General features: G+C 49.6%; 56 protein-coding genes (1 of these 56 running past the window's edge). 40 read left to right on the top strand and 16 right to left on the bottom strand.

The window, feature by feature from the left end; translation table 11 throughout:
• A protein-coding gene (locus tag J2X61_RS08460) for a D-2-hydroxyacid dehydrogenase family protein (RefSeq protein WP_310187287.1) crosses the window boundary here: on the top strand, positions 1-786 show its 3' portion. The gene continues 171 nt to the left of window position 1, outside the view; 786 of the gene's 957 nt are visible here — the last part of the coding sequence; its start codon lies off the left edge, out of view; it ends in the stop codon at positions 784-786.
• Positions 787-847: 61 nt separating this feature from the next.
• Here J2X61_RS08460 and J2X61_RS08465 read toward each other — a convergent pair whose 3' ends face one another.
• From J2X61_RS08465 to J2X61_RS08475, 3 genes are read right to left on the bottom strand one after another with little or no spacing between them, the layout of a single operon-like run.
• A complete protein-coding gene (locus tag J2X61_RS08465; protein ID WP_274468864.1) occupies positions 848-1,924 on the bottom strand; it encodes a Ger(x)C family spore germination protein in 1,077 nt (358 codons plus the stop codon).
• Positions 1,911-2,990: a GerAB/ArcD/ProY family transporter gene (locus tag J2X61_RS08470; RefSeq protein ID WP_274468866.1), complete on the bottom strand. Its 1,080-nt coding sequence runs from the start codon at positions 2,988-2,990 to the stop codon at positions 1,911-1,913. The genes J2X61_RS08465 and J2X61_RS08470 overlap by 14 nt, the downstream gene beginning before the upstream one ends.
• Positions 2,983-4,317 carry a spore germination protein gene (locus J2X61_RS08475; RefSeq protein WP_310187292.1) on the bottom strand — a complete coding sequence of 445 codons (1,335 nt, stop codon included), beginning with the start codon at positions 4,315-4,317 and terminating at the stop codon, positions 2,983-2,985. Before J2X61_RS08475 ends, J2X61_RS08470 begins: the two co-directional genes overlap by 8 nt.
• 259 nt (positions 4,318-4,576) lie before the next feature.
• Between J2X61_RS08475 and J2X61_RS08480 the strand changes: the two genes are divergently transcribed.
• Positions 4,577-5,482, top strand: a complete 906-nt coding sequence (locus J2X61_RS08480) for an RNA polymerase sigma-70 factor (RefSeq protein WP_310187295.1) — start codon at positions 4,577-4,579, stop codon at positions 5,480-5,482.
• A gap of 242 nt (positions 5,483-5,724) precedes the next feature.
• On the opposite strand, the gene J2X61_RS36315 is transcribed toward J2X61_RS08480, so the two are convergent.
• From J2X61_RS36315 to J2X61_RS08500, 4 genes are all read right to left on the bottom strand, one after another.
• On the bottom strand, positions 5,725-5,988 hold the full coding sequence (locus J2X61_RS36315) for a GerAB/ArcD/ProY family transporter (protein ID WP_396135415.1): 264 nt from the start codon (positions 5,986-5,988) through the stop codon (positions 5,725-5,727).
• A gap of 81 nt (positions 5,989-6,069) precedes the next feature.
• Complete coding sequence (locus tag J2X61_RS08490; protein ID WP_274468870.1) at positions 6,070-7,920, bottom strand: ABC transporter ATP-binding protein; 1,851 nt, start codon at positions 7,918-7,920, stop codon at positions 6,070-6,072.
• On the bottom strand, positions 7,904-9,646 hold the full coding sequence (locus tag J2X61_RS08495) for an ABC transporter ATP-binding protein (RefSeq protein ID WP_310187301.1): 1,743 nt from the start codon (positions 9,644-9,646) through the stop codon (positions 7,904-7,906). The genes J2X61_RS08490 and J2X61_RS08495 overlap by 17 nt, the downstream gene beginning before the upstream one ends.
• Positions 9,647-9,775: 129 nt before the next feature.
• Entirely contained in the window at positions 9,776-9,937 is a 162-nt protein-coding gene (locus J2X61_RS08500; protein WP_310187303.1) for a hypothetical protein, read from the bottom strand.
• Between the two features lie 205 nt (positions 9,938-10,142).
• On the opposite strand from J2X61_RS08500, the gene J2X61_RS08505 reads away from it, so the two are divergent.
• Positions 10,143-11,180, top strand: coding sequence for a metallophosphoesterase (locus J2X61_RS08505; protein ID WP_274468874.1), 1,038 nt, complete (start codon positions 10,143-10,145; stop codon positions 11,178-11,180).
• A 222-nt stretch (positions 11,181-11,402) separates the two neighbouring features.
• A complete protein-coding gene (locus J2X61_RS08510) occupies positions 11,403-11,798 on the top strand; it encodes a hypothetical protein (protein ID WP_274468875.1) in 396 nt (131 codons plus the stop codon).
• A gap of 16 nt (positions 11,799-11,814) precedes the next feature.
• Here the strand turns inward: J2X61_RS08510 and J2X61_RS08515 are convergent, their stop codons facing one another.
• The gene (locus J2X61_RS08515) at positions 11,815-12,693 is read right to left on the bottom strand and encodes a LysR family transcriptional regulator (RefSeq protein WP_310187306.1); all 879 of its coding nucleotides are present in this window, start codon (positions 12,691-12,693) and stop codon (positions 11,815-11,817) included.
• 111 nt (positions 12,694-12,804) lie between these two features.
• Between J2X61_RS08515 and zwf the strand changes: the two genes are divergently transcribed.
• The 9 genes from zwf to J2X61_RS08560 all read left to right on the top strand — a co-directional run bounded on the left by zwf (position 12,805) and on the right by J2X61_RS08560 (position 22,154).
• Positions 12,805-14,289: a glucose-6-phosphate dehydrogenase gene (zwf, locus tag J2X61_RS08520; RefSeq protein ID WP_310187309.1), complete on the top strand. Its 1,485-nt coding sequence runs from the start codon at positions 12,805-12,807 to the stop codon at positions 14,287-14,289.
• Between the two features lie 20 nt (positions 14,290-14,309).
• On the top strand, positions 14,310-15,728 hold the full coding sequence (gene gndA, locus J2X61_RS08525; RefSeq protein WP_310187312.1) for an NADP-dependent phosphogluconate dehydrogenase: 1,419 nt from the start codon (positions 14,310-14,312) through the stop codon (positions 15,726-15,728).
• Between the two features lie 178 nt (positions 15,729-15,906).
• A complete protein-coding gene (locus J2X61_RS08530; protein ID WP_310187314.1) occupies positions 15,907-16,521 on the top strand; it encodes a zinc dependent phospholipase C family protein in 615 nt (204 codons plus the stop codon).
• A gap of 76 nt (positions 16,522-16,597) precedes the next feature.
• A complete protein-coding gene (locus J2X61_RS08535; RefSeq protein ID WP_274468882.1) occupies positions 16,598-17,020 on the top strand; it encodes a VOC family protein in 423 nt (140 codons plus the stop codon).
• A 192-nt stretch (positions 17,021-17,212) separates the two neighbouring features.
• Positions 17,213-18,361, top strand: coding sequence for an acyltransferase domain-containing protein (locus J2X61_RS08540; protein WP_310187316.1), 1,149 nt, complete (start codon positions 17,213-17,215; stop codon positions 18,359-18,361).
• A gap of 65 nt (positions 18,362-18,426) precedes the next feature.
• Positions 18,427-19,263 (top strand): hypothetical protein, encoded by an 837-nt coding sequence (locus J2X61_RS08545; RefSeq protein WP_310187318.1) that lies wholly within the window; start codon positions 18,427-18,429, stop codon positions 19,261-19,263.
• A 287-nt stretch (positions 19,264-19,550) separates the two neighbouring features.
• On the top strand, positions 19,551-19,937 hold the full coding sequence (locus tag J2X61_RS36320; protein WP_379239663.1) for a hypothetical protein: 387 nt from the start codon (positions 19,551-19,553) through the stop codon (positions 19,935-19,937).
• Positions 19,938-20,008: 71 nt separating this feature from the next.
• A complete protein-coding gene (gene gudD / locus J2X61_RS08555; RefSeq protein ID WP_310187323.1) occupies positions 20,009-21,370 on the top strand; it encodes a glucarate dehydratase in 1,362 nt (453 codons plus the stop codon).
• 76 nt (positions 21,371-21,446) lie between these two features.
• Positions 21,447-22,154 (top strand): FadR/GntR family transcriptional regulator, encoded by a 708-nt coding sequence (locus tag J2X61_RS08560; protein WP_274468890.1) that lies wholly within the window; start codon positions 21,447-21,449, stop codon positions 22,152-22,154.
• Positions 22,155-22,242: 88 nt separating this feature from the next.
• On the opposite strand, the gene J2X61_RS08565 is transcribed toward J2X61_RS08560, so the two are convergent.
• Complete coding sequence (locus J2X61_RS08565; protein ID WP_274468891.1) at positions 22,243-23,445, bottom strand: ROK family transcriptional regulator; 1,203 nt, start codon at positions 23,443-23,445, stop codon at positions 22,243-22,245.
• A 225-nt stretch (positions 23,446-23,670) separates the two neighbouring features.
• Here J2X61_RS08565 and J2X61_RS08570 point away from each other — a divergent pair, with 225 nt between their 5' ends.
• From J2X61_RS08570 to J2X61_RS08625, 12 genes are all read left to right on the top strand, one after another.
• Entirely contained in the window at positions 23,671-24,612 is a 942-nt protein-coding gene (locus tag J2X61_RS08570) for a sugar phosphate isomerase/epimerase family protein (protein WP_274468892.1), read from the top strand.
• 4 nt (positions 24,613-24,616) lie between these two features.
• The gene (locus J2X61_RS08575; protein WP_310187408.1) at positions 24,617-25,414 is read left to right on the top strand and encodes a sugar phosphate isomerase/epimerase family protein; all 798 of its coding nucleotides are present in this window, start codon (positions 24,617-24,619) and stop codon (positions 25,412-25,414) included.
• A gap of 115 nt (positions 25,415-25,529) precedes the next feature.
• Positions 25,530-26,423 carry an ABC transporter permease gene (locus J2X61_RS08580; protein WP_396135419.1) on the top strand — a complete coding sequence of 298 codons (894 nt, stop codon included), beginning with the start codon at positions 25,530-25,532 and terminating at the stop codon, positions 26,421-26,423.
• A gap of 24 nt (positions 26,424-26,447) precedes the next feature.
• Positions 26,448-27,329 (top strand): carbohydrate ABC transporter permease, encoded by an 882-nt coding sequence (locus J2X61_RS08585; protein ID WP_274468895.1) that lies wholly within the window; start codon positions 26,448-26,450, stop codon positions 27,327-27,329.
• Positions 27,330-27,378: 49 nt separating this feature from the next.
• The gene (locus tag J2X61_RS08590; protein WP_310187328.1) at positions 27,379-28,887 is read left to right on the top strand and encodes a type 2 periplasmic-binding domain-containing protein; all 1,509 of its coding nucleotides are present in this window, start codon (positions 27,379-27,381) and stop codon (positions 28,885-28,887) included.
• Between the two features lie 23 nt (positions 28,888-28,910).
• Positions 28,911-29,942: a Gfo/Idh/MocA family protein gene (locus tag J2X61_RS08595; protein ID WP_310187331.1), complete on the top strand. Its 1,032-nt coding sequence runs from the start codon at positions 28,911-28,913 to the stop codon at positions 29,940-29,942.
• Between the two features lie 27 nt (positions 29,943-29,969).
• Complete coding sequence (locus tag J2X61_RS08600) at positions 29,970-30,962, top strand: hydroxyacid dehydrogenase (protein ID WP_310187333.1); 993 nt, start codon at positions 29,970-29,972, stop codon at positions 30,960-30,962.
• Positions 30,963-30,991: 29 nt separating this feature from the next.
• The gene (locus J2X61_RS08605) at positions 30,992-32,023 is read left to right on the top strand and encodes a zinc-dependent alcohol dehydrogenase (protein ID WP_310187336.1); all 1,032 of its coding nucleotides are present in this window, start codon (positions 30,992-30,994) and stop codon (positions 32,021-32,023) included.
• Between the two features lie 540 nt (positions 32,024-32,563).
• Positions 32,564-32,860, top strand: coding sequence for a hypothetical protein (locus J2X61_RS08610; RefSeq protein WP_274468902.1), 297 nt, complete (start codon positions 32,564-32,566; stop codon positions 32,858-32,860).
• Positions 32,861-32,868: 8 nt separating this feature from the next.
• Positions 32,869-33,339 carry a type II toxin-antitoxin system VapC family toxin gene (locus J2X61_RS08615; protein ID WP_274468903.1) on the top strand — a complete coding sequence of 157 codons (471 nt, stop codon included), beginning with the start codon at positions 32,869-32,871 and terminating at the stop codon, positions 33,337-33,339.
• A 387-nt stretch (positions 33,340-33,726) separates the two neighbouring features.
• Positions 33,727-34,572, top strand: a complete 846-nt coding sequence (mle, locus tag J2X61_RS08620) for an alpha/beta fold macrolide esterase (protein ID WP_274468904.1) — start codon at positions 33,727-33,729, stop codon at positions 34,570-34,572.
• 123 nt (positions 34,573-34,695) lie between these two features.
• Entirely contained in the window at positions 34,696-35,154 is a 459-nt protein-coding gene (locus J2X61_RS08625; RefSeq protein WP_310187337.1) for a YoqH family protein, read from the top strand.
• Positions 35,155-35,390: 236 nt separating this feature from the next.
• Here the strand turns inward: J2X61_RS08625 and J2X61_RS08630 are convergent, their stop codons facing one another.
• The 3 genes from J2X61_RS08630 to J2X61_RS08640 all read right to left on the bottom strand — a co-directional run bounded on the left by J2X61_RS08630 (position 35,391) and on the right by J2X61_RS08640 (position 38,656).
• Positions 35,391-36,125, bottom strand: a complete 735-nt coding sequence (locus J2X61_RS08630) for a class I SAM-dependent methyltransferase (RefSeq protein WP_310187338.1) — start codon at positions 36,123-36,125, stop codon at positions 35,391-35,393.
• Positions 36,103-37,605, bottom strand: a complete 1,503-nt coding sequence (locus J2X61_RS08635; protein ID WP_310187340.1) for a lipopolysaccharide biosynthesis protein — start codon at positions 37,603-37,605, stop codon at positions 36,103-36,105. Before J2X61_RS08635 ends, J2X61_RS08630 begins: the two co-directional genes overlap by 23 nt.
• A gap of 181 nt (positions 37,606-37,786) precedes the next feature.
• Positions 37,787-38,656, bottom strand: coding sequence for a LysR family transcriptional regulator (locus J2X61_RS08640; protein ID WP_310187343.1), 870 nt, complete (start codon positions 38,654-38,656; stop codon positions 37,787-37,789).
• A gap of 219 nt (positions 38,657-38,875) precedes the next feature.
• Here J2X61_RS08640 and J2X61_RS08645 point away from each other — a divergent pair, with 219 nt between their 5' ends.
• The 9 genes from J2X61_RS08645 (at position 38,876) to J2X61_RS08685 (ending at position 45,832) form a co-directional block, all read left to right on the top strand.
• Positions 38,876-39,445 carry a TetR/AcrR family transcriptional regulator gene (locus J2X61_RS08645; RefSeq protein ID WP_310187345.1) on the top strand — a complete coding sequence of 190 codons (570 nt, stop codon included), beginning with the start codon at positions 38,876-38,878 and terminating at the stop codon, positions 39,443-39,445.
• A gap of 72 nt (positions 39,446-39,517) precedes the next feature.
• On the top strand, positions 39,518-39,838 hold the full coding sequence (locus J2X61_RS08650) for an NIPSNAP family protein (protein WP_310187348.1): 321 nt from the start codon (positions 39,518-39,520) through the stop codon (positions 39,836-39,838).
• A gap of 27 nt (positions 39,839-39,865) precedes the next feature.
• Positions 39,866-40,408 carry an NAD(P)H-dependent oxidoreductase gene (locus J2X61_RS08655; protein WP_310187351.1) on the top strand — a complete coding sequence of 181 codons (543 nt, stop codon included), beginning with the start codon at positions 39,866-39,868 and terminating at the stop codon, positions 40,406-40,408.
• A 151-nt stretch (positions 40,409-40,559) separates the two neighbouring features.
• On the top strand, positions 40,560-41,303 hold the full coding sequence (locus tag J2X61_RS08660; RefSeq protein WP_310187353.1) for an SDR family NAD(P)-dependent oxidoreductase: 744 nt from the start codon (positions 40,560-40,562) through the stop codon (positions 41,301-41,303).
• Positions 41,304-41,407: 104 nt separating this feature from the next.
• On the top strand, positions 41,408-41,722 hold the full coding sequence (locus tag J2X61_RS08665; protein ID WP_310187356.1) for an NIPSNAP family protein: 315 nt from the start codon (positions 41,408-41,410) through the stop codon (positions 41,720-41,722).
• Between the two features lie 36 nt (positions 41,723-41,758).
• A complete protein-coding gene (locus tag J2X61_RS08670) occupies positions 41,759-42,838 on the top strand; it encodes an NAD(P)H-dependent flavin oxidoreductase (protein WP_310187358.1) in 1,080 nt (359 codons plus the stop codon).
• A gap of 119 nt (positions 42,839-42,957) precedes the next feature.
• Positions 42,958-44,439 carry a spore germination protein gene (locus J2X61_RS08675; protein WP_310187361.1) on the top strand — a complete coding sequence of 494 codons (1,482 nt, stop codon included), beginning with the start codon at positions 42,958-42,960 and terminating at the stop codon, positions 44,437-44,439.
• On the top strand, positions 44,436-45,602 hold the full coding sequence (locus J2X61_RS08680; protein WP_274468924.1) for a Ger(x)C family spore germination protein: 1,167 nt from the start codon (positions 44,436-44,438) through the stop codon (positions 45,600-45,602). The genes J2X61_RS08675 and J2X61_RS08680 overlap by 4 nt, the downstream gene beginning before the upstream one ends.
• Positions 45,602-45,832, top strand: coding sequence for a hypothetical protein (locus J2X61_RS08685; protein WP_274468926.1), 231 nt, complete (start codon positions 45,602-45,604; stop codon positions 45,830-45,832). Before J2X61_RS08680 ends, J2X61_RS08685 begins: the two co-directional genes overlap by 1 nt.
• A gap of 3 nt (positions 45,833-45,835) precedes the next feature.
• Here the strand turns inward: J2X61_RS08685 and J2X61_RS08690 are convergent, their stop codons facing one another.
• From J2X61_RS08690 to J2X61_RS08700, 3 genes are all read right to left on the bottom strand, one after another.
• Complete coding sequence (locus J2X61_RS08690) at positions 45,836-46,936, bottom strand: GerAB/ArcD/ProY family transporter (protein ID WP_310187366.1); 1,101 nt, start codon at positions 46,934-46,936, stop codon at positions 45,836-45,838.
• Positions 46,937-47,078: 142 nt separating this feature from the next.
• Complete coding sequence (locus J2X61_RS08695; RefSeq protein WP_310187369.1) at positions 47,079-47,465, bottom strand: DnaJ family domain-containing protein; 387 nt, start codon at positions 47,463-47,465, stop codon at positions 47,079-47,081.
• Positions 47,466-47,779: 314 nt separating this feature from the next.
• Positions 47,780-48,961, bottom strand: a complete 1,182-nt coding sequence (locus J2X61_RS08700; protein ID WP_310187371.1) for an MFS transporter — start codon at positions 48,959-48,961, stop codon at positions 47,780-47,782.
• Positions 48,962-49,131: 170 nt separating this feature from the next.
• Between J2X61_RS08700 and J2X61_RS08705 the strand changes: the two genes are divergently transcribed.
• Positions 49,132-50,007 (top strand): LysR family transcriptional regulator, encoded by an 876-nt coding sequence (locus tag J2X61_RS08705; protein ID WP_310187375.1) that lies wholly within the window; start codon positions 49,132-49,134, stop codon positions 50,005-50,007.
• Between the two features lie 48 nt (positions 50,008-50,055).
• On the opposite strand, the gene J2X61_RS08710 is transcribed toward J2X61_RS08705, so the two are convergent.
• Positions 50,056-50,607 (bottom strand): helix-turn-helix domain-containing protein, encoded by a 552-nt coding sequence (locus J2X61_RS08710; protein ID WP_310187377.1) that lies wholly within the window; start codon positions 50,605-50,607, stop codon positions 50,056-50,058.
• A gap of 159 nt (positions 50,608-50,766) precedes the next feature.
• Between J2X61_RS08710 and J2X61_RS08715 the strand changes: the two genes are divergently transcribed.
• The 5 genes from J2X61_RS08715 to J2X61_RS08735 form a co-directional block, all read left to right on the top strand.
• A complete protein-coding gene (locus tag J2X61_RS08715; RefSeq protein WP_310187410.1) occupies positions 50,767-51,417 on the top strand; it encodes an alpha/beta hydrolase in 651 nt (216 codons plus the stop codon).
• Between the two features lie 7 nt (positions 51,418-51,424).
• On the top strand, positions 51,425-52,195 hold the full coding sequence (locus tag J2X61_RS08720) for a DODA-type extradiol aromatic ring-opening family dioxygenase (RefSeq protein WP_310187380.1): 771 nt from the start codon (positions 51,425-51,427) through the stop codon (positions 52,193-52,195).
• A gap of 48 nt (positions 52,196-52,243) precedes the next feature.
• Positions 52,244-53,581: a hypothetical protein gene (locus J2X61_RS08725; RefSeq protein ID WP_310187383.1), complete on the top strand. Its 1,338-nt coding sequence runs from the start codon at positions 52,244-52,246 to the stop codon at positions 53,579-53,581.
• 243 nt (positions 53,582-53,824) lie between these two features.
• The gene (locus J2X61_RS08730) at positions 53,825-55,051 is read left to right on the top strand and encodes a multidrug effflux MFS transporter (RefSeq protein ID WP_274469329.1); all 1,227 of its coding nucleotides are present in this window, start codon (positions 53,825-53,827) and stop codon (positions 55,049-55,051) included.
• A gap of 449 nt (positions 55,052-55,500) precedes the next feature.
• On the top strand, positions 55,501-56,203 hold a 703-nt coding region (locus tag J2X61_RS08735), incomplete at its 3' end, for a reverse transcriptase domain-containing protein (protein WP_310187387.1).

Genomic DNA, 56,203 nt, shown 5'->3' on the forward strand with positions numbered 1-56,203 from the left:
GAACGGACGCCATTCCGCGCATCGCTGCTTGCCCGGCTCCCCCGATTGAAGCTGCTTATCACGACAGGCATGCGCAATGCCTCCATCGACCTGGAAGCAGCCGCTTCGCAAGGCGTGACCGTGTGCGGCACAGGCGGTGCCGGCAACGCCACCGCCGAACTGACATGGGCTTTGCTCTTGGGGCTCGCCCGCAACATTGTTCAGGAACACAATGCAATTCGAGGCGGCGGGTGGCAAAGCACGATCGGAACGGATCTGTACGGCAAGACGCTGGGCGTACTTGGGCTGGGCAAGCTGGGCAGCAAGATCGCCCAATTCGGCCAAGCCTTCGGCATGAAGGTCATGGCGTGGAGCCAAAATTTGACGCAAGAACGGGCTGAAGAAGCGGGAGTCCAGCTGGCTGCATCCAAGGAAGAACTGCTGGAGAACAGCGATTTCGTATCCATCCATCTTGTATTGAGCGATCGTACCCGAGGACTGCTGCAAGCCGAAGATCTGAAGCGCATGCGTCCGACAGCCTATCTGATCAATACGTCACGCGCGCCGATCGTGAATCAAGCCGCGCTGGCTGAAGCTTTGCAGAATGGCTGGATTGCCGGCGCCGCAGTCGATGTGTTCGAGGTGGAACCGCTGCCGAAGGACGATATATACCGATCGCTTCCGAATCTGCTTACTACGCCTCATATCGGTTATGTATCGCAAGCAAATTATGAAGCGTTCTATAGAGACGTTGTTCAAGATATTGAAGCTTATCTGACCGGTTCGCCGGTTCGAACGCTTGCTTGATTCGAACTGACGTATCGCACAAACCCGCGGACTCCGCGGGTTTGTGCTTATTCCGGGCTTGTTAATTCGCACGTATCTTAATGTATCCTTCGTTCTGAATATCAGTATGAATGTGAACATTCATTTTCAATTGAGGATAGTACGCGGTTCTCCAACGTTCCAGTTCTTTCCGGGATAGCTTGGTTCTAAAATGCTGTCCGACGGCTAAAATATCCGCTTCACTCTCTTGAACTTTGGCAAAAAGCTGTTGGAAACGTTCCGTGAGCAGAGTTTCCAATTCCTGCTTAATGAGCGCTTGTGAAGGATTTCCCCTCGTTTCCAGAACGACGACCTTCATTTTAATCGTGCTATTCATGAGCGGTTTGTTATCCATGAGCTCGCTCTTGTGATACATCGAATTACTGACAATTAAGACACTGGCATGGTCCATCACTTCAATTTTCCCTTGCGTGCTCTCTTTATTGAAGGCGTTATAAAGCAGCGTCTCGTCGGAGCTGATTTGCCCGACCATTTTTCCATTTTTTATAATCGCAGAACCTTCATATTCGCAAGTCAAATCTTTGCCGGTTTTTAGAACGGGAATCGCGATGTCATTCGTATAGGAATAAATACTGCGATACGTCTGCCATATTTGCGCTCTGGCGATTTGCGGATTCCATCCGGCATTTTTTTCAAAAAAGTCGTAGACGAAGGATCCCTTCGGCACCGAAATTTCCGCTTCCTTCGATAGAAAGTGGGTAATGTCTTCATCGCATATCGCAATGTAAGCCTTGAGGGAAATTTCTCCGCTTCTCATGAAGCTGGAGAGGATGTCTTTCATGCCTTGCTGGGCCAGCTTTTTTTCTATGACGATCACTTTGATATGGAGCAAGTCGATTTCTTTCTCTTTATTGACACTGATCTTATCGACCGCTTGGCTGATTGTTTTTCCGGTTTCGGTAATTTCATTTAATTTGATTTTGCTCTGATCCAGCTCGGGCGTTTGCAAAATGATTTTATACTCACCATCCTGCATCGTAATTCCCATCACCAAAGGTAAAGATCGATGATTGATATCTTTGTTATCCCAACAACCGCTTAGAATGACGAGCAAACCTAGAATCATGAATATTTGGCTTGCCGATTTAAGAATGTTCATGACTCACCTTCCTCTTCGCACGCAGCCCTAGTAATAATACGGAGAGTGGAACCGTTACGAAGACAAACAATCTTAACGGTGTGTTCCACCATAGCAGCTTCTCAACCATTTTCCAATCGGGAATCATTAAACAGAAGCTAAAGACAACAACGGAGAGCGATAGCAGCAGATAGACCGGTTTAATAAAAGGGAGGGACTGGCTTAGCATCCGGTTGATTTGCCACAGCGTCAACGAGATAAACAGCATGATGAAAGTAATCAGCGAGAGCAGGAAGAACATAGTGACTCTGTCAAACATCAGCCAGTTGATACTTAACGTATCGACAACAACAACGAAAGGAAAATGCAGCGTGAAGGCCGTTGATTCTCCGAATGTAAGAAGTGGAATATAGACGGAGAAGATGAAGAAGGGGATGAGGGCGGCCGCGGCTAACAGCACTTTGTTCCTTTGATACGTGAAATACGGCTGTAAGTAACCAAGAAACAGGAATCCGCCTGAGAATGCAAAAAAGCTCTGATAGAACGAAGGTTTGGCGACGAACGATAAGTCAAGATCAAATATAGGAAGGGCATAGTTCCAATCCATGTTCTGGAATGAAGTGATGACGATGAATAGTGTCAGGGGCAGAAACAGGATGCTGAGAAGAACCCCCGTGCGAAATAACGTTTCAACTCCTTTGGAGGCGATGTAAGTGGATAACACCAGCAATAAGAGCATGATCGCCCAAAGCGGCGTACTGGATAAGAAGATGATCGTAATGACTTCCGAATAAGCGCGCACGGAAAGGACGGTTACCACGAATAAATAAAGCAGAATGGGCACAAGGAAGAGGAGCGCAATTCCTTTCCCGGCACTCCGATAAATCCGTATAATATCCCATCTTGGAAAATAACTCAGGCCTTTCATATAGGTGGCAATGACGGCAAAATGAATCGCAATCCCAATCAGAATAACAACCCAATGTCCTTTGTTTGTGCTGGAAATAATATCTTCCGGATACAAGAAGAAAATAAGCCCCAGATGCGTGAGAACATACATGAGCACGACAGATATGCTTTTATCCATGTTCGGTTCGATCCTTTGCTACATTGATATGTAAGTAGGAGACGCCAAAGGTGTTCAGACTGGCCATGTACGCACACACGAACACGAGCCCCGCCAAAATACCTAATACACCGTAGATTGCAGCTAGCATAACGATGACATACTTAAATAATCGAATCGAGATCGAGTTCTGAAAGCCGATCACCGTTGAATTCGCAATCGTCGTGGCCGAAAGAATGATTAGGATGAGGTTGCTCACTAATTTCGCTGCTACAATGGCTTGTCCCAATATAATTCCGCCTACCATCGTTAGGGTGGGACCGATGCTCTTCGGCAATCGAACGCTAGCCTCCTGGATTAATTCCAAGATTAGCAGTACGGTTAGGATTTCTACGAGTGCAGGGTACGGTACGCCTTCACGGCTTTGAGAAACAGCCAAGGCGAGCTCTATTCGCAATACTTCAGGATTGACTGCGACCAGTGCAACGTATAAAGCTGGGAAAATCAAAGTCATTAAAATCCCGATAATGCGTAATAATCGTAAAGTCAGCATGATCGGTATCGGATAATTGCGATCGTTCTCCAGAACGAACATATCCCATATCAGGTTAGGGAGAACAAGTGCAAGAGGCAGCCGATCGACGAACAGGACGACCTTGCCCGTTCTGATCGATTGGGCGACTTCTTGGGGGAGTTCCGTCGTTTTGAATTTGGCAATGGGTCCCCAGTTCGAAAGACCCAGCGTTTGGGCCAAATTTTGCAGATTGTGAACTTGTCTGTCTTGATTCAGCTCGAATTGACGAGATATGTTCGTCACAAGTTCCTTGTTGACATGTTCATCGGAATAAACCATTGAAATTCTTTTCTTGTCGCCCTTGCCTACAGAGAACGATTTTACTCGCAGAGACTCCGATATCAACTGTTTTCGGATAATCCCGACATTTTGATCCAAGTCTTCAACGAAGGAGCTTAACGGTCCTTGAATGACACTTTCATTCATCGGCGGCTCAAAGAAACGGTTCAGTAATTTCGGAACCGGTTCCATGACGACGAGCTGCTTCGTCCTCTCGAAATAAATAATTAATTTGCCTTCTACAATCGAAGACACGGCTTTCTTACTATCGTACTCCTCCACTTCTCCGAACAAGCGCATGAATTCATCGGTTGTTTGGTGCGATAAGATGCTGTTCTCCAGATAATCATGGAGTGCTTCCCGGGATTCGGTCAAATCAACCAAAGTCATAAAACCCATGAGGATAACAGGCGTATCCATAAGAAAATCCGTTTGAAGAAAGAAATCGGCGTCATTCGAGAATTGATTTTTTATTTCTTGTATCCGTGGATCCATTCCTGATTGCTCCCTTATGCAGCATGCTTTGTGTTATATTTTCCCATTAGCAGGGGATCTATGCGATGGAGAGTTGATGAGAGCGGCAGCTCGTAGCCATTTAAATGAATTTAAAAGAAAAGCGCGTAAGATTGTCACACTAGGAAGTCACCGATTGTCTTCATGATAAACAGAATGGGTTCATCCGTTTTGTTTCATAATAAATGACATTGAAGAGATTTCTAGGGAGCGGAAGGCGGGTACTATGCAAAGCCAAACATTGGAAACAACATCCACGACGATTGAAGAATTATATACAACTTACAAATCCCACTTATTTGCGATTGCCTATAATATGCTGGGTTCGAGATCAGACGCAGAGGATATGGTGCAAGATTTGTTCATCGGCATCCATGGATCTCTGATGGACAATATTCAGAACGTTAAATCGTATTTAAGCAAAATGATGATTAACCGCTGCTTGAACGAATTAAAATCCGCTCGCAAAAAGAGAGTCAGTTATGTGGGGAACTGGCTTCCGGAACCGACCGTTCACATGGAAGAGGCCAGCCCGCTAGACAGCATCGAGCGTCATGATACGATCTCTTATGCTTTGCTTGTTCTGATGGATAAACTGACGCCCTTGGAACGGGGTGTTTTTATTTTAAGAGAAGTGTTTGGTTATGAGCATGGCGAAATTGCCGAGATGGTTAACAAATCGGAAGTGAATTGCCGCAAAATCTATAGTCGAGTCAAAAAGAAAGTAGACCTCTCCTCAGAGAAAGCGGAAATCCCTTCCTCGCAGCTGCGAATGGAGAAGGAATTGGTGAATCGCTTCATCGCTGCGCTTGCGAATGGGAATGTTCAATCTCTCGTGAATCTATTGGCCGAGGATGTCATTCTGATCGCCGACGGTGGCGGTAAGGTCTCTGCCGCTGTACGTCCGATCTACACCAAAGAACGTGTGCTTATCATTTTGAAAGCTCTTTCGACAAGCCGATTTCCCGAATCTGAGGCGCAATTGGTTCAGGTAAACGAGACACCGGGCATTTTACTTACGAAGAATGGATGGCCTACAGGAGTTATTTGTTTGGATTGGGATAACGCCAAGCAGACGATTGAGCGAGTTTACGTGATTGTGAACCCGGATAAATTACAGCACATCACGCCTATGCAGGAATCATGATGGCTTTAGCTAAATTCGCCTCAGCTTAAGCCTGCTTCGTATACTGTCGATCAACCATAAAAGCAAAGGGATTGCAAGGAATACGCAAGGATAGTAGATATGGATGAGCAGCGAGTTTTCTATCGCAAAGGATAGGCGAATATGATGTGTGGTATAGATGACATAAAGCAACAAGAGGACCGTGACTACAACCGCTATGAGTTTCCAATTTGTGTATCCCATCCACTCCGATAATCCATAGCTCAAGATGAACAGGCAAACCGATAGTTTGAGGCTCCGATCAGCCACATTGGAATGTAGAACGCATCGATATTTTGAACGAAATTGAGAATGGATATGTATTTCGTGAACGAATATACGGGAACGACCAACTGTGCGGCCATACTCGGTCCGGTCATACAGAGAAGAACAATCGTCGTTAAGACGCCCCAGAACATCGATACTCCGGTACCCCAAAGAATCGCGCGTGAGGCGGATGGTTTGTTGTCGGTGAAAAAGAACAACATGAGGATGATCGATACCGGTCGGAAGTATCATTGATCAAGCAGAGAAAAGCCCCGGCATGCCGGGGCTTTGGTATACGCATATTATTCCAATGCGTTGTGGAAATTTTTGAATTGATTGGCAAACATGCGGGAGTAGGTGCCATCCCGGCCCATCAATGCGTGATGATTGCCTTGTTCGGCTATTTCGCCGCGGTCAATAACCATGATCGTATCCGCATCCCGTATCGTATTCAGCCGGTGAGCGATGATGAAGCTGGTACGGCCCTTCATGATGGACAGGAGAGCCTCCTGAATATGCAGCTCCGTCCGCGTATCGATACTGCTCGTCGCTTCATCCAGGATAAGAATGGAGGGATCGGCAAGGATCACGCGGGCAATGGCAAGCAATTGCCGCTGACCTTGGCTAAGATTGCCGCCATTCTCGGAGAGCGGCGTATCGTAACGTTGGGGCAGACGGCTGATGAACGCATCCGCGTTGGCCAATTTCGCCGCTGCGACGACTTCCGCATCCGTAGCATCCGGCTTGCCGTAGAGGATGTTCTCCTTAATCGTCCCGGAGAACAGATACGTATCCTGCAGCACGATGCCGAAGGTGCGCCGCAGGCTGTCGCGGGTGTACGATTTGATATCCCGGCCGTCAATCAAGATCGTACCGCTCGTCGCATCATAGAACCGGGTCACCAGGTTGACGATCGTCGTTTTGCCGGCGCCTGTAGGGCCAACCAGCGCTAAGCTGCTGCCGGCAGGCACATCGAAGCTCACTTGCTTCAGAATCGGCGTATCCGTGCGGTACCCGAAAGTAACGTTCTCGAACGTCACATGTCCGATCGGCTTCTGAAGCTCGACTGCGCCGGGTTCATCATCGGATTCCTCAGCCTCGTCCAGTACTTCGAATGCGCGCTCGGCTCCCGCAACGCCGGATTGCAGTACGTTATACGTGTTCGCAATATCGTTAAGCGGCCTTACGAACTGGCGCGAATAGCTCAGGAAGCTCGCGATGACACCGACCGTAATGTGGCCTTTCACGGCCAGCACGCCGCCTACGATCGCAACGGCGGAGAAGCCGATGTTATTGATAACGCTGAGGAGCGGCATCAGAAAGCCGGACCAGATCTGCGCCTTCAAGCCAACCTCGTACAACCGGCCGTTCACCGCGTTGAACTCGTCGATCGCTTTCCGCTCACGGTTGAATGCTTTCACAACGAGAAGGCCGGTAATCGTCTCCTCAATATGACCATTCAGTTTGCCCAGCTGAGCTTGCTGATCTTTGAACAACTGGCTAGTCCGCTTCGTGATGGTTCTTGCCAGCAAGTATACGAGCGGAACGGTAATCAGTGCAGCCAGCGTAAGCAGCGGACTTAACACCAGCATCATTACTAACGATCCGACAATCGCGATGGATCCCGTCATTAACTGGGTTGTCGACTGGGAGATCGAGTTGCTGACATTGTCGATATCGTTCGAGAGCCGGCTCATGATATCGCCATGGGAACGTCCGTCGAAATAAGCAAGCGGCAGCTTCTGCAGCTTCGCGAACATCGTTTGCCGCAGCCGCTTCACGACGCGCTGGGCCAGCCCGGCCATGACCCAGCTCTGCAGGAAGGTAAGTCCTCCGTCAGCGATATAGGTGGAGACGAGGACGATCATCGTCACATCAAGAACCGTGTAATCGACCTTGCCGCCGGCCATAGCATCGACAGCTACGCCAATCAGATAGGGACCTGCCAGCGTCAGCGCAGAGTCCGCCACAATGAATAGAAATACGATGGTCAACCATTTGCGCTCCGTTCCAATATAGGACCAGAGGCGCTGCAAGGTGCCTTTGAAATTTTTCGGTTTTACGGCCGGCGTGCGGCCCCCGCGTGCGATCGGAGCCGTAATGAGCGGGACGTCAGGGGCTTGTTGGCGCGAATGATCACTCGGCTTTGACATGATGAGGCTCCTTTCCGAATTGCGATTGGAAGATTTCGACATACACGCGACAGCTGCTCATTAACGTCTCATGGGTGCCGATGCCGACGATTTCGCCGTCGTCCATGACGACGATTTTGTCCGCATCCATGACCGACGTGATGCGCTGGGCGATCATGAAGCAAGTGACACCGGCAGCGAACTGCTTCAAGGCATGTTTGATTCTCGTTTCCGTTGCGGTGTCCAGCGCGCTTGTACAATCGTCGAGAATCAAAATATCCGGTTTGCGAACCAGTGCGCGAGCGATCGAAAGACGCTGCTTCTGACCACCGGATAGATTCACTCCACGCTGGCCAAGCTTCGTTTCATAGCCCTCGGGGAACGTCGAGATGAAGCTATGCGCATCAGCCATACGAGCGGCTTGCTCAATATCCTCATGTGTCGCTTGCTCATTGCCCCAGAGCAAATTCTCTTCAATCGTCCCGCTGAACAAAATCGTTTTCTGCGGCACGATAGCGATGCGGTCGCGCAGCTGGGTCGGATCCAGTTCGCGGATGTCGATGCCGTCCACACGGATCTGGCCCGCCGACGGATCGTAGAAGCGGGGGATGAGATTCACAAGAGAACTCTTGCCGGACCCCGTAGATCCGATGATGCCTATCGTTTCGCCAGGAAGGCATGTCAGATTGATTTGCTTAAGTACAGGCTCTCCTGCAGCGCCTTCATAAGCAAACGTAACGTTCTCAAATTCAACTCGGCCCACCGGGCGCTCCGGCAAAGAAGCCTCAGCCTTCCAGCTCATCGCATTCACCTGATCGAACACCTCTCCGATCCGGTTGGCGGATGCTTTGGCCCGGACGAACATATTGAACACCATCGAGATGGTCATTAAGGAAAATAAAATTTGCGTCATATAATTGACGAAAGCGACGATATGTCCGACCTGCATTTGATTGTGGTTAACCCGCCATGCGCCAAGCCAGAGGACGGCTGCAATGCCGAAATTGACGGTGAGCAGGATGGAGGGGTTGAAGATGGCCATCAGCCTTGTAACTTGAATCGATTTGTTCTGATAGTCCGTATTCGCTTGTTCAAATTTGCCTGCTTCATGATCAAACCGATTGAACGCTTTGACAACCCGAACGCCGGACAAATATTCCCGCATAATGCGGTTAACGCCGTCCAGCGCTTTCTGTACGCCGACGAATCGGGCAAACCCTACTTTCAAGTTCAGCGCGACGAGCACGCCGACAATCGGGACGACGATGAGCAGCACGACGGCAAGATGCTGATTAAGCTGCACCGCCATGATCAGGCTCCCGATACAGAGGAGGGGAGCTTTGACAAAGATGCGCATAAGACCGTTGACAAAGTTCTGTACCTGAGTCACATCGTTCGTCAGACGCGTGATTAGCGATGCGCGCTCGAATCGCTCGATATTCGTGAACGAGAGGGATTGGATCTTGTCGAACAAATCCCCTCTCAGCTCCGTACCGAACTTCTGTGATACACGGCTTGCGACAATATTGCGAAGCGATGCGGCGACCGCCCCGAAGGCTGTAATCAGCAGCATCACTCCCCCCAAGCGAAGCACGTAATCCATTCGATTCTCCGCGACGCCAACGTCCAGAATGCGGGACATGATCATCGGTTGAAGCAAATCGGCAAACGCTTCCATCGTGACGAAAAAGACGGCAACCAGAAAAAGCTTCCAGTGCTTCGTGACATACTTTTTCATAAAACCCATCGTGCACACTCCTCATTCCGTGTTCAACCTCTCCCTTGAACGATACTCCCATTTTGGCAAAATGTCATCTAAAACCGGAGAATTAACGGGCTTGAACCTTGCCTTTCATCATAGAGGGCGCACGGGCACTCAAATTTCGCAGTAATCGTTGTCAAGCATCCCGTACGTATACCGCTCAAGAATAGGTTTGTTATCCAATTGATAAGAACTGCTGCGTAAAGCTGGAAATAGTTCAGACCATGCTTGTTGGATGTGTTCCGAATCCGGAATGAATTCCACCTGAAAGTCCATGTTTAAATTCTCCTTTTATAGATTTATTTGGTACAATTCGAATGCTAACATGCTATAAAATAATTATCTATTTCTTTTTATGAAACACGTGGATGGTAAAAATGGTCTCATCGTTATGTTATAATAAGCTTAATTATCCTCAGCCTCATTACCCCGGTACGAAAGCGAGAGGGTCATACAGAAGAAAGTAGGGGAAGTCAGTCCCATGATATCCAGAAGACAGTTTCTCAAAAGATTGCTTTCAGCTGCAGCCGCACTAACAGGAGGAGGCTTCCTGCTCACACAAGCTCTGAAGAGCCGGGAGAAAGCATCGGTTGCCGCACCGCCTGCGCAGCCAAGTCACACGCCGGAACCTACGCCGACGGCTCCAGGAACGAATCAACTGCTCTTATCCTTTTTCCTCCTCAGCGATGTACACCTCTCGAATGGCGTCTCCGCCATGACCGATAAGTTTCACTCGGCTTTGAAGGATATCAGCGACTTCGAATCGCCGGTCGATACGATCGTATTCGGAGGCGACGTGACCGACATGGGCCGTGAGCAGGATTACAAGCTGCTGCGCAACATTCTGGACAAATACAAACTGCCGCCTATCCACGGGAATATGGGCAATCACGATTATTATGATATTTGGATTAACGGCAAAGGCGAGTGGTCGGTCGATACGCTGCCGAACGGGAAGACCGACGCGATGGCCCGCGAACGCTTCATGAAGTTTTTCGGATACAAGGATAAGCCTTATAAGGATATTTGGGTGAATGATATTCATTTGATTCTGATGTCTCAAGAGGCCTATGCACAGGAAAAGCCGGAGGTCGGAGAGGGCGCTTGGTATTCGGATGAGCAGCTGGCATGGCTGGAGAATGTCATGAAAGTGCACGAGGACGGGAAGCCCGCTGTCATATTCATCCATCAGCCATTACCGGCACCTGATATGGACGGGAGAACGCACCAAATGATCCGGGCCAAAGCGTTTAGGGAAATTTTGAAGCCCTATCGAAATGTTTTTGTATTGTCCGGACATACGCACCGCAACTTTGCAACAGAAAATCATTACAACACTCAGAACACGTTCCACTGGTTAAACAACGCCTCCGTCGGCAAAACGCGAAGCTCGGATAATCCGAATGTCGCCCAAGGGATGTATGTTCAAATTTATGAGAAAGAAGTCATCGTCCGCGGACGCGAGTTTTCCGACCGCACTTGGATCGAATCGGCTAAGTACACCATTCCGATTGTCTGATGACAAGATGTAATATATAACCGAGAGCCCTTATACATTTATTCAAATGACTAGTATTTCATCGAAGCTGCCGGTATTCCGGCGGCTTTTTTTGCGCTATTAGCCATTGGCCATAGATGAGGTCTATATATCCTGTTAAATATATTAACTACTTGTATAGAAGCAAAAAGTATTATAGTGGAGTTACGAAGAAGAAATCTTAGTGACTGGGAGTGATTACACATGACACACTTTTATGCTTCCAATAAAGCTCATATTTTCTGGGACGATGTCATTGAAGCCGTTGTGATTCGTTGGCATTCTTATGCGCAAGGGGAAGATTTCCGAGTGCCCTTAAACAAAATGATTGAATTGGCCGTTAACAAAAAAGCGAAAAAAGCTTTGTCCGATAACAGCCATATTCTGGTTTCGGCGGAAGACGCGAAGTGGCTGTCCGAAGATTGGCTTCCAAGACTTCATGAGGCAGGCATTCAATATTCGGCTACCGTTCATCATGACCAGACGATAACTGCCATCGATATGCGCAATGCCGAAGGAGAAGAGCTGCCTGCCTGGTTCCATCACGAAATCGAGGATATTCACAATGCGGTCGGCTGGTTATCCGGAATCTCCGCCTGATCCGCCGCGGATCGTTTCATCGAATAAGTTCAAGGAATTTGCTTGCCGTAGCGGATAGCGGCATGTTGCGCATAATCATGATGCCTACGTGTGCAGGCGGTATCGGCACATCCAATTGAATCTCGAAGAGAGTTCCTTCTTCCAATTCTTTGGCTACGAACTCTCTCGTCACATACGAGATCCCAAGTCCTTTGCGCGCCAGCTCAATGAGAAGATCCACGCTGCCGACCTCGATTTCCGGTTTGAGGTTAAGACCGTAGCTTTGAAATAATTCCGTAATGGCCATTCGGGCCCGGCTGTTGCGGGAGAATAAGATAACCGGGTATTGAAGCAGCATATCCAGCGTAAGGATCATACCCTTAAGCTCAGAGTAACGAGATCCTGCAACAAAGCAGTCCTGCAGTTGGATGCTTTCCCTAACTTCGAGCTGGGGATCGGAGATCGGCATCCGAACAACGCCTAAGTCGATGTTCCCTTCCTTCAAGAGAGCGATGATTTCCGGAGTGGTCCCGTGATTCAGGTGAAGGCCGACGGCCGGATATTGTTGATGATAGGTTTCCAAATACGGAAGCATGTAATGCTTGAACAATGAATCGCTTCCGCCGATCCGCAGTTCGCCGCTGTCCAGATTTTTGAGCGCAGCCATCTGCTTCTCGGCCAGCGAGATCAAGATCTGAGACTTTTCGATATAGGAATACAGAACCTCACCTTCCTGGGTGAGCGCTACACCTTTGGAATTCCGATAAAATAGGGTGAGACCGAAGCTGTTTTCCAGCTGTTTGATGGCATGGCTGACGCTCGGTTGGGTCAGATATAGGGCGCTTGCTGCTTGAGTTAAGCTGCCGGTCTTCGCGGCCCAATAAAATACTTTGTACAATTCGTAATTGTTATTCATAGATTTGATCTATAGCTCCTGTAATATGTATTCATCAGATAGATGATATTCGTATTATAGTTGAATGAACATCAAGACACCAGAGCTTATCGTCTGGAAGGAGAATGCAGGATGGAGCCAACCACATTTGTCTTATTCGGAGCGACAGGGGATTTAGCCAAAAGGAAAATTTACCCTGCCTTGTATCATTTATTCGTCGAACGGAAGCTGCCGCAATCATTCACCTTGATTGGTCTGGGGAGAAGAGAGCTAACGGATGAAACGTTTCAGGCCAGCGTCCGGAAGTCTCTTCATACTTTTATTCAAAGTGAAAAACAGGATCCTGAATCCATCAACCGATTCCTACGTGCATTCCGTTATCATGTTCTGGATGTTGGCCGTAAAGAAGACTATACGAAGCTGCTGAGGTTCGTCGAGCAGCGGGAACAAGAGCTGAACATGGTGCCGAACCGGTTGTTTTATTTGTCCGTAGCACCTGAGTTTTTCGAGACGATCGCGGTAAATATTCATGCCAGCGGTCTTGGTTCTGCAAGCGGCTGGAAGCGGTTGGTCATCGAGAAGCCGTTCGGTCACGACTTGCCGTCGGCCAGACAGCTGAATGAACAGTTGAACCAAGCTTTCGATGAGACCGAAATTTACCGGATCGATCATTACTTGGGCAAACCGATGGTTCAGCAGATGGGCCAACTGCTTCACGCTGCCATCGATGAGCTGCAATGGGGGACACGCGAGATCGCCAATGTGCAAATTACAGCGAGCGAAACCTTGGGCGTGGAAGAAAGAGCGGCCTATTACGATCGTTCAGGCGCAATCCGCGACATGTTCCAGAACCACATGCTTCAATTGCTCATGATGCTTGCGATCGAGCTGCCGAACCGAAGCGCGGTTCAGGACGTTGGGAATCTGAAGAAGCAAGTCGTGAAACAGTTGCGGCCGCTTTCGGTCAATGAAGTGAGTGAATATGTGATCCGCGGGCAGTACGGCTCCGGGGAAATTCATGGCAACGCGGTTGCCGCCTATACCGATGAACCGGGCATTGCGACAGATTCTCGGAATGATACGTACTTGGCAGCCAGACTCCATATCGACGATCCGTTCTGGAAGGAAACACCGGTCTACATCAGAACGGGTAAGCGGCTGAAGGAGAAGACGACGAGGATCGTGATCGAATTCAAAACCGAGGGCACGATCAAAGATCTATTGATCATAGAGATTGGTTCCAATGAAGGCATTTACGATCAAAGCAGCAACGCCCGCAATGAAAATACGAATCTTGAGCAGCCTGCTCGGCGTCAACTAAGTGCTTTGCCAGCCGGTGCGCCGGAAGCTTACGAAGTTCTCATTCACGATGCGTTGAAAGGGGATAAAACGTATTTCGCACATTGGGATGAAGTCGAGTTGTCGTGGGAATGGGTGCAGCCTCTATTAGACGCTTATGAGCAAAATCTGCTGCCGCTGTCTATTTATCCTGCCGGAGCATACGGACCTGTCGAGTCCGATCACCTGCTAGCGCGCCGCGGCGATCATTGGTGGTTCGACGACGAAGCTTCAGGTACGGCGAACAACGAAACTCATATAGTAAAAAGCTTCGCTTAACTGACAAGGAGGTCCTTACAATGAACAAACAGCAAATTGGCGTTGTCGGTCTGGCCGTCATGGGGAAAAACTTAGCCTTGAATATCGAAAGCAAAGGCTTCTCGGTAGCTTTGTACAACCGTTCGCCAGAGAAAACGAATGAGCTCGTAGCGGAAGCGCAGGGTAAGAATTTGGTAGGTACCTACAGCATCGAAGAATTTGTCCAATCGCTGGAACCCCCCCGTAAAATATTGATTATGGTCAAAGCGGGACAAGCGACAGACGATACGATCGATCAGCTCGTGCCTTACCTAAGTGAAGGCGATATTCTGATCGACGGCGGGAACGCCTATTTCCCGGATACGCAAAGAAGAAATAAAGAACTGCAGGCGAAAGGGCTGCGTTTTATCGGAGCCGGCGTGTCAGGCGGCGAAGAGGGAGCTCTGCATGGCCCTGCGATTATGCCCGGCGGCCAGAAAGATGCGTATGAGCTGGTTGAGCCTATCTTGACTGCCATTTCGGCCAAAGTGAACGGTGACCCTTGCTCGACTTACATCGGAGAAGGCGGAGCCGGCCATTATGTCAAAATGGTCCACAATGGAATCGAATACGGCGATATGCAGCTTATTGGCGAAGCATATCACTTGCTGAAGGATGTACTGCACCTGAATGCAGACGAATTGCATAATATTTTCACCGAATGGAACAAAGGCGAGCTTGATAGCTATCTGATCGAAATCACAGGGGATATTTTCGCGAAGCGCGATCCTGAGACCGGCAAACCAATGGTCGATGTCATTCTCGATTCAGCGGGACAAAAAGGAACGGGAAAATGGACAAGCCAAAGCGCTTTGGATTTGGGAGTTCCACTATCCATCATTACCGAATCCGTCTTTGCGCGGTTCATCTCGGCGATGAAGGAAGAGCGCGTAGCCGCGAGCAAGCGGTTGAACGGGCCTGCGATATCCAGCTTCGACGGGGATCGCCAGGAGTTCATCGAAGCGGTCCGCAAGGCGTTGTACGCCAGCAAAATCGCATCGTATGCGCAAGGCTTCGCACAAATGAGAGCTGCATCGGACGAATACCAATGGGGTTTGAATTTCGGCAGCATTGCGATGATTTTCCGCGGAGGATGTATTATTCGCGCAGGATTTTTACAAAATATTAAAGACGCATATGACCGTGACCCAGCGCTAAGAAACCTGCTGCTGGACGAATACTTCGGCGAAATTGTTCAAAACTATCAAGATGCTTGGCGTAAAGTTGTCGCGATCGCCGTAACGAGAGGGATCCCGGTTCCTGCCTTTGCTTCGGCCTTGGCTTACTACGACAGCTACCGGACGGAGCGTTTGCCGGCTAATTTGCTGCAAGCGCAAAGGGATTATTTCGGGGCGCATACGTTCGAACGGGTTGACCAAAAGGGAAGCTTCCATTATCAATGGATGGAAAATAACGAATAACAGGGTTGTATCGCGTTCAATCTGTTAAACCAATGCACTTCTGCGAAAGTGCCATGAAGCTGTCAGCTTTATGGTTCCGGCGCGGGAGTGCTTTTTTATGATGGACGGTACTGCACTTCGACGATTAATGGTAAGATGTTCCTTAGAGTGGAGATCGGCACTTTAAGGAGGCGATGATGTGGGTTCGAGAATGATGCACGTGATGATTGCGCTTCGTACTGCAGAGCGTCTGGCGATAGAGGATAGAGCGTTATTCGTACTTGGAAACATTGCTCCGGATGCCGTTTCACCTAAGGACGCCTCGCACTTCTTCACGGGGGATGTACGCGATTACTCAAGAAGCGTTGATTACAACGGATTTATATATAAATACGATTCATATGCAGAAAGTCCTTACATCTGGGGATATTTCACCCATTTACTCGCTGACCACGTATGGTTGAAAGGCTTTTATTTGCCATGGCTGCGGAACAGAATTGAAGCTAACCAAGACGTGCTGCATGTCTACCACAATGATTTCCGGTTACTGAATGGGAAGTTATTGACCTATTACGGATATCAAGACGAATTGCGTTCCCTATTCCGGGAATTGCCGAGCATGATGGATCTTCATGAGGTAAAATCCGTAGATGTACAAAATCTCATTCCGCATGTCTTAAGTGATATGGATTACGATGAGAAAGTGGAGGATGAGAAACTCAATGTCTTCACCTTCGAACAGATTGTCGGTTATTTGGAGACATCCGTCGATTTAGGCATCTGGCATTTGAAACGCCTACTTACCTCCAGGTAACTCATTTTCTATCGTTGGACAATGGGATATACTGGGGTAGTCAGGAAGATTACATATCCTAAGGAGGCATTCTATCGTGGGCACGAATAACAAAATCGGCGGCGGCGGCTTTCATCATGTCGCGCTGAGAGCGAATGACTTTGAAGCGACGGTTAAGTTTTATACCGAAGGATTAGGTTTCGAGCTTCGCCAAGCATGGGGCGAAGGCGATAAGCGTATTGTATTGCTGGATACAGGGGACGGCAACTATTTGGAGGTTTTCGCCGGCGGTTCCGATGAACCGAAGCCGGAAGGGTATTACTTTCACGTAGCGTTCCGCACCGATGATGTGGATGCCGCAACGCAAGTGGCTGTAGAGGCAGGGGCTGTCGTGACGGTAGCGCCGAAAAATGCCGTGCTCGGCAACACGCCGCCGACACCTGTGCGCATCTCCTTCGTCAAAGGACTGAATGGCGAGATTATCGAGTTTTTCCAAAGTACAGGCGATCATAAGCTATAATCACTTTCATAGGATGATAGGGAAACACGAACTCGCTGAGTGAATGGTTCCTTACATAGCATAAGGGAAGGAAACTCCAACACCGCCCGCAAGGTGGCGTTGGAGTTTATTTTCATTAATCGCTCGTTAGCTTGGTGCAATCTTCCGAAATCGGATATAATGATAGATAGATATATAGAGAGAGGTGCGCCAATGGAATATGTATTGCTATCGCCTGAATTGACACAGCACTATTGCCGGAAAATCAAGATGCCGGAAGGGGCGACCGAGCTCTTGGTCGGTATCGCCAACCGATTGAACCATGATCCGAAATTGATGGATATTTATAAAGAATTTTATATGAACTACATCGAAAGCGGGCATTGGACGACGGTTTGGGAGCCATTAACGATTCATCCTTACGTTGAAGAAGTTTTCGGTAATGAAGCTTCACTCCTTTATTTGCATGCAGCTCTTCAAAGACTGCCCCTCACGGAACAAAGGTATGCCGAGAGAGGACTCAGCGAACAATTATTTTTCGAAACGTTAAGAGACATCGGTGTATGGGTGCAGAACGCTTACAATTTGGTAGGCTACTACGCCATCAGAAATTTCAGCTGGATCTGGAGACATCTGGAAGCGAGAATGTTCCGAATCGGAGGCATGCAGTTCATGCCGATGCCGTTCTCCGGTGTCGTCAAAGGCTTCTACAATGCGCAGGAAGAGGCCTTCCTGCTCTTGTGCGGCGAGGGGATGGAGTTAAGAGCTAACGGCGATATGCAGGGCGTGTGCAAAAAAGAGAAGACGGACGATGGTTTTGTAACGAAATATGAAGAAACCGAGGACTATTTCATAGGGAATCCGGTTACCCCCATAGGAAAAGGCATGAACAAACAAGTAAAGCTGAAAAGGGACGAATGGACCAAAGTGTTGGATAAGGGCGATACAATGTTCGAAATCCACATCCCAAGAGACACAGCATTTGATATGGACCATATCAAAGAAACTTATAAAGAAGCGAAGGCTTTTTTTGCAGCCTACTTTCCGGAGGTTCAATCCAAAGGGATGGTATGCCATACTTGGCTATTTACGCCGCAGCTTCGTGAGATGCTGCCCTCTTCGAGCAATATCGTCAAGTTCCAGGAGCAGTTCTACCTGTATCCGACCGCAGGTTCGGTGCGTTTCTTATGGAATTTCGTCTTCAATGAGTTGACCGAGGTCAAGGATGCGAAGCCGGACACATCGCTCCGCAGAAAAGTGCTTCAATACTTGGAAGAAGACAAAGAAATTTTCGATATGCACGGCGTATTTCTCGATCTGTGCGGTGAATTCGGCAACGTAGCCTACAAGCAAGAAATCTGATTGTAATTTGCTTGAAGTGGACACCTTAGGAGTATAGGACTCCAATGGAAAAGGGTGGGACACGGGTGGAGCAATCACTATTGCATGCGATGGAGCAGTTCATTGCGGACTTGCAAAAGAAAGAAGCGGCAGCTGTTTATACGATTCGGGATGATGCGATGAACGCCATTAAAAAAGCGAAGAACTTGGATACGTTTTTACACGATATGATCAATCTGGTTCAAGGCAGCGGCGGAATCGATCTGACATCGATAATCCGAAGAGAGTTTGGCATTAGTAAAGATATCATGCAGCATTTTGACCGATTGGCGCGGCATAGCAAAGAGCAATTCGAGGAAGCGCTGCATGATGCGATCGACCGGGCGGAGATCCGTGCAGGTAAGCAGGGCATGTTTTTCGCAGCATCACCCGATAAGCAGGAACGTGCGGATGCCCTCCGTTTGTTGAAGGATATCGCGCATGCGGCGGTCAAGATACAGTTTCACCGGAAGTCAGAAGGCGCGGAAACGTATGTCGAACTGCTTGATAAGCTTATTCGCTTTTATGAACTTCCGCATACGTATCCGGCAGGCGATGCTGTCAACTATAAGAAATTGATTGCCTCGGATCGGCTGAATGCCATGTCGGGAAATAATGAGACGATTTCGTTGCGGTTAAGAGAGTTCGCGAAAGCATGGTATCAGCAGTCCGCGTTCACATTTTTGGAAAGCAGGGACACGTACCCGGTCTATGAAGATGTCCGTAATTATTTGTACGCCTTGAACGAAGATCAGCTGAACCGCTTGCGAACGGATTTCATCCGGCAAATTCGCCTTGACTTTGAAGCCGTCCAAGCGGCGAAGGATCTGCACCGGGCGGAAGCGCTGAAAAAGCAGCTGGAAGCCGTAATGAGTTGGGAATAATGACGCCAACCGGAAAAATGAAAATGGAAATGAAACCGTAAATCCGCTAAACAGCGGATTTTTTTTATTAAGGAGCGCGAAAGGGCAAGTTGAAATAATAAATTTGGATCAGGCAGGTCTATAGTGGGAAAATTTGTAAATAAATAGAGGTAAATGTAAAATATTAGGAGGTCATTAAAATCCATATTGCTATCGCTATTTGGGCGCTGCTGGCTGCAAAGCGTTGGGGGGATTGGACAAACTTCGCAACATATTATCCTACATTACTTTTCGTCATCGCTTGCCACTTGCTTTACAAAGTATTCGCCTTCAACAATCATCACATATGGAAAATGCAAGGCGAATATTTCATTAATCACACTGGTGCCTATTTGCTGCATGTCTTCCTTATCCTTCCGATGTCTATTTTTATTTACCTTTCCACCTATCCCAGCACATGGACCAAACGTGCGATCCACGTTGTGAAATGGATATTTATCCTTATCCTCGTCGAATGGATTGGATGGAAAAATGGCCGAATTGTCTATTTCCATGGATGGAATCTCGGCTGGTCGACGCTATTTAATCTCAACATGCTGATTGTGACGCGGATCCATTATACGAATTACCTTTGGGCGCTACCTTTGGCCACGGGCTGCACGCTGTTTTTCTTATATGTCTTCGATTATCTATGATTGAAACTGCATGTAATTTGTCATACAATATTACATATAAGCAAAAATCATAATGATAGGAGAAGGTCCTTATGGAACAAGCCCCCAATATGCCAAGCATGAACCGGCATTCCACACCGATCATTACAGATATGCAGGTCATTCCTGTTGCAGGCCACGATAGTATGCTGTTCAATCTCAGCGGCGCCCATGCTCCATTCTTCACCCGCAACCTTGTGATCTTGAAGGATAGTGCCGGCCATACCGGTGCCGGCGAAGTGCCTGGCGGAGAGAACATCCGTCAAACGCTGGAAGATGCGAGAGGGCTGGTTATCGGTCAATCAATCGGATCGTACAATAACATGCTGAAGAGGGTTCGCGAACAATTCGCCGATCGGGATACAGGAGGCCGCGGTCTGCAAACATTCGATCTGCGGACGACGATCCATGCGGTTACGGCTCTGGAAGCTGCGCTGCTCGATCTCTTAGGCCAATTTCTTGGCGTCCCGGTTGCCGCATTGCTGGGGGAAGGCCAGCAGCGTGAACAAGTAGAGATGCTGGGTTACCTGTTCTATATCGGTGACCGGAAACGCACGAATTTGCCTTACCTGAGCGCGCCGGATGCGGAGGATGAGTGGCTGCGACTGCGTCATGAGGAAGCGCTTACAATCGAAGCGGTTGTGAAGCTGGCCGAAGCGGCTTATCAACGCTACGGCTTTCAAGACTTTAAGCTCAAAGGCGGCGTACTCCGTGGCGAGGAGGAGATCGAAGCCGTTACCGCATTGGCGGAACGTTTCCCGCAAGCCAGAATTACACTGGACCCTAACGGCGCTTGGCCATTGGCGGATGCGATTCGCTTATGCCGTGATCAGCGCCATGTATTAGCCTATGCCGAAGATCCATGCGGCGCAGAGAACGGTTATTCGGGCCGCGAAATCATGGCCGAGTTCCGGCGCGAGACAGGTCTGCCTACCGCAACGAACATGATCGCAACCGATTGGCGCCAGATGGGCCACACCATTCAACTGCAAGCTGTCGATATCCCGCTGGCCGATCCGCATTTCTGGACCATGCAAGGGTCCATCCGGGTTGCGCAGATGTGTCACGAATGGGGATTGACGTGGGGTTCTCATTCGAACAATCATTTCGATATTTCACTTGCGATGTTCACGCACGTTGCCGCTGCAGCCCCAGGCCGGATTACAGCCATCGATACGCACTGGATCTGGCAGGACGGGCAGCATTTGACCAAAGAACCTCTGCGAATTGCTGGAGGCAGGGTGGACGTGCCGAGCAAGCCGGGGCTTGGCATTGAACTGGATATGGCGGCTATTGAGAACGCGCATCAGCTTTACAAGGAGTATGGTCTGGGTGCGCGCGATGACGCGATTGCGATGCAATTTTACATACCGAATTGGACATTCGATCACAAGCGTCCTTGTCTGGTGAGGTAAGCGCAGGTTGTTATTTGCCATCATTTGTCTTACAATATGGAAAACTTGTTGTGGCACATAAGGGAGAAGACCATAGGTGGAAGCGTATAAAGGAAACGTAGAAGTAGAGTCGGTGAAGCGAAATACATTATCCAAGCAAGTGGTGGAGCGTATCGTACAGCTGCTTAACAGCGGCCAGCTCAAGCCTGGAGATAAGCTGCCCACCGAGATGGAGCTTATCCATATGCTGGGCGTCAGCCGGCCGGTCCTGCGTGAAGCGCTGAGCTCGCTGGAAACGATGGAAGTCATTACCCGGAAGACTCGCGGCGGCACTTATTTTAACGATAAGATCGGGAGCAAGCCTTATTCCGTCATGCTGTCGTTAGCGGCAGGCAATCTTCCTGCAGTGATCGAGGCGCGTATGGCGCTGGAATTGGGGCTCGTCACCATGGCCGCCGAGAAAATAACGGATGAACAGCTGCAGCGTTTGAAGCTTACGATTGACGCCATCGCGAACAGCGTGGATGACGACTACGGCGAAATCGACAAGGAATTTCATCTCATCATTGCTATGAGCGCTAACAATCCGATTATTGAAGGCATGATTGATTCCCTCTTAATGATGTACGACAGGATGAATACGCAGATCAAATACCGGGAACGCGATGTGACGGTCCGGTTTCATACGGCTATTTATCATGCGCTGGTTAACCGCGATCCGCACGAGGCATTTACGCAGATGTACCGGCATTTGAGTTATGCGCGGGATAAAATTTTGAAATCGCATGAGCTGGGAAATGAATAATAAGGCAACATTCAAAAAAAGTAACGACAGGCAGTCGTTACTTTTTTTGTGCTTTGTGATATTCAGCTGCGCATGAGTATGATAGGGTTCATTGAATCATCGTATATGAAAAATGTTTGTCCAGCGCAAAGTTGATCGCTCCCAGCGCTCCACCGATTTCCCCTAATACCGCAGTGTGCAGCGAAATGCCGGAAGAGAGGGCGGACATGGAACGCTGCCGCATTACTTTTGCAGCAATATTGACATAAGTGTCGCACGAGGTTGGAATGGATCCGCCGAGTATGATCGCTTCCGGATTCAATAAATTGACGAGGTTCGCCAGCGCGATGCCGAGGTAGGTGGCGGCATGGGTGACGATGCGGATGGCGAGCTCATCTCCCTCATCCGCCGCTCTGCACACATCGCCGGCTTGCAGGAGCTGCAGATCGTTGCCGGGGATGACCCGGTTCAACGAACTGCCTTCCGCTCCGGCACGCAGCAATCTGCGGGCTTCCTGGACGATGGCGGGGGCTGTCGCGTACAGGTGGAGACAGCCGTTATTGCCGCAAGGGCAGACCGGACCATCCGGTTCCACGGTAATATGCCCGAGCTCACCGGCGCCTCCGAAGGAGCCGGATACGAGCTGGCGCTCGTTGAAGATCCCGGCCGCGATGCCCGAACCGACCCCGACATAGATCATATGCGCATAGTCCCGTCCGGAGCCAAACCGGCATTCCGCAAGTCCGCGGGCGCGGTGCCGGTTCATGGCGACCGCAGGCCAGCCGAACGCTTTGGTGACCATCTCTTCAATCTCAACATTCGCCCAGCCTAAATCCGCCGCACTCTTAATAATCCCTTTCTTCGTATCAACCAGACCGGGCACGCTGAGGCCGATCATTTGAATCAGCTCATGGCCGGATGTTTTGGCGGCACCGCCAATATGTTCGATCAGTTCTTGAACCGCGGTTTCCGGCCGCGGGGAGCTTACCGGAATTTTGCTCATCTCCAGCACGTTCCCCAGCAAATCAAACATGCCTAGCGTCCAGATCTGATTGTCCAGATCCGCTCCGAGGATGGCATGTGAGCCCGGAACGAGCTCTAGGGCAATGGCGGGGCGGCCGCCTGTGGACGGCGCTTTCTCGGTTTCCTGGACGAGATTGCACTCGATCAGCTCGGAAATAGTGGATGAAATGGTCGCCCGGCTTAATTCCGTTATCTTCGTTAATTGAATTCGCGGCATGGAACCGTGCTTGCGAAGCGCTTGAATGATGCTCGTTTTACTGCCTTTTTGGTCGCTTTTGTTAGATATCATCGTTAGCTTCACCGTCGCCCTATCGTTCAGTATGTCGAATTGAATCCGTTATAACTCTAATTTAGTAAAAATTTAAACAAAGATCAAGTGAATTATCGGATTTATATTTAAAATTGAGTGATAATTCGCTTTGTTATCACCTACTTAATTTATATATTGACAAAAGTGCGAAAATTCCATTATGATATCCCCATGAAATGAAAGCGCTGTTATGGAGGGGATGTTATGAAAGCGACGATAGTACTTGGCGGCAACATGTATGACGATTCCACAATCGAGCATTTTCTGCAGGACGCTGCGGCGATCGGCTATGAGGGTGTTGAGATCCGCGGGGTAGGCGAGTTGAAGGATGGGCATATCCCTCAAGAGCGGGCGGAGCAAATCAAGGCGATGCTCGACAGCTACAAACTCACGCCGACGAACCTATCCTTGTTTGCCGGCGGATTTGCCTGCAATACGGAAGAGGAGAACGAGGAGGAAGTCCGCAAGTGGGCCCGCTATCTAGACTTCGCCGCAACGATTGGCTGCGGGATGATGCGCCTGAATCCGGGATTCGTTCATTCGGCTGAAGCGTCTAAGGCTGATTATGCCAAAGCGGTTCGCCGGTTCCAACAGTGTGCCGATATGGCCGGTGAACGGCATATTCGCGCCGTTATCGAAATGCATCACGGCACATTGTGCGATACGGCGGATGCATCGATCGCTTTCCTCGAGAGCGTAGGGCGGAGCAATGTCGGTCTGATCCTGGATCCGGTGAATCTGTATCAAGTGCCGACTGAATACGGGATATCAACCATTGAACGGTTAAAGCCTTATCTGTTCAACGTCCATATCAAGGACATCGTTGAGCTGAAGGGCTCCGAATACCCTTGGGCATTCGGATACAGCGATTATGTGCCGCATATCGGCAGGTACCATCGGGTGATCCCCAAGTCATGCAGCGAGGAAGAACGTTACTTCTGTCATCGTCTGATCAACCAGGGCGGCATTGACTGGTATGAAGTATTCCGAGGCTTAGAGCGGATCGCCTACAGCGGTTATCTCACGATCGAGAGCGTCAGTAAGCCGGGCTCGGATCTGCCTGCCCACACGGAGCTTGCCCGCCAATGCTACAACGACTTGCAGCATTTGCTGCAAATTACGGCAGATAAAGGAGTGCTACGGTGAAGTGATGCAGAACCCAAACCCTATATCCTTCTCGCTGTTCGTGAAGCATTGGAATGACAAATCAGTGCCGGAGCTGGGTGCCTTCGTCAAAGCCGTCGGCTTCGATGGCATAGAACTGCCGATCCGCGCCGGGTTTCATGTCGAGCCTGGCACCGCGCACCGAACGCTTCCCGCACTTGCGGCACAGCTCGCACAGCAGGACATCCGCATCTTCAGCGTTGCGGCATCGCCGGAGGAACCGGTATTCGCCGCATGTGAAGAAGCTGGCGTTCCTCTTATCCGCATCATGGTAAGTATTGAATCGGACGGCTATAAGGCGACGGAGGAGAGGACGAAGCGCAAGCTGGAAGAGCTCGCTCCGCTTTGTGAGAAATATGGCGTCAAGATCGGCGTGCAGCCGCACTACGGCAACTATATCAACGATTCCAACGGTGTTATGCGTTTACTCGAGAACATCCGCCCGGAATCTGCAGGCGTCGTGTGGGATGCGGCGCATGATGCCTTCGCCGGGCAGCAGCCGGAATATGGACTCGATATCGTATGGACCCATCTCGCGATGGTTAATTTGAAGAATGGCTTTTTCGTCCGCAGCAATGGACCCGAAGCCGAATCGGCGGAATGGAAGCGCCATTTCACAACAGGCAGACATGGTATGGCGCAATGGCCGCGCATCGTCCGCGTTTTGAAGGAACGGATGTATAGCGGGGTGATCTGTTTAACGGCGGAATACACGGATTTGGCTCACAAGGACCGTTACATCGCCGAAGATCTCGCTTACGCCAAGTCGCTCTGGAACGAATAACCGTTTAAGTAAGTTGATCCGATTCATGAAGGAGGTGTATCCGATGGCAGCTCAAAATGAATGGCAATTAACCGGGTTAACGCAGTCCGCACCGAAGAGCAGATTCAAGCGTGTTATGTACAGTCTCAGAAGAGATAAGTTTCTGTATGCCTTAATTGCCCCGGGCGTATTGTTCTTCCTGATTTTCAAGTATGTACCGATGTGGGGCATCATCATCGCCTTCCAAGACTACTCGCCTTATATGGGCGTCATGGGCAGCGAGTGGGTCGGTCTCGAGCATTTCATCCGCTTCTTCTCCAACCCGGATTTCTACTTGCTGTTCCGCAATACGCTGGCGATCAGCGTGCTGAATCTTGTCTTCTTTTTCCCGCTGCCGATTCTGCTGTCACTGCTGCTGAACGAGCTGCGCAATGCCGTTTATAAGAAATGGATTCAATCCATCGTCTATATGCCGCATTTCTTATCCTGGGTAATAATCGCCGGCATTACGTTCTTGCTGCTATCGCAATCGTCGGGTATTTTGAACAAAATGCTGGTCGAGCTGGGATTCCCCAAATACGACTTTCTCACGAACGAGAATAATTTCTGGGCGCTTCTGACGATCCAAAATATTTGGAAAGAAACAGGGTGGGGGACGATCATTTTCCTGGCGGCAATTGCCGGCGTAGATCCCCAGCTCTATGAGGCGGCCAAAATGGATGGGGCGAACCGCTTGCGCCAGGCTTGGCACGTCACGCTTCCTGCGATTCGCAGCGTCATCGTCGTTCTATTCATCTTAAGGCTTGGCCACATCATGGATGTGGGATTCGAGCAAGTGTTCCTGATGATGAACGGCGCCGTATCCAATGTGGCAGATGTCTTCGAAACTTACGTATACCGCATCGGTATCCAACAGGGACAATTCAGCTTTAGTACCGCTGTCGGTTTATTCAAATCCGTTATCGGATTCCTTCTAGTGATTGCCGCCAACAAGCTGGCCAAACGGTTCGGCGAAGAAGGGGTTTACTAATCTCCCGGTGAAGGGGTGAGAGGAATGAAGCGAAGTCTAGGCACTCGCCTGTTCGATACGGCGAATGTGATTCTTCTGGCTATGATTGCGATCATTACACTATTCCCGCTGTACTATGTATTTGTCGTCTCTTTTACGGATCCGGTTGAGTATATCCAGAAGCAGGGTTTCATTTTATTTCCGGCACATTGGAGCTTCGATTCCTACAAATATTTGTTATCGACGTCAGCCTTCAAGAACGCGACGCTGGTCAGCGGGTTCCTGGCTACGGTCGGTACCGCGTTAAGTCTGGTCATTACTTCTGCACTTGCTTATGGCTTGTCACGAAAAAGATTGATGGGCCGCAGAGTGCTCATGCTGATGATTCTCGTTACCCTCTTGTTCAGCCCGGGCCTCATACCTCCGTACCTACTCGTTCGCGATCTGGGCTTGATCAATAGCATTTGGTCGCTGATTATCCCGGTGCTGACCAGCGGATGGTACGTGCTTCTGATGAAAAGCTTCTTCGACAGCATTCCCGTAGAGCTGGAGGAATCTGCGGTGATCGACGGCACGACGGATATCGGGGTGTTTTTCCGCATCGTCCTGCCGCTGTCGCTGCCTGCGCTTGCCGCCTTCGGATTGTTCTATGCTGTCGCGTACTGGAACACCTTCTTTCATGCGGTATTGTACATCAACGATCATGTCAAATGGCCGCTGCAGCTCGTGCTTCGCAACATGCTGATCGACTCGTCCACCCAAGCGGGGGGAACGGCGGCGGCCGAGATGATGGCGGAACAAAACATCCCTACCGAAACTTTGAAAATGGCTGCCGTCGTTATCGCTACGATACCGATCCTATGCGTTTATCCGTTCCTGCAGAAGCATTTTGCCAAAGGTGTGATGCTCGGTTCGGTGAAAGGATAATCATTAATGCCTAATAATGAGGAGGGTTACTATGAGGGGCAAGACTAGGGTGACATTACGCAGTTTGGTGCCATCGTCCGTTGCCGTCATGATGCTGACGTCAATACTTTCCGCCTGCTCCGGGACGTCCGGGTCCCAAGGTGCAAGCGGTACTGCGAAGGATGAGAAGCCGACGGAAATCAGCATTTTCACGGAGTTCAGTACGCCGGAGCCTCCGGGAGCAGACAACCCGGTGACGAAGGAATTCGAGAAACGCACGAATACGAAGCTGAACATCATGTGGACTTCACCGAATGCATGGGAGGAGAAGCAGAACGTGCTGCTTGCCTCCGGAGATATGCCGGATCTGATGAAGATCAAAGATATGAAGCAGGTTCAAGCGATCAATTTGATCAAGCAGGGAGCCTTCTGGGATTTGGGGCCTTATTTGAAAGATTACAAGAACTTGTACGCATATCCGCAAGAAATTATGGATTTGGTGAAAGTGAACGGTAAACAGTATATTCTGCCTTCCGTTCGCCCGCTGCAAGGCGGAAGTTTCTTTAATATCCGTAAAGACTGGTTGGATAACGTCGGTTTGCCGATGCCGCAAACGATGGATGATTTCTATAACGCGCTGAAAGCTTTCACGGAGAAAGATCCGGATAAAAACGGTAAAAACGACACCTATGGGTATAACGGTAAAGATTGGGGAAAGGTTCTCGATATTTTCAACAAAAGCAACGGGAAATGGAAAGATGTGAACGGCAAGCTGGTGGATACCGATATGGAGCCAGGAACAAGAGACGGGCTTCTCTATTTGAACAAAATGTTCAAGGAGAAAATCATTCCGGAAGATTTCGCTGTCATGAAAACGACGGATTATGAGAACATGGCCAAAGCCGGCAAAGTCGGCGTTCAACCGGACACGACGGAAGGCGTCTTCCGCGCTACGGAGGGCGCGCAGAAGCTCGATCCGAAGGCCGATTTCGTCGCGATGACTTATTTGGAAGGGCCGAACGGTAAAATGGTTCACACGTCCAGCGGATTTGCCGGACTCTACTTGATCCCGAAAAAAGTGCCGGAAGCCAAAATGAAGAAAATTCTGGCGCTCATGGATTACGGCGCGTCTGAGGAAGGCTTTGAGCTCGCGTGTTATGGACTCAAGGATATTCATTTCACCGTTGTTGACGGGTTCAAAACGACGACGGAACAAGCTGTCAAGGACAGCGTTTCGCAGAGCTCGTTCGGTAAAATTTTCGAAAAATACGATCCGTACCTGTGGGCTTACCGCGTAGGCATGCCGAAAGCGATGTTCGAACGCAATAAGAAGATCGTTGACGATCGCGCCAATTATGGCATATCGGATGTTTCCATCGGCTTGATGTCCGATACCGATCTGAAAATGGGTCCTGATTTCAAAAAGAAAATGGACGATATGAAAATTAAAGTGATTATGGGGAAAGAGCCGATCGAGTCATGGGATGCCCTGGTCAAATCGATGAAAGCGGACGCGAACTATACCAAAATGGTTGAGGAGTTCAATCAAGCGTACCAGACTAGAAAAAACAGCAAATAACATAAAAGGAGTGGGGGAGTTCCATGCCAGCAAAATTAAGATTGGCTGTTGTCGGATTAGGACGCGTCTCCAAGTCACACCTTCCGGCGGTACGAGAACTGTCCGGCAAAGTTGAGCTGGCTGCGCTGGTATCGCGCGACGCTGCCAAAGCGGAGCAGGAAGCATCGCAATGGGAGGGTGTCAAGGTCTACACGTCGTATGAGGATGCGCTGCAAGATCCGAATATCGATGCTTGCCTGCTGCTGCTGCCCCATGATCTTCACGCCGAATATGCGATACAAGCGCTTCGAGCCGGCAAGCATGTGCTTGTCGAGAAGCCGATGGCGATGAATGTGCAAGAGGCTGAAGCGATGGTTGCTGCCGCCGAAGCAAGCAGCGCTGTGCTGATGATCGGGCAGAGCCGCCGATTTCATCAGCCAGTAGTTGAGTCCATACGGCGGGTCAGAGCCAATGAGATCGGCAGTCTCATTAATATCAATGCGCTGCTGCTGGCTCATATGGATAAGCCTGCTACAGATTGGTGGAAGGATGAATCCAAGATCGGCGGTTTTATTATCCCGCTCTGGGGCAGTCATATTCTGGACTATATCCTATGGGCGTACGATAAAATGCCGGTTGCGGTTTATGCGCAAGGGCTTTCGAATAATCCGAATTGGAGCGGTGAGGATGAGGTGGCGATATCGCTGAATTTCGGAGAGGGTCAAATGGCCAATCTGCTCATGTCCTTCAATGCCGGCGCGCGTGCCACCGATGAGGAAGGCTTGACAGGCAAACGGATCTGGTCGACGCAGAACAGTATCTATGACCGGTACTTGATCGGTTCCAACGGCATGATGCATCTTAAAGATGAGTACGAGCTAACGGTAAATGGGGAAAAGCAGGCGGAGTGCGAGCGCTCGAATGCGAATTTCAACTGGCAGCTGGAGGAGTTCGCCGATGCGATTCGGGAAGGGCGGGAACCGCTTGCTTCCGGTAGAGAAATCATCCGCGTGATGAAGGTGATCGACGCCTGCTTCGAATCGATGCGTACAGATAAGGTCATTGCGCTTCAATAAGAGCTTGGGAAGGGTGAGGTGATTCACATGAAAAAGAAAGCGTTAGTGCTCTCGCCGGAGTCGCGCTTGAAAGAAGTATGTTCCGCCAAATGCCGGGCGCTGCTGAATGAGCATTTCGATGTAACCTGGAATGAGACCGGCAAAGATTACAGCAAGGAAGAACTGGCTGCCCTCGTTAGCGACGCAGAGGTCATCTTCACAAGCTGGGGATCGCCAAGCTTGAGCGAAGAAGCTTTGGACCGTGCGGCCAAGCTGTGCGCCGTCGGACATGCAGCCGGCACCGTGAAATCGCTCGTGCCGAAGCGGATTTTCGGCCGTGGGGTGCGGGTATTCTCTGCAGCGCCACGCATTGCCTTGAGCGTCGGCGAATATTGTCTTGCCGCACTGCTCGCTACCCTGCGGTATCTGCCGGTGCTGGACGCATCGCTCCGGAACGGCGGGTGGAGAGAGCTGGGGCTGAAAGGCAGGGAGTTGACCGGCAGCACGATCGGTATCATTTCAGCCAGCTCCACGGCTCGTGCTTTTATGAAATTGTTAGCTCCGTTCCAGGTGAATGTGCTCGTCTATGACCCGTATTTGTCGGAAGAGGCGGCAGCCCGACTTCAGGTGAAACGCGCGACGCTGGAGGAGGTTATGAGCTGTTCCATCATTTCAGTGCATGCGCCCAAGGTTCCTGCCACAGACCGGATGCTGACGCGCGAGCTGTTGGCGCGCATACCCGACGGTGCCATCTTCATGAACTCGTCGCGTGCGGCCGTCGTCGAAGAGGAACCTTTCCTGCAAGAGCTGGCTAGCGGCCGGTTCTATGCCATCCTTGACGTGTTCGAGAAGGAACCGCTGCAGACCGACAGCCTTTTGCGTTCCTTGCCCAACGTATTGTTGACCCCGCATATCGCCGGGGCATCCGTGCAAGGTCATCTAAGCTTGATGGAAGAGGTCGTGCAGGATGTGATCCGTGCTTTCAATAATGAAACGACCAGCTACGAAGTAAGCGAGCGCATGTGGGAAGTCATGGCGTAAAATGAGGATTTGCGGAAGGAGATCGCGACATGGTTAGAAAAATGTCCGTTCCGCCAATGGCATTGGTGGACGCCGAAGGACCAGGCACCCAGCTGTGTGCTGTCATGGATGCTATTGGTGAGATTAGTGTGAAACGTGCTTTAATCCCGGAACCGAAGGAAGGCGAAGTCCGGGTCAAAGTGAAATGGGTCGGCATTTGCGGAAGCGACGTCGAAGTGTTCCGTGGTGCCCGTGAGCCGGAGTTTATTTCGTACCCGACAAGGCTGGGACATGAAGTGGCGGGGGTGATCGATAAAGTCGGTCCGAATGTCATCGGCGTCAAAGAAGGCGATCATGTTGCCTTGCGTTATGTTTGGGGAGCTTTCGCCGAATATGTTTGCTGTACGCCGTTCTCCCTGAAGGTGCTGCCGAAGAGTCTGCCATTGATCGAGGGCTCCTTAATCGAAGTGCTTCCCGGCATCATTCATGCTGCGGAATTGGGAGACATTTCTCCGAATAAAAATGTATTGATTACCGGGCAAGGTGTAAGCGGTCTGGTGATGACGCAAGTGGTGAGCATGTTCTCTCCGAGAAATCTGGTCGTCACCGATTTGTTCGATGAGAAGCTGGCGCTCGCGCGGAAATACGGGGCCACGCACACGTACAAAATGCCGCATGAGCAGGCAAATACGATGGATATCGTCGGTGCCGATTTCCCGGATGGATTCGACGTTGTGATTCCTTGCTTACTGGAAGGCGCCGGAATGGTCGATGCGATTAACGCTGCAGCGCAGAATGGGCGCATTGTCATGTATGGCTGCATCGGCACCTGCCATGAGCCGGTCGATTTCTTCAAAGTCCACAAGAAGCGTTTGGACATTTTCTCAACGGAGCCTAAGCGGGATATCGACAACCGGCGATATTTCGATGAGGGCCTGCGGCTTGTGCTGGACGGCTTGGTCAACACCGAGGAGATGATCACGCACGTCGTCCCGCTTGCCGAGATCGCTAGGGCGTTCCAACTCAGGAACGAGCATAAAGGGGATACGATTCACGTCATGGTTGATTGTGATGTGAAGTAGGAGAGGGGCTGCCTAGGGGCAGCTCTTTTTTAATTGAAGGGCGCTGACGGTTATTTGAATACCAGTCAGCGCGTTAGACGTTTAACGGACACCACAGCCGTTAATGCGGCGACAAGCAGCCTGTCCGGATTCTAACGGACACCACGGCTGCTATTTGCCGTTTTTTGGCGGAAATGCCCCGATTTTGGGCAAATAGGTGCGCCTGTGTCCGTTAGAGTCGGCGAGCGGCATGGGACCGCTGAATAGCGTCGCCTGTGTCCGTTAGAATCGCTGAACGGCTGGAGCGCACCCCGGTGAGCTGTGCCCATAGGCGGCACGGCAGTTCCGCCCATCGCGCGAGGCGTTCTAACGGAGCACAGCCGTTCCGCTCATTACGAGGCGTTCTAACGGACACCACGGCTGTATAGAGGCTGCTATGCCCGGCAGCATAGGAGAGTCCCCAAGGCCGCCCTCCTAAAATGAAAATTTTGGCATACGACCCCCTGAAATCGACACGTTTCGACGAAACGATATAGGAGTTATGCAAAGGAGTGAATCACAATGGAATTAAATTACAAGCGCTTCATACAGAATCAAATCGAAAGAGCAAAGTCGACCGCTTCCGAATTCATTTCTTCCAGAAGTGAGGAACAAGAGGAAGCCTTCATAGAACTCGAATTGGAAAATTACATGGAACTAAAGACGATCGCCGATAGGCAGCACACAAGCGTGGACGCAATTGTGAATGGAATCATAGCTCAATATCTGACAAGTGATCCTTACGAACCAACTCCGATCTCGGTAGATCAAAAGGAAGATAACCCGCTTCTATATTTGGATGGCCTTTGCAAACTATAGGATAAGGAGTGCTGATTTTGGATAACCACATGAATATTCAGGATGCAATTTTTCTGGACCAAACGGCTCTAGCCGCATTAATGAATCCTGATGATCCCCGCTATGCGAAAGCTCGTTCTCTATTCCTTGATTTGCATGATCTGGAACGTAATTATGTTACGACTAATTCTATTATTTTCGAGCTGCATGAGTGGCTTCGCAATGAATACAGCTATCAGCAGGCGGAATATTTCTTGAATGCCATCGACAAAGCCGTGAGTAAGGGCCGATTGACACTCATCTCCAGCGGTCCGGAATTCGAGGGGGAATCGCGCCGGCTGCTGATCGATAGACCCGAGCTCCGGTTCTCGCTTAGTGAAGCATTCACAGCTGTGACCATGTCCTACTATCAAGTCAAACGCATTTTTACTTTTAACCGCAATTTCTTGATGCTATCCACGTTGGATAAGAACATACGCCTTATTCCTTCCAATCATTGACAGGCGAATTTAATGTGTGTTAGCATGGTTGTAATTGATGAGGACGGAGGGGTTACGTGTGGTAAATTAATTCTTTGATTTTCTTTGCACAGTATAGGTAATAGCGGGTTAAGGCTATTTGTGTGTATAGGAATCGAAGAATGGTTTGCCTGCACGGTGACCATGTTCAGTGAACGGCGACTGGAGGACAGGACATGTTGCTGATCCCCATTTTCGAATGGACTGAACGCAGAGTAAATTGAAGCGAGCTGGAAGACCCAGACGGAGAGAGCCGGTAACGCTCTCTATCAGGGGATCGATCCGCTGGTTCAATTTATCGCTGATATCGATACTGTAAACACAGGCCAATGACCTGTGTTTTTTATTTTTCTAATGGAGGTAATGGGAATGAACGAAAGGCTGATATACAAAGACGGCATTGAAATATGTAGCGAGCATTTCGGAGATCGCAAGGATCCTGCCATTCTATTAATCATGGGAGCTCAGTCTTCGCTGATTTGGTGGGAAGAGGAATTCTGCCAGCGTCTGGCGGACGCGGGGCGTTTCGTCATTCGCTACGATAACCGTGATGTTGGGCGCTCCACGACTTACGAGCCCGGGCAGCCGGACTATACTTTCGAAGATATGGCGGATGATGCGATTCGTGTGCTGGATGCTTATGAAATCGAGCAAGCACATCTCGTTGGTATGTCATTGGGCGGAATGCTGTCGCAAATGGTAGCCCTTCGGCATCCGGCGAGAGTACGTACACTTACGTTAATCGCAACATCGAATTTTGCTGCAGGGCTTCCGCCGATGGAGGATAAGATTATTGATTTTTTCTCGAATGTGCAAGCCATAGATTGGACGGACGAAGAATCGGTCATTGATTTTGCGATTGCCAGATCCCGTATTTTAGTTGGTTCCAAGCACCCTTTTGATGAGAAGAAAGTTTATAGACTGGCCCAAGAAGACTTTAGGAGAAGCAGCCGTATGGCTAGCATCAATAATCACGGTCTGCTTGCAGGCGGTGAAGCTTATTTGGCTAGGACGGGAGAGATCGAAGCACCTGCTCTGGTTATTCACGGGACCGAAGATCCTATTATCCCATATGAGCATGGGTTGAATCTGGTTAACGAGATTCCTGGAGCGGTACTACACACATTAGAAGGCGTGGGTCATGAGATGCATGCAGATGATTGGGAGAGCATCATTGATCATATAGTCAATCATACTTTGACTACCCGCAAATAAAGATCAATCAAGGGGGCTGATGCGTAAAGCGGAGGCTCCCTTTGTCACATGCTGGAGAAGTCAAGTCATACTGAACAAACAACCCGGGTATAATAACCACTTAAAAAATGTGGAGGAGCCCGTATGAACAAACTCGTACTCGTTACCGCTGCAGCCATCTCGTTATGTGCTCTAGTGATCCCGTATAGTGTACAAGCAGACGTACCCTTGCCGTGCAGCTCCGTTATGGAGCCTGTCAATGGTGCTAATGTTAACGAGAAAGGGGTTTTTCTGGTTAATAAAGTTAAACGGACGCCGAGTTTTCCCCGCACCAGTATCAGCATTCTTGCCAATGATCTCCCCGTCCCGTCTTCCTTCGGAGAATATGACCGGTATGAAGGATTCGCTTTCATTCCCAATGAGATTAGCTGGCGATTTCCCTTGTATCCGGTGCCTGAATCGGGCGGAATAACTTGGGCTGGCAGGTTCGACGAAATCACAGCCGATCTTGCGAATAGTCAAGTGGAGGTCCGGCTTTCGGATTCGAAGTCTGGGAAGCTGGGTCCTGCGGTATTAGAGCGCAGCATGAATGCTTGTAAGTAAAGCAAGAACTTCTTTCTGTGAGAGAGGCGGGGGAGCGAGCGAAGTGGAGTTCGACGAACGCGGTTTTAAAGTGCTAGGTGAGACGAGCAGGATATAGCGCGGCGGGACTAAAACGGTGGGAGGTGCAGCAACACTGTTATAAGCTGTCCGCGGCGGAAGATCGATCACGATGCGCCGATCGGGTGCCGTTCATGGCTTCCTGAGCAAAGCGCGCCATTCATCGATACGAAGCGACTTCAGTCGATTCTCTTCAACTTGTACGTCGAAATACTCCTGACAGGTCGGGTCCGCATCCAGTATGAAATGCTCGACATTTCTCGCTTGCGCTTCGCTCGAGGCGGTCGCATGACCCATGTCGGGAATTTGTACTCCTTGCGATTCATCACGTACTTCTCCACAAGCAGGCCGGCTTGCTCCGCGAGGGACTGCCACTCCGCAACGGATAGGCACCGAACATGACTCGTGTCACGCATAGCTTCGAATGTATTCATAAAATGACCGAGCGCAGCATCGGCAGGAGCGACGTTATCGATTAGCACGAATTTGCCGCCCGGTTTAAGTGCACGAGCCGCTTCTTGGAGAAATAAGTGCGGATGGGGGAAGTGATGAGCGGCGATACGGCAAGTGACGGCATCGAACGAATGATCGAGAAAAGGAAGCTGTTCCGCATCAGCCACAACGTAGGTTACATTGTCGCACTGCGACTGCTTCAGATGGTTGGCGGCTGCAACCAGCATGGGACGCGTCAGATCCGTGGCAATGACGTGATGGACATGGCCAGACAGCTGTTTGGCCACGTGACCGCCGCCTGTAGCGATGTCCAGGACATGCCACGTGTTCTCAGGTGCAAGCCAATTCACGAGCAGCTCGAGATCGTCACCTTTGGCGTGGATATCACTCGTCACATACTTGTCTGCATGTTTGCCGAATTGCTCCTGAACATGCTGTTTAATGGACTTCTCGTTGTTCATAAGGAACACCTCCGTATCGATTGGCCTTAGTCTTGGCGATTGGATTTCTCTCTATCTTTATTGTAATGAGGATCAAAGCAAGCAGACCTGCGATCACGAAGAGAAGAAACCATCCTTTTGCGAAACGGCCGATTTCCATCATCGCCATCATCGCTATGGTAGGCAGAAGCGGCTCACCATAGGCCTTCCACCAGTTTAACGCAAATTTCTCATGATAATAAAATCCGATCATCGTCAGAGCCGATACCGCCCAGCCTCCGGTATAAATCCAAACGGCAAGCAAAGGGCTCTTAGCTGCGACCATAGGGACAAAAATAACGACGAAAATTCCTGCGGCAATCATCACCCAAAATGTCGATTTCGTCTTGCCGATACCTGCCATGATACTACCGCCTAATCGTCCGACGGAAGAGAAGAGAACCCCTAAGGCCATTAAGCGGATATACGCAGCGGAATCGCCCGTCGAATATTCCTTGCCGAACAGAAATCCATTAATTTGATCAGGGTATAAACAAATGATTCCTGTAAGCGGGTACAGCAAAAGGTTGTTATAGCGGATGCAGCTCGTACCGCGCTGCTTGCTTTCATCCACATCCTGAGCGCTCTCTGCGACAAAAGGCAAAGTGACGATCATGAAGGCCCAGGTGATAATGCCGATGAAGCCGGTGATGCGAAACCCGTTCGCCAAGTAACCTACGGCCAGGACGGAGCTGGAGCCTACCATCATGACGAGAAAAGGCTGCTGGAACGCTTTCGCTATGTTGCCGGCCCAGGATGGAAGCCCATAAGCAAGCATGTTTTTGATCTCTTGGATGGGAAGCGGACCGAACCATTGCGGTTTATGCACACGTTCAACTTTGATACAAATAATAAAGGCTGTCAGGAATGCCCCTACGCCCATCCAAAGCGAGATGTTTTCGAGTAAATTCATATTTCCACGCGGTAAAAGCACACCCAGAACTGTCCCGAGTGTAGACAGAGCGGTCGTAATGACCATGAAGAACGCCTGCTTACCGAAATCGCGGTTGCCGGAGAAGGAAGCGACGCCAATATTAAGAATGGAGTTAAAAATAAACATGATCGAGCATAGCATCAAGGCCCCGCGCAGCTCCGGCAATTGATAGTAATTCGCTAATAGCGGAGCAAGGGCGCAAAGCAACACGCCGATGAATAAGCTGAACACGGTGCTGCCAATTAAGGCAACGCGGAAATTCGTTTGAACCGCTTCCAAAGGTCTGCGCGAGAACGTATACACTAAGGAAGAATTGAATCCGAAATTGAGAAAAAGCGAGATCATACCGAATATTTGCAGCAGCAGATTGACTTCACCGAACTTATCGGGATCGCCGAGCTGCCTGGCGAGCACGATGCTGCCTACGGTTTGCACCATTTGGTTAATAAAGAGTCCGAGACCGATGATGGATACATTTCGAAGCAAAAAAACCTGTGTATCCGTTAGTTTGAAACGGCGGGTTTGCATGGGGATTACCCCTTTTCCATGGATTGGGTCACAAGCTGACATCCAAAGCGTATCAGACGCTAGATGGAATGACAAACCACAAAAATAAAGAAATACGGAGAAAAAGAAAGATATTCCTTGCATAGGGCGGATTGATAAAACCTGCAAGAGAATTATGGGTATTGCACGATCGGTAACCGCCTTATCGAAAATGAGTGCGCATTTCCGCCAAAAAGGCTGAAAACGCAGGTGTCATCAAAGCATCCTGGCGCCGGATGAATACCGTTGGGACTATGGCGTACTTGTCTTGAACATCGTGCAGACGAATTCGGCCTTGATGCGCCGCTTCTGCAACGAAGGAACGCGGCATCAGCGCGATGCCAAGCCCGGCTCCGACACAGCCGATGATCGTCTCGATGGATCCGAAATCCATGACTTTATCAGGGATGATCCCTTCTTCATCGAGCAGACGAATCAGTTTTGCACGGTAGGAACAACCGTTCGGGAAAGCAAGCAGCGTGCGTAATTCTACATCCTTAATGGAAGAGACAGGCGCGTGAGAGGTTGCTGTGAGGAGCACGAGTTCCTCGTCGATCACGGATTCTTGAACCAGTTCCGGATGCTCGACGGGACCGGCTACGAACGCACCGTTCAATTCATAGTGCAGCACGGCATGGATATGTTTCTCTGTCGGCCCGGTCGTTAATGTGAAATCGACATCCGGATAATCTCTATGATATTTGGTCAAAAGTATAGGTAAACGAACGGCCGCTGTCGTCTCCATCGATCCGATACGAAGCGGGCCGGTTGGAGCAGCGGAATCGCCGACAGCCATTCTGGCTTCCTGGACGATATGCAATATTTTTTCGGCATAATCGACGAGTATTTGGCCTGTTGGCGTGAGTGTGATGCCTCGACGATGCCGATAGAAGAGTGTCGTCTCTAAATCCGCTTCCAGCTGCTGTATTTTATGAGTGATGTTGGATTGGGCAAAATTTAGTTTGGATGCAGCTTTGGAGATGCTCCCTTCCTGAGCGGTTGTGTAGAATACCTTGAGCAACTGAAAATCCATCTTGACCTCCATAGATATTAAGAAATCATATTCTTTTTAGGATTAGATATCGATGATTGAGATATGCCATATCTCTAATCTGTATTATACATGATTACAGTATTCGTAGTATGATGATTTTGCAAAGCCGAACCGCGAGGGCTTGCCTGGCACGAAGCGCCAGATGGAAGCGAATCAGGCAGGGTTGACTTGCTATCTACTAAAAGGTAGAATGACGCCATGACAAAAACTAAACATACTTCCGAGCTTATTTTGGATACGGCTCAAGCGTTCGTTCAGGAATTCGGATTTAACGGTTTCAGCTATGCCCATATTGCAGCCAAAGTCGGGATACGCACAGCAAGTATCCATTATTATTTCCCGAATAAGGAGGATTTGGGGGAAGCTCTGATTGCTCGTTATCTCAAGAGCTTCATCGCTGCAAGTGCGCAAATCGATGCCGAGACGCAGAACCATCTGGAGAGATTACAGAAGTTCACTCTACTCTACAAAGATCCTGTGGAGGTCAATTGCACTTGTCTCAGCGTCATGCTTTCAACCGATTTGGCTACTTTATCGGAGAAAGTCAGAGAGGCATTAGCCCAATTCTTCGCCACGAGCTTAGCTTGGCTAGAACAAGTCTTCGAGAATGGGCGACGGGAAGGGCATCTGCATTATGAAGGCCATGCGGAGGTACAAGCCCATCAATTTCTTGCGGCGCTTCAAGGCGCTCAATTGCTTGCAAGAAGTTTTCGGGACCCGAACCGGTTTGACATGATCGCGAAAGGATTATTATCCGCTTTGACCTAATGGAAGGCGGATATTTTTCGGATTATAATCTACCTTTTAGTAGATAGAAAATGAAAGGAGGTGATAGTACCGATGATCTATGAACTGCGAATCTATGATATTCACCCAGGCAAGATGCAGGCTATTCTAGACAGATTTAAAGATCATGTGATTGGGTTGTTCACCAAGCATAACATGAAGATCGTTCAATTCTGGGAAGACTTGGACGAAACGAACAACCGACTGTATTATCTCGTGGAACATACCGATATGGAAACACGCAATCTTCATTATGACCGTTTCCGCAACGATCCGGAATGGTTGGAAGTAAGATGGCTATCCGAACTCGATGGGCCTCTGGTTAAGAAGCAAGAGAGTATTTATATGAAAACAACAGCACTTATCGAAAACTAATCTAAATTATGAATGGAGCAGATCAATATGAAAACATTAGTCATCGCAACACATCCAAGCATTGAAAATTCCCGTGTGAATCGCACATGGATAGAAGAATTGCGAAAGCATGATGATATCACGGTTCACGAATTATATAAGGCTTACCCCGATGAACAAATCGATATCGCCAAAGAACAGCAGCTCGTTGAAGCTCATGACCGGGTAATTTTCCAATTCCCGCTTTATTGGTACAGCACGCCGTTTTTACTTAAAAAGTGGTTTGACTCCGTCTTGCAATACGGCTGGGCTTTCGGTCCGGATGGCAATAAAACGTCAGGCAAAGAAATCGGCGCTGCAATCTCGACTTATGGCTCTGTGGAGTCCTATCAACCAACAGGGTCCAACCGGTTTACACTTCAAGAAATTTTGCGGCCGATTGAAGCGACTGCTCAATTCATCAACGCCAGCTACTTACCGCATTACGCTTTAAGCGATGTCTCGAACCTTACTGACGAGCGGTTAGCACAAAGCACAGCCGATTATATCCGGCATATCAAAACTGTGAAGCCCGTAACGGTTAATTCATAAGAGCTTGCATCGCTGGATGACTTGGAGTTGGCCGATGCGCACTAGCTCTAGTATGTCCACACGCTTCAGAAAGCATTATTCGTTGATCGAATGCAAAGCGAACCACAAATTAAATCTACCTATTAATAGGTAGTCAAAGGAGATTAACACCATGCGTATACAAGGTAAAGTAGCCGTTATTACAGGCGGAAGCAGCGGTATTGGCAAAGCAGCAGCGATAGAATTGGTGAAAGAGGGAGCGAACGTCGTCATTAACGGCCGCCGCGAACAAGCACTGATCGAAGCCGCGAAGGAAATTGATGCGACAGGCAAGCAGGTTGCTTATGTAGCCGGTGACATCTCAGACCCGCGCGTGGCGGACCGCTTAATTGACGAAGCGCTGTCTCGCTTTGGCCGAATAGATACACTGATCAACAATGCCGGTATTTTTATTTCGAAACCATTCACGGAATATACGGAAGAAGACTTCGAATCGGTATTGTCCATCAATGTCGTTGGATTCTTCCATATTACGCAGCGGGCTGTGAAAGAAATGTTGAAGACAGGCTCCGGGCATATCGTCAACATTACAGCCAGCGGAGTTGCCGCGCAGCCGATCAAAGCGGTGCCTGCACTGCTAGCCGCACTGACCAAAGGAGGACTGGCAACGGCTACGAAGTCTCTCGCAATCGAATATGCGGACAAGGGGATTCGTGTGAATGCTGTCGCTCCGGGAATTATCAAAACGCCGATGCATCCGCCTGTCACCCATGACTATCTGGCGAAATTGCACCCTGTCGGCCGGATGGGCGAAGAGCAGGATGTTGTCGACGCCATTCTTTATCTGGAAACAGCCAATTTCGTGACCGGAGAAATCGTTCATGTCGATGGCGGCCAAAACGCCGGCCAGTGGTAAACTGCACGGCATCCGGGAGATGCGTAAATCGATTCATATCGGTGAATCCTATGCGTATCACCGGACGCCGGCAGAAACATCGTTCCGAATAGGAGGAAGTCGTTATGTTATACGAACTGCGAATCTATGATGTAGTACCGGGACGCATGCAAGATTTGTTGGACAGGTTTAGCCATCATACGTTGGACCTTTTCAAGAAGCACCATATGAAGGTTACGAATTTCTGGGTGGATGCAGACGAATCGAGAAATAAACTGTATTATGTATTTGAACATGAGAATCGAGCTTCTCGCGAGCGCAATTTCCAGGCTTTCCTGGAGGATCGGGAGTGGCTTGACCTCGAAGAAAGAACGGAGCGTAACGGTCCGCTCTATGAGAAAATTGAAGTTATCTATATGAACAACGCTCCCTTTATGTAATCCGATTAAGCGAATTGAATGGAGGTGAGGTGTCAGATGACGATAACATTGGCAACGGATCTCTGCAAACTGTTTCAGATTCGTTATCCTGTCTTTCTGGCGGGGATGGCTGGAGGACCTGGAACAGCACGATTAGCGGCCGCCGTATCCAATGCCGGCGGGCTCGGGACGTTAGGTGCCGCATACATGGATCCGGATACGCTTCGCCACGCGATTCGGGAAATTCGTGAACGGACGAACGCGCCTTTCGGCGTCAATTTATTTGCTGACCGGACCCCCGACGACAATTCGAGACTTGCAGAAGGTCAGCGTGTACTCAACGGGATGAGAGGTGTTCTGGGTTTGCCCCATCCCCGTGAAGGAGAAGCGATTCGAACGCCGGACCACTTTGAACAGCAATTCGCCGTTGTGCGGGAAGAGAAGGTACCGGTGATCTCCACCGCGTTCGGCGTCCTCCCGAAGGAGATGACGGAGCAAGCCAAAGCTGCCGGCATGCGGATCGTCACTATGGTGACGACGGTGAATGAAGCGCTTCTTGCCGAGCAGGCAGGCAGCGACGCCATTGTAGCTCAGGGAAGCGAAGCCGGCGGACACCGCGGGACTTTCGATATTTCGGACCGCCCGATGGGCGCTACGATCGGCACGATGGCGTTAGTTCCACAGATTGCGGATCAGATCCGAATTCCCGTTATTGCCGCCGGAGGCATTATGGACGGCCGCGGGCTCGTCGCCGCACTTGCGTTAGGGGCACAGGGGGTTCAGCTCGGGACGCGCTTCCTGACCGCGGTTGAATCCGGAGCGCATCCCGCGTACCAGCATACATTACTCTCCAGCACGGAGGAAAGTACGGTTATCACGAATGTATTCTCAGGCCGCCCGGCCAGAGGGGTTGCCAATGCATTCATTCGACGCTGGGACGAGAGCGCAACCGAACCTCTACCGTTCCCAACGCAAAATACGGCGACGCGCGATATTAGGAATGCCGCGGCCAAGCAAAATAACCCTGAATACATGTCCTTATGGGCAGGACAAGGCTTGCGGATGCTTACCTCCGGTCAAACCGCGGAATCCATTGTCCGTGAGATCATTCAACAGGCGCAAGGGATCCTTCGTTAAACTTATGAATCGTACATAAAAGCAGTCCGATGAATCACTCGGACTGCTTTTATGCATTCGCATAGGTTTTACACCAATTGGCATAATAGCAGTGATTGTGTCAATCAGGAGGATCTTTCATGAAATGGTTCAGAAGGAGCAGCTTCAACTCATCCACCAGCACAGATAAGAATAACCCGATCCTGGAAGAAGACAATGAGCTGGAATTTACATCGGATCTTGAGCGCAACGAGAAGATGATTCAGGCGACATTTCAGCATTGTTCCGATTTGGTATGCCGCAGAATGGAAGTCCCCCAAAGCCTCGAATGCCTCATTGTTTATATAGATAGCTTAATTGATAAAAAAATGCTGGAAGATCAGGTCATCCAGCCGCTGCTGGCAAGCGGAAGCGTAGATACATTCATTTCCACAGGTATCGCAAGCTGTTCCGTCAAACTATCGGATACCGTTCGCAGCTTGCTGGAAGGTCATGCCGCAATTGCAGGGGCCGGGAGCAATCAGGTCGTAACGGTTTCGATTCCCGGCATCGCGAAAAGAAGTCTCGAAGAGCCGTCGTCCGAGCCGGTCATTCGCGGACCGCGGGACGGCTTCATCGAAAATATGTCAACCAACATAAGCCTGATCCGTGCCCGACTCAAAACTTCAAAATTAAAAGTCGAGTACTTCACGATAGGTAAGCTCTCCCAAACCAAAATTGCGATTACATACATAGAAGGTGTTGCGAAGCCATCTTTAGTCGATGAAGTGAAATCAAGGCTGAAGCCAATCCAGTTAGACGGTGTACTCGACTCCGGAAATATCGAAGAGTTCATTGAAGATCAGCCTTTTTCACCATTCCCTCAAGTCCAAAGCACCGAGCGGCCAGACGTCGTAACGGGAGAATTGCTCGAAGGCAAAGTGAGCCTGCTCGTTGATACGAGTCCATTTGCTCTAATCGTTCCGGTGACTTTCTGGGCAGGACTTCAGGCAAGTGAAGATTACTATATTCGTTGGCCGGTTGCAACGTTCGTCCGATGGATACGATTCCTCTTCATTAACTTTGCAATCCTTGCACCTCCCTTATATGTAGCTATTACGACCTACCACCAGGAGATGATTCCCACCAATCTTGTTCTGAGTATTGCCGGCTCGAGAGAAGACGTCCCATTCCCAGCGATGATCGAAGCGTTACTCATTGAAATTATCTTCGAAGCGCTGCGCGAAGCCGGGATTCGGCTGCCCAAACAGATCGGGCAAGCGATCAGTATCGTCGGAGGTTTAGTCATCGGGCAGGCAGCCGTTCAGGCGGGACTAATATCCGCTCCGGTAGTCATTATCGTATCCATCACGGGAATTTCCGCTTTTACGATTCCCCGATACAGCTTCGCCAATGGGATCCGCTTGCTTCGCTTTCCCATGTTATTCTTGGCGGGCACCCTTGGGCTCTATGGAATCGTATTAGGCTTTCTTGGCATCATGCTGCATGTTACTTCCCTTCGTTCCTTCGGAGTTCTCTATTTCTCGCCTGTCACCCCGCTTAAGCTGGCCGCCTTTAAGGATGTTTTCCTGCGAGTTCCGATTTGGGCTAAAGCCGCTTTAAGATCAGGGGGGAGAAGATGAAGCCGCTAAAATATGTACTCTTGATTAGTCTGTTCTTGGTTTCCGGCTGCTGGGACCGCACGGAAATTAATGATCTGGCTTTCGTGATGGGCACAGCCCTGGACTTGACGGACGATGGCAAGATTCTATGTTCACTCCAGATCGCCATCCCTTCGACTTCGGAAGCCGGAAAAAGCGGGGGAGGAGAAGGAAAGAAAAAAAATTATTTCATTATTGACGCTGCAGGAAAAAGCGGTAATGAAATTCATCGGATGCTGCAAAAGAAAAGCACACGCAGATTGTTCCTCTCACATCGCAGCTTCGTTTTTATTAGCGAACGTTTGGCCGGTTACGGGATTCAGGACGCGTTGGATATTTTCACTCACGATCCCCGGAATCGCTTGAAAACGTATCTCGTGGTGGTCAAAGGCGGAGAGGCCCGGAACATTCTGCAAATGAATTATCCGTTAAAGCAAGTGCCGATTGAAGCTGTGAAGGAGATTGAAATTTCAGGGGATGATATTACCGCAACATTGCGAGATTTTTATATCTCCTTTCTAAGCGAGGGAATTCACCCTGTAGTAGGCGCGATAGAGTTGGAGAATGACGCTCAAGACCCCGATAAACAAATCTTTCGGTTCGCCGGCGCCGCCGCATTCAAGCATCTGAAACTCTCCGGGATATTCGATGATAAAGAAACGATAGGACTCATGTGGGTGACGGACAAGCTGAGATTCAGCCGAATTACTGCCAATTTGCCGAAAGGCTCCGGGGAAGTCGGGATGATATTGAATCATGCTCGCAGCAAGATCAGTATGCAGACCGTCAATGACGCTGTGCAATTCCAAATCCAGCTGGATGGAATGGGAAGCTTGGCCGAGAACAATTCCTCTCTGAGCATTAACGATCCCAAGGATTTTGAAGTCATTCAGCAAGCGTTGGAAGCGGAGGCTAAGAAAATCGTTCAAGATTTCCTATACAAAATCCAAAAAAAATATAAAGTCGACTGTGTTGGCTTTGGTCAAGAAATTTACAAGAACGATCCTGATCGGTGGACGGCGATGAAAGATCAGTGGGATACCTTATTTCCCGGGACGGAGATATCGGTGAATGTAAATTTGACGATACAAGGATCAGGCATGGTGCATTCGACCTTTGAACTGCATAAGAAGGAGGATGAATAATGATTGGACAAATTGCCGTTTTTGTCATCTTCATACTTGGTTGGTCGATCTATAGAGCGGGCACTTGGTTAAATAAAAAACAGCCTAAAACGGCTGTCGTTTATTCTTGTTTGATGGGAGTGTGCATGATCCTAGGCATACTCGTCATCGCCCATGTTCAATTTCCAAACTTGACAATTCCTGTCCGAATGGTTTTCGAACCTGTCGGCAAACTCATTTTGCAGCAGTAATGCTCACAATCGAGACCCCTTCCAGCCTCTTTTGATTGTATCAATCATGAGCAGGAAGACAGGCAAGAGCAGTTGGGTCGAAATCGCGTAGCCCGGATAAGATAAACTTAGATAATTGGCCAAGTCGGTGGAGTAATTTTTAAAAACCAAAACAGACCCTAATACGGACAAGATCGTAATAGGAAGAACAATGTCCCGGTAGCTGACGAGATGAAATACTTGGCTTAAACTTAGACTAATAATAAAAAAGGTAACGGATATTTTGATGAAGCAGCCCATCACCCAAATAATAACAGCTAAGGCTTCCAGCCGTTCAAAGCTTCCTGTAAAACCGATATACTGGATGACGCTTAGCACCGGGAACGTCAGTTTCTCCGTCAAAGGGCCGAAAACCATAATTAAGGGGATCAGTGTAATTGCGAGAAGACCGGAAATCGATAACAAGGCGGAGTAGGCGGCTTTGACTTTTTTGTCCGGTTGATTTAAATAAGGGAAGAGCCAGCCTAAAATACAAAATTGGCATAGATACCCAGCGGGAAACACGGATCCCTGCAGAAGGGGAATGACCCCATTGCTCATCACAGGACGCAGCCGCTGCGGATCCGATTCTGTGAGCATCAGCAATAAGAGCGGAATCAATAAAACGATGATGAATAAAGCCAGGAACCCATTACATCTTGCTATGGATTCAATTCCCATATAAGAAGCCGCTCCGCATAAGAGGGCCAATGTCAGACTGATCACGATCGCAGGACTTCGATGAAGCAGAACCGTATTGATGAACTGTATATGTTGATTAAGAATGACGAAATCAAAATTAATCCAGTAATAAATAAAATAAAACCCTAAAAGAGTGCCGGCCCATTTGCCGATGATCCGTTGGCTGTACTGAATGATCGTCAGGCCAGGATACCGGTTCGCCAGAACGATCATAACCCAAATATTGATAGCTCCAATCAGAATGGCCGGGAAAATAGCGATCCAAGCATCTTGCTTCGAAAATGTGGCCATCAAACTCGGAATGACGAGTATAACGGTAGGAGCTATAAAGGAAAAAATTAATAAGCTTAATTGCGTTCCCGATATTTTATCAGCAGGCTGCATTCGCGTTTCTCCTTCGAAAATAGACTACCCCCAAGTATTCCCTTATTTGACTGGCTCATGCAAGGAGAACTACTTAGGATCGGTTGTCTATTCGTGTGAACGCGAACGCATATCGCTTGACCGGCAGACTAACTATCGAAGTCTATGAATCGTCCCGCTCGGTCAGCTTGCGCCGGATCTGACTCTCGTAATCAGTGAAGGCTTCCGATGCATGCCATCCGCGGTCGGACATCAGCGATTGATAGCGAAACCGCTTGGCTGACAGCTCGCGCTGAAGCTTCGTACGCTCCTTCTCATCCCGGCATACGGGGAGCAGATCCCCCAGCGTGATCATATCTTTGCGAAGCTGCATCTCCTCGGGCATCATTCCGGCATTCCTGAGCAGCTTGAACCCCACCCGAAGATCCTCGGGAACATTCCTTAATTCGTCAGGAGGGAGCGGTTGGCCGGCCCCAGGCAAATTGTCCAGTTCGCCGCGGCGAATGGCCTCGGCAATTCTCTCCTCAGCGATTGAGCGCACAAATTCCATTGCTTGATCAACTCCTCATCCCATCATTTTATCATAGAAATAGCCAGTGAGTCCTGCTATGTACAACAAAACAAGCTGCCGTATTTGCACGCTGCGGCAGCTTGTTCATCCGTGATCCTTTTAGAGGCTATTTCTGTTTCTTCTTCTTTCTGCTTCCATGATTCGGTTTGTTATCATCTTGCTGCTTGGCGTGTTTCTCTTGTTGCTGATCGTGCGTTGACATGATGATCGTCCCCTCTCTTTGTAAGTATGAATTGCACTATCTCTGATAGTGTGTGCAATTCATTAGGGAGGCTATGCAGGCACATGGCAGGTTATTGCGGCTGGAATGAAGCCTTCACAGCTTGGCGTTTCGCTGCGGTTGCTGCGAATTGAACGAAAATCATCACCACCACGATGACCATCATGACCACGACGGCGGAGGCGAAGCTGTCGGTGGCATCGTGGATTCTGCCGAGCATGAGAGGACCAGCGGCGCCGATGACATAGCCGGTCGATTGTGCCATAGCCGACCAGGAAGCAGCTTCTTGCGCATTCGTCGTGGCGTCGATCGGAAGAAGAAGGTTCAAGGGGAATAATCCACCAGCGCCGATTCCGATGAGCAGTGCGGCAACCGTAGGCTCAACCTTCAGCATCAGGAGAATGAGGCCGACGAGCTCCAACAAGGCAGAGACGACCAACCACAAGCGGCGTGACGGGAACCTCTTGAGCAGCAGCGGTATGAGCAGGCTGACCGGGATTTGAATAAGGACGAATAAAGTTAGCGCTGTCGCCGAATAGCTCTTGCTATATCCCATGCCTTGAATGATTTGCGGCAGCCATGCCGTAAACGAGTAGAACAACATCGCCATGAATCCGAAGGACAATGTCAGCATCCAGGCTTTGCCGTCCCCCCATGGCAGCTTAGGGCTGGACGTTCCCTTCGAACCACTCGCGTTCGCGGCATTCGGGCGAACGATGGACCACCAGAGTACGGCGGCCGCGATAGCGACGATAGCCCACGAAGCGAGCGAGTACTGCCAGGAGTTTAAATGGGTCTGCAGCGGACCGGACAACGCCGAACTGGACGCAGCCCCTAAAGTTAGGGCTACCGTATATACGGCGATCATCGAAGGGATCTGCTTGGGGAAATACTTTCTGATAAATCCGGCGAGCAGCGGGCCGATGATGGCGATTCCGATCCCGGCGACCAGCGCCGTAATGATAAAGAAGAAAACGGAATTCGTAAATACGCGAAGCGCCGTGCCGATTGCAATAATAATCAGCGACATGCCCATCACTTTCTCGATTCCCCACCTGCCGCCTGCCTTCACGGCTAACGGGGAGAAGAGTCCCATGCACAGCACGGGAATGGAGGTGAGCAGGCTGGCGACAGAACCGCTCATGCCGAGGTCCGCCCGGATGTTGTCCAGCAGGGGCGCAATGGAGTTGATCGCCGGACGCAAGTTGAGCGAAGCGACGAATAAAGCTACTGCGATAAGATATTGTTTTTTCATGGCCATTACTCCCGTTCTAGTATCATTGCCTTAACCTGATTCACGTATCGGTTACCGGTGAACAAATCTTACTTGATGAACAAATATTTATCAATTATATTGAATTTATAATTATCATTTAAAATACAAATGATTCGGGACGATTTCTGTTTATAGAGAGGTAAGGACATATGGAGCTAAGGCAGTTGGAATATTTCATGGCAGTGTGCGAGGAGCTGCACTTCACGAAAGCAGCGGAGAGAATCGGAATCTCTCAACCGAATTTGAGTTTGTCAATTAAAGCGCTGGAAGAAGAAATCGGCATGCCGCTTTTTGACCGGATCGGCAAACGGATCGAGTTGACCGACGCTGGCGCCGTTCTGAAAAAGCACGCCAAAATGATGCTGCAAAACCTCAGCAATGCACGCCAAGAGATGGACGATCTGTATCATCAGAAAGGAGGGAGCTTGAGTATCGGGGCTCTGCCGTCGGAATTAGATTACCGCCTTACTCCGATGTTTATCCGATTCTTCCAGCGCTATCCGAACATCCGGCTGAAGATCGTCTCGGAAGTCAATGTAACCGGACTCGTACTAAACACGGATACGGATATCGGAATTGCGGTAAAGCCTCTGCATGATCCGCGGCTTGTCATTCGTCCATTATCCCGGGAAGAATATGGTATTGCCGTTTCCAAAAATCATGAACTGGCTCAGGCCGATTCGGTTGCTTTGGCTGATCTGCAGTCACTGCCGATTATCTTGTATCCTAAAGGGTTATGGGGGAGAGACTTCTTGGAGAATTGGTGCCGGCAGTACGGCATCCAACTGAATGTGGTGGTCGAGACGAGCTCCAATCCGTCCATCTTTCATTTCGTCAAGGCGAATATCGGCGTAGGCATCGTGGCCAACTCGCTGCTGGAGTCCATTGATAGCCTGGACCTCCGTTTCCTCCCGATCCGGGATTATCCGCCTGTGAGGGAGATGAGCATCGTGTACCGATCGGATAAGTATCTGAATCACGCGGCGCGTGCTTTTATCCATTTCGCTGAGGAGCATCTGAAGTAGTTCAAGAGCCAACCCCATAAGGGTTGGCTCTTATTTATGATTTGCAGCTTAGATGTAGTCCCGTCCACCGTCAGTTTCCGTATAGATCGAAATGAGTACGATGGCCGTATCCGTTCCAATGTTCCGTACGACATGCGGAGTACAGGCATTCCAACTAAACGAATCGCCTTCCGTGAATTCAGCCGAGTCCTCACCTTGCTCCGCATAGATCCTGCCTTGAATGACCAAATGAACCTCTTCGCCTTCATGGGCATGAGGAGCGTCTCCTGTGGAAGTTCCGGGAGGAAATTCCACGAGCATCATTCTTACATTTTTGGTAGAACTCAAGTGTTCCACCTTCAGATGATCCGAACCGCTTGTCGTCATGCTGCGTTCATCCTTGCGAACGATACGCATGCGGTCTTCTTTCTTCAGAAGCAAATAAGCCAAAGGAACGTTCAAAGCCTGCGCGATGTTTTCCAGAGTCGAGATGGAGGGGGAGGTTTTATTCGTTTCAACCTGACTCATGAATCCCTGGGACAGGCCGGTTTCTTCGCAGATTTGCGCAATTGTGATATTTTTCCGCTTCCGAATCGCTCGTATTGTGGACCCGATATCCATCATATGCACCTCTTGAATATTTGTAATACTAATTATAGTTCTATATTAACAATTTTTCTATTGACACGTCAAACGTCTTTGTATTACATTACTTTTATGAAACTAATTTCTCTATGACTAATATTTATTATAAATAAAGAGGTGATTCATTTGAATCCGATGTATCATTATGACATTCATCTGCCGTCCAACTATGACAAGGACAAGAAATACCCGGTTGTTTTCACCTTGCACGGCAAAGGCTCCAATGAAAGCAATATGTTCGGTCTGGTCGCTCCGTTGGCAGATGACTTCATCCTTATCGGTATTCGCGGCAACCTGCCGCTCGGTGCGGGCTTCCAGTACTATGAGTTGAAAAGTCTGGGCAATCCAATTCGGGAACTGTTCGACGAAGCGGTTAACCGGCTCGAGGCGTTCATTCACTACGCGACTCAGAAGTATCCCATTGATGAGAACAGACGATTCTTATTAGGGTTCAGCCAAGGCGCCATTCTATCCATGACACTTGCGCTTACGATGGGGGATCAGTTGAAAGGAATCGTTGCGTTGAATGGGTATGTACCTGAATTCGTGAAGAGGGAATATTCGCTGCGAAGTGTGAAGGATGTCTCCGTATTTGTCTCCCATGGCGAATATGATTCCGTCTTCCCCGTACGGATCGGTCACGAAACAGCAGCCTTCTTCAAGGAACAGACACCGCTTCTTACATTCAACATCTATCCTTCGGACCACGGCGTAACGGAGCAGAACCAGCTGGATGTGCTGGAATGGCTGAAGCATACTGCCGATATAATGACAAATGAGGAGTGAGAACCCTATGATGCCTTCCTATTTTTTCGCACACGGCGCACCGTCTATCGTGCTTGAGGACAACGCCTACACGCAATTGCTCAAAAATTTTCACCAACACACGCCTAGACCGAAAGGGATCGTACTGTTCTCCGCACACTGGGAGGAGCAAGTCCAAAGAGTCAGTGCCGCTGATACGTATGAAACCATTTATGATTTCGGTGGTTTTCAGGATGAGCTTTACGAGATGACATACCCGGCACGAAGCGACCGTTCGCTGAGCGAGCAGGTGCAATCGCTGTTACTCCAACACGGCGTTCCGAGCGTCGCGGATGAGAAGCGGGGGCTCGATCACGGGGCTTGGGCTGTGCTGAAGTTGTTGTATCCGGATGCAGATATTCCGGTTACCGCACTGTCCGTTAACCGCTATCTCTCGAATGAGCAGCAATATCAAACAGGCAGGGCATTGGCGGAGCTAAGGGAGCAGGATGTCCTAATCATCGGCAGCGGAGGTACGGTTCATAATTTAAGGAAATTGAAATGGCAAGCCGAAGGTGTCGATACGTGGGCGGAAGCGTTCGATAACTGGCTCCAAAGCAAGCTGGAGTCCTGGGATACAGAGGCGCTGTTTCAATATCGTGAGCTGGCCCCGCACGCCCTCGAAGCGGTGCCGACCAATGAACATTTCATTCCGCTTCTGCTCGCTATGGGAAGCGGAGACTCCAATCGGCATGCGGAACTGATTCATCGAAGCTATCAATACGGCAACCTCAGTTTAAGCTGCTGGAAATTTAATTAAATATGAATGAGAGAGGGCGGACGGATGATATCCGCGGTTAGAACAGCCATGGAGAGGATCGCGCTCTTCTCCATGGCTGCTGTTTATATCGTGCAGCAGTTGACTCATCTGAAGGTTCTAACTTCGGTGCTGGGGGGGCTGGTCTTTGTGGCCATCGCCGTGATGCTGCCGAAGCTTAAGGGGTTAACCCGTTGGTTAACGATCTCTTTTCTCGTTGTCGGAACGGTTCTCATGCTGATTCAGAAAGCCGAGCCTAAGGTATGGTTCGAAGCAGCGGGAATCAATGTGACGATCGTTACCCTATTTATGTTTGCGCCGCTGTTTGGGATTCCCGTACGGCTGCCTGCCTACGTCGAATCCCTGAAGCGATTCTACGAAGCCAACTTTCGAAGCCGAACAGCGCTATTCATGGGCACACAAATGCTTACGCAGATTATGGGCGTGTTCATCAACGTGGGCTCGATCCCTGTCGTGTACCAAATGGTCTTCGTCAACCCGCAGCCCAAGATGTCTCGGCTCCTCGCCAATGCGCTTAACCGTGGATTCGCGGGGGCTATTCTATGGTCGCCGTATTTCGCGGCGATGACATTAGTGACCTCAGCGCTTGCGCTGTCTTGGTCAGCCGTACTGCCCTATTTGCTGGGATTAGCGATCTTGAGTCTTGTCGTAAGCTGGGCGTTGGATTTCCGCGAGCTGCGTCAGGTGGAGAAGGATGTTCAGCCAGAGGCGGATACGGCGCATAAGAAAGCAGCTTTTCCTGTGGGGCTCGGTCTATATTTAATGACGGCGATACTTGCCATTCTTTTGTTGGAGCGGTGGGTTGAACTACCAATGGTGATGTTAATATGTATAGCGGCAGTTCTATTCCCGCTCATCTGGTGCTTGGCTGCAAGGGCGAAGGATGTCTACTTGGAAGGATTGAAGAATCATCTTAACGTCACATTTCCCGCCTTGCAGAAAGAAATCACCTTGTTCATGGCCGCAGGCTTCTTCAGCGGAGCGATCGGGATAACGAAGTTCGGCGCCGCGGTCCCGGCACTGCTAGCACAAATACCGCTGCCGGTATTTTTATCATTTTCGCTATTTACGGTGCTTCTCATTGCAGGTACATCGTTCATCGGACTTCATCCGATTGTGCCGGTCACTATCCTTGTCAGCGGCATTGATCCGGTTAGCGTTCACATCAGCCCTGTCTATTTCGCCGTACTGCTGCTGGGAAGCTGGAGCTTGTCCAATCCCATCTCGCCGGCTTCGGCCGTGAACAATTTGCTGGCAGGATTGTTTCATAAGCCTGTGTTTGAAATGGCGAAGCCGAATTATAAATTTGCCGGGGGGATGGCGGTTACGCTGATCCTTTTCCTGTTGACCGTTATGTTGCTGAAATAGGACCTCAATAAGAAAATATAAGAACCCCTAATGCATTTATTAAAGCAGCCCTCCTCGGGCTGTTTTTTTGCGAGCCGCATTAAAGTGTTGTCATAATGATTACAGTTATGGTAGGATGGAAGGCAGACTCACCGCTTCAAAATTTAAGGGCCTGCTGATCAGGTACTCCAAATCATGGAGTAAGCGGCATATAGAGAAGACGAGTCGTTGATACGGAAAGAAGAAGAGGAGATTCATACGATTATGACGAACAAGAACAATCCGCCCGCGTTCAGGCTGGCTTTGCTGCTCGGTATTTTTTCCATGCTGGGGCCATTTACGATCGATATGTATTTACCGGCGTTCCCGGAGATAGTGAACCAATTCGGTACGACGGCTTCACTCGTGCAGCTTAGCTTGACCTCTTGTTTACTTGGATTAGGCATCGGCCAGCTCGTCATGGGCTCGCTCAGCGACGTGTATGGCAGACGCAATCCGCTGCTGATCTCCATGGCCTTCTATGTCGTGGCCGGTCTAGCATGCGCAATCTCGCCGAATATTTGGCTGCTAATTGCATCCAGGTTCGTGCAAGGCTTTGCCGCTTCGGCAGGCATAGTCATCTCCCGCGCAATCGCACGAGACTTATATAGCGGACACGAACTCACCAAATTTTTCTCGCTGCTTTTGCTGGTCGGTAATTTGGGTCCGCTAGTGGCACCGGTAACCGGCAGCGGCGTTCTCAAATTCACTTCCTGGGTCGGCGTTTTTATTGCACTGACATTGCTGGGAATTTTCCTGCTGGCGGTAACCAAATGGCAGCTGCAGGAGTCACTGCCGCTTGAGCGCCGGAGACCCAGCAATTTCACCGAACAGCTGCGGAATTACGGATCGCTCTTCCGGGACCGCCAGTTCATGGGGTATATGCTGGCACAGGGCATCATGATTGCAGGGGTGTTTGCCTATGTATCGGGAACCCCCTTTATTTATCAAAATATTTATGGCGTTTCGCCGACCGTATTCGCCCTCTTATTCGGTTCGAACGGCGTCAGTCTGATCATCGGCTCCCAAATCGTCGGACGGATGACGCATCGCGTATCCGAGCAAGCTTTCCTATTGTTCGGCCTATGTCTTGCCGCTTTGGCGAGCATCACGGTCTTGATCGTGGCGTTCGTCCATGGACCGCTAGTGGCAATCGTTATTCCGTTATTCTTCTTCGTAGCGGCAATCGGCATTACGTCAACGGCTGCATTCCCGCTAGCTATGGAGAGTCAGGGGCATATGGCAGGCAGTGCGGCTGCGCTGCTCGGCGTCGTTCCCTTCCTGCTCGGCGCGGTGGTCTCACCGCTAGTCGGTATCGCGGGGGAAGACACGGCCGTTCCGTTAGGTGTGATTATTTTGTTGACGAGTGCCGCAGCGATGTTGGCTTACTTCGTTCTGGTAAGGAGACGTACCATCAAAGCGGCTAAAGCAGGGAAAGCTGTTACGAATTAATAAACGTACAGAAAGCAGATCGCCAGAGGCGTCTGCTTTTTTTTGGTGTGCCGCGCATGGCGGTTAACTAGGTGGTGAAAGTCCACTATGGGGGTTTGTAGTTACCAACCATTAGCCAAGAGCAAGGGTGTCCACCGTGAGGTGGAATCTGAAGGAAGCTGGAGGCAAAACTCCGACCCAAGGAACACGAACATGATCAGGCATAAGGTATGGGATGAGTTTGCCAAACAAAACGAAGTCCAATCAACTACACGGACATACCAATGTAAATGATGTGGGTACATGGAGGGAAAGTGAACCGTCTTACCGTGGGAGATCTCATGGACGTGAGTAGATGCACCTCAAATCACGGTTGAAACAAGATTTACCATGAGAAGTCAGCAGACGCCATAGTACCTCGAATCGTCGACAATTCGGGGGAAGGGCTGAACCTTAGGAGGTGGTAGTCAATGAATGGTACCAAATCAGGAGCGAAGTACAGCCAACTTCCAAGAAAGGAAGGCTCCGCGCAGAAGAATAGTACGGAATACGAAGGATATGCGGGAGCGTACATTCCTGAAAGGATAACTGAAAACAACACCACCAACGCAAACGAGTCAAAGAAGGAACTGTTGGAGGAAATTGTGAGCAATAGTAACCTGAATGAAGCATTCAAGAGGGTGAAAGCAAACAAAGGCTCTCATGGAATCGATGGGATGAAAGTAGATGAACTTCTGCAATACCTCAAAGAAAACGGAGAGTCACTCAAACAGTCCATTCTGGACGGAAAATACCGCCCTAATCCCGTTCGAAGGGTGGAAATACCCAAAGAGAACGGAAAGAAAAGAAATCTTGGAATACCAACGGTGGTAGATCGAGTTGTTCAACAGGCAATCGCTCAGGTTCTTACACCGATCTATGAGAAGCAGTTCTCGGAAAACAGTTTTGGCTTTCGTCCTAAGCGGAGTGCACACGATGCGATCAGGAAAAGTAAGAGGAACATACAGGAAGGGTATAAATACGTGGTCGACATGGATCTAGAGAAATACTTCGACACCGTAAATCAAAGTAAACTCGTCGAAGTATTATCGAGAACCATTAAGGATGGACGAGTGGTCTCGCTCATACACAAGTACCTGAAATCTGGCGCCATTGTGAAGCAAAGTTTTGAGG

The organism is Bacillus sp. 3255 (assembly GCF_031456485.1).
Lineage (GTDB): Bacteria > Bacillota > Bacilli > Paenibacillales > NBRC-103111 > Paenibacillus_E.

Bases quoted from the DNA above. Each gene is read 5' to 3' on its own strand.
- J2X61_RS08465 (WP_274468864.1), bottom strand. From the start codon at position 1,924: ATGAACATTCTTAAATCGGCAAGCCAAATATTCATGATTCTAGGTTTG.
- J2X61_RS08470 (WP_274468866.1), bottom strand. From the start codon at position 2,990: ATGGATAAAAGCATATCTGTCGTGCTCATGTATGTTCTCACGCATCTG.
- J2X61_RS08475 (WP_310187292.1), bottom strand. From the start codon at position 4,317: ATGGATCCACGGATACAAGAAATAAAAAATCAATTCTCGAATGACGCC.
- J2X61_RS36315 (WP_396135415.1), bottom strand. From the start codon at position 5,988: ATGTTGTTCTTTTTCACCGACAACAAACCATCCGCCTCACGCGCGATT.
- J2X61_RS08490 (WP_274468870.1), bottom strand. From the start codon at position 7,920: ATGTCAAAGCCGAGTGATCATTCGCGCCAACAAGCCCCTGACGTCCCG.
- J2X61_RS08495 (WP_310187301.1), bottom strand. From the start codon at position 9,646: ATGGGTTTTATGAAAAAGTATGTCACGAAGCACTGGAAGCTTTTTCTG.
- J2X61_RS08500 (WP_310187303.1), bottom strand. From the start codon at position 9,937: ATGGACTTTCAGGTGGAATTCATTCCGGATTCGGAACACATCCAACAA.
- J2X61_RS08505 (WP_274468874.1), top strand. From the start codon at position 10,143: ATGATATCCAGAAGACAGTTTCTCAAAAGATTGCTTTCAGCTGCAGCC.
- J2X61_RS08510 (WP_274468875.1), top strand. From the start codon at position 11,403: ATGACACACTTTTATGCTTCCAATAAAGCTCATATTTTCTGGGACGAT.
- J2X61_RS08515 (WP_310187306.1), bottom strand. From the start codon at position 12,693: ATGAATAACAATTACGAATTGTACAAAGTATTTTATTGGGCCGCGAAG.
- zwf (WP_310187309.1), top strand. From the start codon at position 12,805: ATGGAGCCAACCACATTTGTCTTATTCGGAGCGACAGGGGATTTAGCC.
- gndA (WP_310187312.1), top strand. From the start codon at position 14,310: ATGAACAAACAGCAAATTGGCGTTGTCGGTCTGGCCGTCATGGGGAAA.
- J2X61_RS08540 (WP_310187316.1), top strand. From the start codon at position 17,213: ATGGAATATGTATTGCTATCGCCTGAATTGACACAGCACTATTGCCGG.
- gudD (WP_310187323.1), top strand. From the start codon at position 20,009: ATGGAACAAGCCCCCAATATGCCAAGCATGAACCGGCATTCCACACCG.
- J2X61_RS08565 (WP_274468891.1), bottom strand. From the start codon at position 23,445: ATGATATCTAACAAAAGCGACCAAAAAGGCAGTAAAACGAGCATCATT.
- J2X61_RS08570 (WP_274468892.1), top strand. From the start codon at position 23,671: ATGAAAGCGACGATAGTACTTGGCGGCAACATGTATGACGATTCCACA.
- J2X61_RS08575 (WP_310187408.1), top strand. From the start codon at position 24,617: ATGCAGAACCCAAACCCTATATCCTTCTCGCTGTTCGTGAAGCATTGG.
- J2X61_RS08580 (WP_396135419.1), top strand. From the start codon at position 25,530: ATGTACAGTCTCAGAAGAGATAAGTTTCTGTATGCCTTAATTGCCCCG.
- J2X61_RS08585 (WP_274468895.1), top strand. From the start codon at position 26,448: ATGAAGCGAAGTCTAGGCACTCGCCTGTTCGATACGGCGAATGTGATT.
- J2X61_RS08595 (WP_310187331.1), top strand. From the start codon at position 28,911: ATGCCAGCAAAATTAAGATTGGCTGTTGTCGGATTAGGACGCGTCTCC.
- J2X61_RS08600 (WP_310187333.1), top strand. From the start codon at position 29,970: ATGAAAAAGAAAGCGTTAGTGCTCTCGCCGGAGTCGCGCTTGAAAGAA.
- J2X61_RS08605 (WP_310187336.1), top strand. From the start codon at position 30,992: ATGGTTAGAAAAATGTCCGTTCCGCCAATGGCATTGGTGGACGCCGAA.
- J2X61_RS08610 (WP_274468902.1), top strand. From the start codon at position 32,564: ATGGAATTAAATTACAAGCGCTTCATACAGAATCAAATCGAAAGAGCA.
- mle (WP_274468904.1), top strand. From the start codon at position 33,727: ATGAACGAAAGGCTGATATACAAAGACGGCATTGAAATATGTAGCGAG.
- J2X61_RS08625 (WP_310187337.1), top strand. From the start codon at position 34,696: ATGAACAAACTCGTACTCGTTACCGCTGCAGCCATCTCGTTATGTGCT.
- J2X61_RS08630 (WP_310187338.1), bottom strand. From the start codon at position 36,125: ATGAACAACGAGAAGTCCATTAAACAGCATGTTCAGGAGCAATTCGGC.
- J2X61_RS08635 (WP_310187340.1), bottom strand. From the start codon at position 37,605: ATGCAAACCCGCCGTTTCAAACTAACGGATACACAGGTTTTTTTGCTT.
- J2X61_RS08640 (WP_310187343.1), bottom strand. From the start codon at position 38,656: ATGGATTTTCAGTTGCTCAAGGTATTCTACACAACCGCTCAGGAAGGG.
- J2X61_RS08645 (WP_310187345.1), top strand. From the start codon at position 38,876: ATGACAAAAACTAAACATACTTCCGAGCTTATTTTGGATACGGCTCAA.
- J2X61_RS08650 (WP_310187348.1), top strand. From the start codon at position 39,518: ATGATCTATGAACTGCGAATCTATGATATTCACCCAGGCAAGATGCAG.
- J2X61_RS08655 (WP_310187351.1), top strand. From the start codon at position 39,866: ATGAAAACATTAGTCATCGCAACACATCCAAGCATTGAAAATTCCCGT.
- J2X61_RS08660 (WP_310187353.1), top strand. From the start codon at position 40,560: ATGCGTATACAAGGTAAAGTAGCCGTTATTACAGGCGGAAGCAGCGGT.
- J2X61_RS08665 (WP_310187356.1), top strand. From the start codon at position 41,408: ATGTTATACGAACTGCGAATCTATGATGTAGTACCGGGACGCATGCAA.
- J2X61_RS08670 (WP_310187358.1), top strand. From the start codon at position 41,759: ATGACGATAACATTGGCAACGGATCTCTGCAAACTGTTTCAGATTCGT.
- J2X61_RS08675 (WP_310187361.1), top strand. From the start codon at position 42,958: ATGAAATGGTTCAGAAGGAGCAGCTTCAACTCATCCACCAGCACAGAT.
- J2X61_RS08680 (WP_274468924.1), top strand. From the start codon at position 44,436: ATGAAGCCGCTAAAATATGTACTCTTGATTAGTCTGTTCTTGGTTTCC.
- J2X61_RS08685 (WP_274468926.1), top strand. From the start codon at position 45,602: ATGATTGGACAAATTGCCGTTTTTGTCATCTTCATACTTGGTTGGTCG.
- J2X61_RS08690 (WP_310187366.1), bottom strand. From the start codon at position 46,936: ATGCAGCCTGCTGATAAAATATCGGGAACGCAATTAAGCTTATTAATT.
- J2X61_RS08695 (WP_310187369.1), bottom strand. From the start codon at position 47,465: ATGGAATTTGTGCGCTCAATCGCTGAGGAGAGAATTGCCGAGGCCATT.
- J2X61_RS08700 (WP_310187371.1), bottom strand. From the start codon at position 48,961: ATGAAAAAACAATATCTTATCGCAGTAGCTTTATTCGTCGCTTCGCTC.
- J2X61_RS08705 (WP_310187375.1), top strand. From the start codon at position 49,132: ATGGAGCTAAGGCAGTTGGAATATTTCATGGCAGTGTGCGAGGAGCTG.
- J2X61_RS08710 (WP_310187377.1), bottom strand. From the start codon at position 50,607: ATGGATATCGGGTCCACAATACGAGCGATTCGGAAGCGGAAAAATATC.
- J2X61_RS08715 (WP_310187410.1), top strand. From the start codon at position 50,767: ATGTATCATTATGACATTCATCTGCCGTCCAACTATGACAAGGACAAG.
- J2X61_RS08720 (WP_310187380.1), top strand. From the start codon at position 51,425: ATGATGCCTTCCTATTTTTTCGCACACGGCGCACCGTCTATCGTGCTT.
- J2X61_RS08725 (WP_310187383.1), top strand. From the start codon at position 52,244: ATGGAGAGGATCGCGCTCTTCTCCATGGCTGCTGTTTATATCGTGCAG.
- J2X61_RS08730 (WP_274469329.1), top strand. From the start codon at position 53,825: ATGACGAACAAGAACAATCCGCCCGCGTTCAGGCTGGCTTTGCTGCTC.